Origin of the sequence: Leptolyngbya sp. Cla-17 (assembly GCF_016807185.1) — a bacterium.
GTDB lineage: Bacteria > Cyanobacteriota > Cyanobacteriia > Leptolyngbyales > Leptolyngbyaceae > ULC077BIN1.
The window spans coordinates 2,234,089-2,291,759 of sequence record NZ_JAEVYN010000002.1 but is presented as its reverse complement, the minus strand read 5'-3'; the positions used below and the strand labels follow the sequence as shown (position 1 = coordinate 2,291,759).

The window sequence follows — 57,671 nt, the reverse complement described above, 5'->3', positions numbered from 1 at the left end:
AAACGCAGACGTTACCCAAAATTCTCATTCCAGTGCAGGTGATTGCTGGGCAATCTGATATTGCTACTCGGCTTTGGGCACACCATCGCCTCAAGCACGACATTCCCAACTCAGAAATAGTGGTGTTGCATCCTGCGGGGCATATGGGTTTAATGGAGCGCAATGCTCAGTTTGCCGAAGCAGTGCGATCGTTCGGCGATTCTCTTAAGAAGGTTTGATCTACACATTATACGGAATTGCGGAAGGCAGTACTTTTTGACCAGATTAAATTGCTTGAATCCAATCAAAGCCCACTTTGCCTTGAACTATCACAGGATGCTGCATCAACCATTGGCACCGCTTGACTAAGACATCCTCTAAAGCATCAAGATTGTCAAACACTTGATTAGCGATTGCTTCGCGCAGCAAAGACCAGACACATTCAGTGGGTTGCAGTTGGAGGGTATAGGGCAATAGCGGGTAGAAGAAAATGCCGGGGGGCACCTGAAGTTTTTGGCTCATATGCCACGCGGCCTGATCAACCAATAGAATGATCAACTGCTGACGATGGGGATTGACCTGAGCCGCAAATAGCTCTAACGCCATCTGCATCATGGAGACATTGGCACGGGGCAATAAAAGGAAGTAGCTCGCTCCAGTGGCAGGATGGACAAAACCATAGGTGTAGACCCATTGATAGCGGCGAGAATGATGCGCTGATGGGCGTTCTCCTATGGGTGCCCAAACCCGCCTGACAATGGGTTGCAAGCCTAATCGAGCTTCGTCTTCCGCCCAAATTACAATCTCCCGATTGGGAAACAACGAGCGCAACCACGCCACATGACCTGCTAATCCTGCTTTGAACTCTGCTTGCTGCTCAAGGGTTGCGCTTTGATGATGCACCGGACGCGGCACCTGCAAGCTCAACCCCAAACGTCGTAGATACAGCGGATTGCAGTCAGATAGAGGACAATGAAGGATTACAACGTTGGGTCAAAAATGAAGCCGTATTCCATAGACTTTCGAGAGAAGATTGTAAGTGCTATGGAGAAGGGTGATAGCTCGATCCGAAAAGTTGCTGCCCGCTTTGCTGTCAGCAAGAGTTGCGTCGAGAGATGGATGATTCAGAAGCGCACAGAAGGTCACGTCGTTCCCCATAAGCAGGGTGGTTCGGTGAGTCCTGTGATGGAGCACAAAGACCAGTTAGTGGCGATCTTCGAGAACCAGCGCGATGCGACCTTAGCGGAATATTGTGAGCTACTCTTTGATGAGACTGGGCTATGGGTTAGCCAAAGTACTATGTGCCGAACCTTTCAGAGACTCAATTTACCGCGCAAAAAAAAACGCTCCGCTCCAGCCAAGCCACCAGCGAACGAGTCCAACTCCTGAGACAGGAGTACTGGGCACAGGTGACGAGTATAGAACTCAAAGATTTAGTGTTTCTCGATGAGATGGGTGTTCTACTGGGACTCATGCGAACCCATGCCCGTGCTGCACCTGGGGAACGAGCGTATGATACCAAATTAAATTGGAGTAGTTACAGATCAGATAAACTGAGGAATGTAGAGGTGAGAGTCTAATCATGGCTGGTGTCAGCGCAATCGTAATTAAAGAAAGTCTCGAGGAGTTAGGCACCCGCTTGCGAACGGTTGAACAGCCGATAGTTAAAGAACGATTGCAAGTGTTGTACTGGCTCAAACGAGCGCAAGCACCGAGCATCAGCCAGATCGCGGTTGCAATTGGCAGGCATCGAGGCACGGTGCAAAAGTGGTTAGCGCTGTATCGAGCACAAGGATTAGAGGCATTGCTGGTGGTCAAGCCAACGCCAGGAGGAGGCAACCGGATGATTCCAATGTGGGCAGAAGTTGCCTTAGCAAAGCGATTGCAGGAACCGGACAATGGGTTTGACAGCTATGGGGAGGTGCAGCAGTGGCTCTTGGAGAGTTTAGGAATAGAAGCCCAGTATCATGCGGTCTACCAGATGACCCGTTATCGGCTCAAAGCCAAGCTAAAAGTGGCTCGTCCCCAACACCTCAAGCAGAACCGAGCACAACGAGAGGCATTTAAGCAAACCTTGCAGACGACCTCGATTTGTTGAGCCAATACGCTCGGCAAGTGCGCCAGGATAAACGACCTATTCGCTATTTTGCTGGGGATGAGAGCCGCTTTGGGCTGCATACCATTATCGGGCGTTTGATTACAGCCTTTGGAGTGAAACCCATTGGCTCATGGCAACGGGTGTTCAAAGCATTCTGGCTCTATGGCGCTGTGGAACCTGCCACCGGAGAATCCTTTTTCTGGCAGTTCTCCCATGTCGATACCGAGTGCTACCAATGCTTCTTGGATGAGTTCTCCAAGGCTTACCCCGATAGTCTCAATATCCTGCAAGTGGATAACGGACGGTTCCACAAAGGCAAAGCGTTGATTGTGCCACAGAACATTATCCTGGTGTTCCAACCGCCTTACTGTCCGGAGTTAAATCCAATTGAGAGGCTATGGGAATATCTCAAGGCGGATCTCAAGTGGGTTTCGTTCAAAACGCTTGACCAACTGCAATCCAGAGTAGATCAACTCTTATCCCAGTTAACCCCTCAAGTGATTGCTTCTCTCACGGGCTACCCCTTTATCCTCAATGCACTATCTGTCATTGAAACCATTTAAATTGGTATGACTTCAAACCTTTTTATCGGGGCAAGAAGGTGAGTGTCATGGGCGCGATTACCGTCTCAAAGGTGCTGGCTGTGATGACGATAGATCAGTCGATGGACGCGGTTGTCTTTGAGGTGTACGTCTCAAAGTGTCTTGTGCCTCAACTGTGGAAAGGGGCTGTCGTGGTCATGGATAACCTGCCTGCTCACAAGGTAAAAGCCATTGCACCTTTAATTGAGGCGGTTGGAGCGAAGGTTCTGTATCTGTCTCCTTACTCTCCCGAATTTAATCCGATTGAGCATTGGTGGTCACAGTTAAAGGCTTTCCTAAGACAGTTCTCGCCGACAACCTCGAAAAGGGTAGATACCCTCATTGCCACAGCGATGGATTTGATAGATCCTCAACATTTGCACAACTGGTTTGCACACTGCTGTTACTGTCCCTCTTAACACTGCAATCCGCCGTACTTCCAGGCTGTTGAGGGGTGTAAGCAAATGCCAAAGTAGGTTTCGATATACTCCCCAACTTTCGGTCCACTCCAGAGTCCGCCATCATCCGGGGCACTCTGTAAGCGTTGCCGCAATAGCCGTTGCTGTTCATCACTTAAAGCCAACCGATTGCCCCCAGGGTTCAAGCGTTGCCGATTGACTAGTCCGACCGCACCCTCGGCGTTGTAGCGACGGGCAATTTTCCGCACTCCACTACAACTGAGTCCACAAATCTCAGCGGTTTGTTCGATGCTCATCGGAGTCTTTGGATGACTGAGCAATCGAATCACCAACCAACGGTTTTTCTCGCCAGCATCTTGGCACTGAACATACCGCTGAGTTAGATCTGCGTAGTCTAGATGAGGGCTAATTTGAGTGCGGGGTCGAGGCATGGACAGAGTACCTTTTTCATCTTGCTAAATGATACTCCCCTACTCAATTCCGTATAAGTCGTTCGTGACGACAAACTCCGTCCTGTTGGTAGAAACAGTAACCCGGAATAGTTTCACCTTCCTGTCTTGAGGAAAACCGCGAAGTTTGATCAGCTTGCCTTGCTCTACCTCCTGGTCACTCCAGACCAGTTCAGCCACTCGCTGATAGGGCGTAGTTCCGCCACTATCATCCACGCGCCGATTCGTTTTGAGAGGACAGTAGTACATCTTCCCCAGTTGGTCATCTGTGCCATTAATTTTTGAGTTGCATACCAGCTATCCATCAACACCTACGAAGACTCAAACGAAGCAACCGCTGAAAGACTTATATGTCAATGCTTTTAACTTAACGACCACTTTTTTCGCTGATAAATTAAGCCTGGATGCGATCGCCCATCCAGGCGAGAATACATAAGATCCAAGTAGTACGTCATAAGCCCGTTTCAGCTTACGAAAACCACATCGCCTATGAAACTCCTGCTGATTGAAGACGACCAGCCTACAAGTTCTATGCTGGCTGAGCTGCTGGTTGCCCAGCATTACATGGTTAACCTAGCAACGGATGGACAAATGGGGCTGGAGTTAGCCAGAGAATTTACTTATGACTTAATTCTACTAGATGTGACCCTCCCCAAAATGAATGGACTGAGTGTCTGCAAGCATTTACGGGCAGAGGGTTACCAGTGTCCAATTTTGCTGTTGACGGCTAACGCTAGCAGTAATGAGCGCGTTATGGGTTTGGATGCAGGAGCCAATGATTACGTGGTCAAGCCCTTCGATCCACCAGAGCTACTGGCGCGTGTGCGTGCTTTATTACGACGGGACGCCGCCACCACCTCGGTTTTGACCTGGGAAAATGTGAAGCTTGATACGGTCAGTAACGAAGTCACCTGCAATGACGAGTCAGTGAGGCTCACCCACAAAGAATATTGCTTGTTGGAACTATTTTTGCTTAATCCCAAACGCATTTTTAGCCGTAGTGCCCTACTTGATCGCCTGTGGGATTTTGCCGAACCGCCAGGAGAAGAAACTGTCAGCACTCACATTAAGTGCCTGCGTCAAAAACTGAAAGCAGCAGGTGCCGCAGACTTAATTGAGACGGTTTACGGCTTGGGCTATCGACTCAGAACGCCAGTTCAGGCAGTAGAACCCCCTGTTTTAGCCTTCATGGAGAAACAACAGGACGTTAAACTTCAAAGGGCGGTGACAATAACGTCCAAAGCCTGGAACAAGTATCGGGACAAGATCTTGGCACAGGTCACGGTCATAGAGACGACTGCACAAGCCTTGACGAGTGCTCAACTTAGCCCAATAGATCGACAGTCTGCCCAGCAGGAGGCGCATAAACTCGCTGGATCGTTGGGCATTTTTGGATTTATGGCTGGGTCGCAAATAGCACAAGAGTTGGAGGCGTTGTTGCAACCAGCGGTGACGTTGACGGACGTACAGGTGCAACACATTGTCGAGCTGACAGCATCGTTGCGTCTGATGCTAGAACAGCCTCAGACGGCACCTCTAACGGTAGAGACAAGTGCCTACGCTCCGTTAATTTTGATGATTGATGATGACTTAATGCTGGCAGAACGGGTCAGGATTGAAGCGATCGCTTGGGGGCTGCGAGTCGAAGTCGCAACTGATTTAACAGTTGCCCGCAAAGCGATCGCCCAGTCTCCCCCCAATGTGATTCTGCTGGACTTGAATTTTCCGGGTGCGGAGAATGGGTTTATGCTACTGCGGGAATTGATGCAGCGATCGCCCAAAATTCCGGTACTGGCATTCACGGGACAGGGCGATTTAGCCAGCCGCTTAGAAGTAGTCCGGTTGGGAGGCTGTGTCTTCTTGCAAAAACCGCTGCCGACCTATGAAATTCTCAAAGCTGTGACGGATGTGTTGCATCAAATGCAAGTATCGCATCACAATCGCGTGCTGGTAGTGGATGATGATGGCGCGATCGCCGCCAATCTGGAGCACCTGTTGCAGCCCTTTGGTGTAGAAGTAACTGGACTGAGTGACCCCCATCAGTTTTGGGAACTATTGACGGTAACAATGCCAAACCTGCTGTTGCTAGACTTAGAAATGCCCGGTTTTGATGGTGTGGATTTGTGTCAGGCAGTGCGGAGTGACCCCAAGTGGCAGCAGTTAGCGATTGTGTTTCTGTCTACTCATACGGAAGCGGCGGCAATCGAACGCGCCTTTATCGCTGGGGCTGACGACTACCTGAGTAAAGCCATGACGGCTACAGAGCTAGTCACGCGCATCATCCACCGCTTAAAGCGCAGCGGGTTTCAAACTGAGTAGCAGCGGGAAATATCTATGCGTTCTACGATCGACCGTCGATTGGCTTCTTATGGGATCGCGATCACTTCTACAGGGGTCGCGATCTTGCTTTCCTTGTGGTTACAGCCCTTTCTGGAGCGCACCATTGGCGCATTCTTTTATCTCGTTGTGATCGTCACGACCTTGTATGGCGGCTTTCGACCAGGCATGGTGACGATCGTCCTCTCGACTCTCGCAATCAACTATTTTTTCATGCCGCCCCTTTACCAATTCACAACGGCTGCACCCACCGATATCCTGCGACTGGGGGTCTTTGCGCTGGTCTCCTTGGTCCTCAACCTGCTCAACAGCGCTTTACAGCAAAGCAAAGCCACGATTGAGCAACTCAGTCCGCAGTTAATCCAGGAAAGTCGTGATCGCCTGCAAATGGCACTCGCCGCTGCCCAGATGGGGTTGTGGGATTGGAATCTTGTCACTGGGGAAATTGTTTGGTCGCCAGAGCACGAACAGTTGTTTGGCTTTGCTCTCGGCAGCTTTGACGGTCGGTATGAAACCTTTGAGGCTCGACTGCATCCAGACGATCGCGCCATCCTCAGCGAGGCGATCCAGCAAGCGCTGCAGCACCGTACCCTTTATCAGCATGAGTATCGCGTGATCTGGACGGATGGCAGCGTTCATTGGCTGGAAGGTAGAGGGCAGGCAACCTATAACGAAGCCGGTCAAGCGGTGCGAATGTCCGGCACGATTATGAATATTGACCAGCGCAAACAGGCAGAAATAGCGCTCAGACGCAGTGAACAGCAACTCCGCGCCATTTTTGATGCTGAACCCGAATGCATCAAGATTATCTCAGCCGACGGTGTGTTAGAGCAGATGAATCCTGCGGGACTTGCCATGCTCGAAGCCGATCGTCTCGAGCAAGTACGTGGGCAGAATGTCTGTCCACTCATCGCCCCTGCCCACCAACAGGCATTTCTAGCGTTCATCCATCAGGTCGCTGAGGGCAAACCAGGCACCCTAGAGTTTGAAATAATTGGCTTCCGAGGTACTCGCTGTTGGTTAGAGTCTCATGCTGTGCCGTTACACTTTCCAGGTGAAGCAACAACGCAGGTTCTAGCCATCACACGCGATATTACGGAGCAGAAGCGAGCAGCAGCGGAAATCAAGCAACTCAATGCTGATCTGGAACAACGGGTTGCCGAAAACACCTTTGCACTCCAACAATCGAATCTACTCCTGAATAGCTTTTTCGACGCTGCGTCTTCGGCGGCGATCGGTCTCTGCATTCATGACCACGATCTGCGCTTTCTGCGGATCAATACAACCCTTGCTGCCATTAATGGGCAGCCTGTAGAACAGCATCTTGGTCGTACCGTTGCCGAGATTCTGCCCCAAATGGCACCCATGGTTGAACCCTTGTTTCACCGCGTCCTTGCCACTGGACAGCCCATTCTCAATTTAGAAGTTTCAGGCGAAGTGCCGAGTCAACCTGGACTCATGCGGCATTGGTTAGCCTCTTACTTTCCCATTTTGGATGAAACCAATGCGGTCAGGGCGATCGGCGTGATTGTGGTTGAAATCACCGATCGCAAACGCGCTGAGGCAGCCTTAACCGCATCTCAGGCAAGATTCGCTGGCATTGTAGACATTGCGAATGATGCCATTATCTCGATTGATGCACAGCAACAAATCACCTTATTTAACAAGGGAGCTGAGAAGATTTTTGGCTATGCCGCGGCAGAAGTCATGGGTCAATCGCTGAGCCTGCTTTTACCAGAACGCTTTGCCCATAGCCATCCCCGTCATATCAGCGGTTTTACGCAAGCGCCTGAAATTGCTCGACAAATGGGAGAGCGCAGTGAGCTGTCTGGTCGCCGCAAAGACGGCAGTGAGTTTCCAGCCGAAGCCTCAATTTCTCGCTTAACGCTGGGCGACGAACGCATTTTTACAGCCATTCTGCGAGACATTAGCGATCGCAAACAAGCCGAAGCCGCTCAAGCTCGCCTCGCTGCCATTGTTGCCTCGTCACAGGATGCCATCATCAGTAAAACGCTGGATGGCATCATCGTAAGCTGGAACGCCAGCGCCGAGAAGCTGTTTGGCTACTCAGCCGCCGAAGCGATTGGGCAGCCCATTACCTTGATTATTCCGGTTGACCAACTCAATGTCGAAACTCAATTTTTGCACTGGATTGGGCAGGGAGAATCCATTCAACAATACGAAACGGTGCGGCAGCGCAAAGATGGCACTCTGGTGGAGATTTCGCTTACCCTTTCACCCGTTAAAGATGCCCATGGTACGATTGTCGGCGCGTCCAAGGTTGCCCGTGACATCACCGAGCAACGCACGCTCGATCGCATGAAGAATGAATTTATCTCCATCGTGAGTCACGAACTCCGCACCCCGCTAACAGCCATTCGCGGCTCGCTCGGCTTAATCTTGCGGGGAGTGTATGACAAAAAGCCCGACAAAAAACACCGGATGATTGAAATTGCCGCTGAACAGAGCGATCGCCTGGTGCGTCTGGTCAACGACATCCTCGACCTGCAACGGCTAGAATCCGGCAGTATGAAACTCGCCCTGCAAGCCTGCGATGCCACTACCCTGATGCAGCAAGCGGCTGACGCGATGCGAGCCGTTGCCGAAGAACACCAGGTTCACCTCCGCCTTACGCCCCTGCCCGTCTCCATTTGGGCAGCCCCCGATGCCATCATCCAGATCCTCACCAACCTCTTAAGCAACGCAATCAAATTCTCTGATGCCGGCAGCCAGATCGATCTGGCTGTAGCCGTGATGGAGTCAGGCAAGCAGGGCGGTAGTAGCGTTGAGGTCGTAGAGCAAAAACCACCTTCAGCCGTGTCCTCCTCATCCCCCCATCCTTATGCTGTCTTCTCAATCCAGGATCAGGGGCGTGGTATTCCCGCAGAGAAGCTCGAAAAAGTGTTTGAACGTTTTCAGCAAGTGGATGCCTCTGACTCCCGTGACAAAGGCGGTACGGGACTCGGCTTGGCGATCTGCCGCCAAATCGTGGCGCAGCACGGTGGGTGCATTTGGGTCGAGAGCGTGTTAGGGAAAGGGAGTACGTTTTACTTCACCTTGCCGGTGGCGGCAGAGGACGTAGAAGCGAAGGGAAAATAATGACAGCCAAACGGGTGCTCGTGATCGACGATGAAGCGGTGATTCTGGAAGTGATCCAGGGTTGCCTGGAGGAGTTGGGCGGGATGGGAGTCTTAACGGCAGCATCAGGGGTCGAGGGCTTGCAGGTGGCTCAAACCGCTTTACCCGACGGCATTTTGCTGGATGTGTCAATGCCAGGTATGGATGGGTTAGAAGTGCTGCGGCAGTTGCAGGCAAATGCCGTCACGCGATCGATTCCTGTAGTGCTGCTGACTGCCAGAGTGCAACCAGAAGATCGGGCAAAATTTGCTCAAGCTGGGGTTGCAGGAGTCATTTTGAAGCCCTTTGACCCGATCGCCCTGGCAGATCAGGTGGCGGCGGTCTTTGAGTGGACGCTGTGACGGTCAGCCATGATGTGTGATGGAATTCATGACGGACTTCAAAGTTTCCTCAAACTCTTTCTCTAGGATGAAGTCATTCATCCTGTAGAGGCAGCGTGTGTCCACCAAGCAAATTTTAGTCATTGATGATGAAGCGGCAGTGCAGGAAGTGGTGCAAAGCTGCTTTGAGGATTTGGCTGGGTGGACGGTCATCACGGCTAATTCTGGGGAAGCAGGCTTAGAGCAAGCCCTGGCAACGAGACCCGATGCGATCGTGCTGGATGTGCTGATGCCAGACATTGATGGCATTACGCTGCTGCGCCAGTTGAAAGCCAGTCCGACCACAGAAGCGATTCCTGTCGTGCTGCTGACGATCGCGAGTGCTTTTACTGACCCCGGTGGCTGTGCTGCCCTGGGAGCCGTCGGCGCGATCGCCAAACCCTTTGACCCCTTTGACCTGGTTGAGCAAGTGGCAGACTTGCTCGGTTGGGCGTTAGAGTACCGGGAGGACTGTCTGTGAATCTTTGCAAGACTCAGGTACGAGCATTTGAAGACGATCGTTTAAAGGTCACTATGAGTCCGCAACCATCTGAGTACAGCGCCCATGAACTTGCCAGATTAGAGGCACTCGCCCGTTACCAGATTCTCGATACAGCCGCTGAAGCGGCTTATGACGATTTAACCCAGTTGGCAGCTCAAATTTGCGGGACTCCGATCGCCCTGGTTTCTCTACTCGATCACGATCGACAATGGTTTAAATCAAAAGTCGGCTTAACGGTCTCAGAAACGCCTCGCGCGATCGCCTTTTGCAACCACACAATTTTGCAGGCAGAACCCCTGGTTGTGCCAGATGCCCTCCTGGATGAGCGCTTTGCGACCAACCCGCTGGTAACTGGCGACCCCAACATCCGGTTTTATGCTGGCATCCCGTTAACGACCCCAGACCACTACCACCTTGGTACGCTCTGTGTACTCGATCGAGCACCTCGTCAACTCAGCTCTGCACAAATGCAAGCACTACAAGTGCTCAGTCGCCAGGTGGTGAGCCAGTTGGAGTTACGCCGTCATTTGGCAGTATTGCAAGCAAGCGAACGTCGACTACAGCAAAAAGTTCAGCAAGAAACGTTAGTGCGCGTGGTGGCGGAACGCATTCGTCAATCCCTTGATCTTGACACGATCCTGACTACGACCGTCACGGAAATCCGTCAGGTATTGCAGACCGATCGGGTGTTGCTGTTTCAACTCAAGCCAGATGGTTCAGGATACGTAGTGCAAGAATCGATCGATGCCCGCTGGAAGCCGATTCTGGGGCAAAATTTGGTTGATCCCTGTTTCCAAGCCAGCTACGTCCAGAAATATTTTGAGGGACGAGTCAGTGCCGTTGCCGATATCGATGACGGTAGCATTCAGCCCTGCTATGCCGATTTTCTCAGGCAGTTTGATGTGCGGGCAAATCTGGTCGTGCCCATTCTTCAAACGGGGCATCTGTGGGGGTTGTTGATTGCCCATCAATGCACCCAACCGCGCCAGTGGTCTGAAGACGAAATGCAATTGCTGAAACTACTGGCGGATCAAGTGGCGATCGCCCTTCACCAGGCATCCCTCTATCAACAAGTCCAAACTGAACTCGTAGACCGCATCCAGACGCAAGCCCAACTGCGAGAGCAGGCAATGCTGCTGGATGTCGCTACTGATGCCATTGTCGTGCGGGATCTCAACCATCACATTACCTTCTGGAATCAGGGAGCAGAACGGCTATACGGCTGGTCAAGCGCGGAAGTGTCTGGGCGATCGGCGACTGAAGTGTTGTATCGAGAGCCATCCTCCCAGTTAGAAGACATCTACTCGATCGTCCTTGCCCACGGAGCCTGGCAGGGCGAGTTGACCCAACTCACAAAGGCGCAACAGGAAGTGATTGTTGACAGCCGTTGGAGCCTGGTACGCCACCCCAATGGGCAACCGAAAGCCTTTTTGATTGTGAATACAGACATTACGCAGAAAACGCTGCTGGAGCGGCAGTTTCTCCGCATTCAGCGCCTGGAGAGCATTGGCACGCTAGCAGGGGGTATTGCCCACGATTTGAATAATGTGCTGGCACCCATCCTGATGGCAGTGCCACTGTTAGAAATGCAGCCTGAAAGTGCCAAACGTCAGCAGTGGCTGGAGGTGATTGATGCCAGTGCCAGACGGGGCGCGAGTTTGGTGAAGCAAGTGCTGACCTTTGCACGCGGCACCGAAGGCGAACGATCGCTCCTCGAAATGAACCATCTCATTTACGAAATCAAACACATTGCTGAGGAGACCTTTCCGAAAGCCATCACTGTCATGACCAATGTGCCGAACGCGCTATGGCCGATGTGGGGCGATGTGACCCAGATGCATCAGGTGCTCATGAATCTGTGTGTGAATGCCCGTGATGCCATGCCCAACGGTGGTCTGCTCCGCATCAGCGCTGAGAATTGTGAGCTTGAAGCACAGGATATCCGCCTCAATTGGGGCGCGCAGGCAGGCGCTTATATCATGCTCACCATTACCGATACAGGCGCTGGCATCGCGTCAGACGTACTTGATCGCATCTTTGACCCTTTCTTCACCACCAAACCAGTCGGTCAAGGTACAGGCTTGGGGTTGTCTACAGTGATGACTATTGTCAAAAACCACCACGGGTTTATGACTGTCGCCAGCCAGGTGGGAAACGGCACCGAGTTCAAAGTGTATCTGCCAGCAATACTAACCAGCGAACATAAGTCAGCAGTCAGCTCGGCATCTCCCCATGGGTCAGGAGAGTGGATTTTGCTGGCAGATGATGAAGACGCAATTCGGGAGGCAACCAAAACGATGCTGGAGGCATACGGGTATCAAGTGCTGACCGCGAGTAATGGGATTGAAGCGATCGCCCTCTATACCCAACATCAGGATGATATCCAGATCGCGCTCATGAACATCATGATGCCTGTCATGGATGGAGCCACTGCGATTCGCACCCTGCAAGCCATCAATCCGCAGCTTAAAATTGTCGCCACCAGTGGCTTAACCACCCATGAAACCCTTGCCGAGATGGGAATTCAGGTTGACCATTGCTTGTTAAAACCCTTTACTGCCCCAGAGTTACTGTTCGCTCTACAGCAACTCAAGGCTTGAGATCCAGTGTGGATCGAACAACATTGCGCACAGAGATCGCCAGACTTCAAAGTTTCCTCAAACTCTTTCTATAACTTGAAGGCATAGGAAAGCGGTTGCTCCTTTATTCACTACCTCTCTTTTATAAAGCGATCAAATCATGTCTCTCTGCCTGTGCTGCTCTCACCTCCTGCTGCGTCACATTCGTCAACAACAGATGTATTGGTTCTGCCGCCATTGTTGGCAAGAAATGCCCGCCCCAATAGAGCCTCCCCCTATGGTCTCAACCGCTCCAGCACTACCTGCTTCCGTTAGGCTCTTTCCATTTGTGCAGAAATATCGATCTACTCTCACTCGCAGGTCTACTCCTAACCCAGAAGCAAGAACTCCGACCCGCTTCAGTTCTTCTTCTACCTTGAGAAAAGGGGTTAAAAAATATAGCTTACTTGCCACAGGGTAGGTAGCTTGAAGGAGAAAAGCAAGTTACTTTCCTTGCCTTTCTCCTTCAAAGTTCATATGAACATATGACCTATTTAAAGACTTAAACACCCTTACCTTTTCGGATTTTACGGCTATTAATATCAGCATTTAGTTCGTCAAGAATTTAATTGATCAGCCTTATTGATTTCATATACTTCAGTAGGCTTAATAGAGGATATATTTTAGACAAAACTTCAAAAGAAATGCACCATAATAGTCTTACTTTTCTGAGTAAAATAGATCAAAATAAAAGTGAATTAAAAGGATGAATATCAGTTTGATATTCATCCTTTTTTATATTTTTCATACAAGCTTTGATACTCCTGCATCACCAATTTTCTAGTTAAATTAAGATCGGAAAATTAGCTTTTCTCATACTTTTATTCTAACTTGCACGACGACATTAAATTAACAGATCAGTACAATTACACATGACCACTATATTAAGCTTAACTTTATTGTCTGCTTCACCAACTAAGACATACCAAATTTGCACCTATTTTTAACCTAAAAATTAGATTTTCATTCAATTTGTTAGACCATTAACACCACCACCTTACAAAGCTTAACGTGTTTGCAACATGTTGTTCGGACAAAGTATATAAACAATGATTCTGTTGTTAAACCTGAAAGCCAAGACCTTTATAGAACAGGAACTTTAAGGCTTGAAATTAGATCCGAACTTCGTAAGCAAAGTTAATGTTTGCCGCTCTTAAATCAACTCTTCTGTCGGACTTTATATCTTTTTCAACTAGCAAATATGTGTGGAATTTTTATTAGAATTTAAAGACATTTTTAAATTAAAAACTACGTATTAACTCTGTTACAACTGCACCATTTTGCTTGTTATAAATGGGTTATCAAATGAACACAAAAACCTGAAAGGACTTCGATTAATGGCTTTAGATCCGCACGATTTTATGAGTAAAATGTCCGCTCGCATTAGCTTTACTTCTGCTGATCGAGACTTGTTGCAATCAAGTGCTAGCTGGGGTGCTGAAATTGCCCCTGACATGGCTGATCATTTCTACACGTTCATGGGGCGCGACGAAGAAATGAACGCAATTCTGAATGCCTCTGAAGGGCGTATTCATCGCTTACGGGAAACCTTTGTTGATTGGTTTGGCGAAATGTTTACAGGGATGGATAATTGGGGCAATAGCTATGCCGATCGCCGCTGGCGCATTGGTTTGATTCATGTCCGCATTGGGATTGGTCCACAACACGTTGTTCCAGCAATGGCGGTTGTGGTTCAAGCCGTGGGTGAGCGATTGCGTGCCGAAGGCAAGTCTGCGGCATTGCAAGAATCCCTCAGCAAGATTTGCATGATTGATCTTGCGTTTATTGAGCAGGCTTACGTTGAAGTAGCTGCTGCTGCTGTGCTGAAAGAAACAGGTTGGACTGAAGGATTATTTAGACGGTTAATCACTTCTGGCGCAGGTGCAATGTAAGCACAATGCTCATAACTCAGAAGCGCTCTCAACCCAATCAATCCTGCTCACAATTCGGCAGTTTTTGCCACATAACTTGTTTGCAGTTTAGCTCGGTCAACAAAGTACCCATTCAAGAACGGCTCTCTGAACCTTGTATGCTTGCGGCAAGCCGAAGGAATGCAGAATCAGCAGGCGATTTGTGTGACCTGACCTTGGCGTTGCTGGTCAACCAGTTTCGCTAAAGTCTCTGGCTTAAGGCTCAAGCAAAATGACCGTTCAACAGCAAAGCAAGCGCTCTTGTTCGCATCCCTAACTTGGGGCGATCGCTAAGCACTCTCTCAGACTTTGACTACTTTCGCTGACTACTCTCCACACATTCTTTACATTGAACGAGGCACATCATGGCAATTAATATCGAAAAGCTCAGCAGCGTACTCCAAAACTTTGTGAGCTCAACCAGCGATGTCGAAGGGGCTGCTATTGTCACCCCAGACGGTTTGCCCCTAGCAACGAGTTTACCAAAAGCCATTGACGAAGAGCGAGCAGCAGCGATGTCGGCGGCTATGCCTCTCACTCGGCGAACGCATTAGTACTGAATTTGCACGGGGTGATGTTGATCGTATTTTTGTGGAAGGCAACACAAGGCTATGGCATCCTGACTAGTTGCGGTACCGATGCTGTCTTTCTTGTCCTTGCTGGCCAAGCCGCGAAACAGGGATTGCTCATGCTGGAAATTAAGCGGGCATTAGGCGAATTAAAACTGATTCTCGCCTGACGATCGAACAACACAAGTGACGGGCGAGTGTTGTGATCAACCGCAAGGCTGGAGCACCCGCCCACCTCTCTCAACCTTTCTCTGTAAATGCCTACACATCTCGTTTTCAGGCTAAGGAAACTTCATGGAGATTATGCGTCTGGTTGTGACGGGTCCAGTTGGCGCTGGCAAGTCCACCTTTATTCGTTCCGTAAGTGAAATCGCTGTGGTCGATACAGACCGTCGGGCGACCGATGAGACCGCTCTGCTGAAGCAAAAAACGACGGTTGCCTTTGATTTTGGACGGCTGTCTTTTGGACCCGAAATGGCACTGCATCTCTATGGCACCCCCGGACAATCCCGGTTTGATTTCATGTGGGACATTCTGATTCAAAAAGCGCATGCCTATATTCTCTTAGTCGCCGCCCATCGACCGAGTGAATTTATTGATGCCCGTCGTATTCGTGCCTTTATGCGCCAACGATCTCCCGTGCCTATGATGATTGGTTTGACCCATATGGATGCGCCAGATGCCTGGGATCTTGAAAATGCAGCGATCGCGCTGGGCTATTTGAGTGCGAACAGACGCCCCCCAATCATTCCAGTTGACCCAACACAGACAGCCTCTGTGGCGCAAGCCGTCATCACCTTGGTGCAACACTCCATGCAGCATTGCTTAGTGTAGCAACTCGCTGAGCCCCCGATCCTAAAAACCACAACGTTGAAAACTGTAAGGAAAAACAGTATGGCAGTGACTGGCTATTTATCAGAGTTCTCCCTGGCAGAACTCTTCAATTTTTTGGATCAGGGTAATAAAACAGGCTTACTCACCCTCTGTACGCTCTCAGACGCTCAGCCTGAGAACCGCGAGAACCACTACATCTGGTTTAATCAAGGGCGGGTTGTGGCGGCAGCCAATCGGCTCGATCAGCATGGGTTAGCGCATATGATTGGGCAACGCGGCTGGCTGGGTGAACACACGGCCTTGCGTGTGGCTCAGACCTGTGCCGCTACCACGCCCATCGGCCTCAGCCTGAAGACCCAAGGTTTGTTGACAGTGGAGCAACTCAAGCTGCTGTTTTACACGCAGGTGATGCGGCAGGTCTGCACCTTGTTTGCGCTCAAGGATGCCTGGTTTCAATTTGACAGCAAAGCGCCGTTACCCTTTGCTGAGATGACTGGCTTAAATTCGCCTGCTTCAGAAGTGACTCTGGCTGCCCTGCGGGTACTAAAGGATTGGAGCGCTCTCACTGATAAACTACCGGAGCCAACTTCAGCAGTGATGAGCATCATCGAGGGTAAACCTCAACAAAAGCTACACCAAACCGAGTGGCACCTCTGGGAGTTTGCTAACGGTACGATCTCTTTACAGGCGATCGCCCAGCAACTGCAATTACCGTTGGAGAAAGTGCAACAAATCGCGTTTCGTTTGGTGACGGCAGGTTTAGTGGAGGAAGTCCCGTTAGTCACTGCTATGCCGACTGCAAAACCAGAAATACTGGCAGTGGAGACGGCTGCGATCGAAACAACGACTGTCAGCCACTCCTTTCTACACCACTTGGTCGGGTTTCTGAAAGGCAAAGTTTAGCCATATCTCTGCGCGTCAAGAACCAACAAACTCCCTATAATGCCAATCAAGATGAGAGCAGCCCTACCACCAGTCCAATCCAGCGATGCAGGTTAAAAGGCAGTATGACGCAGTTTGAGAGTTTTCATGCAGGGGCTCCTAGACGATGCTAAAACTGAAACGAAATGCTTCCATAAACCGACAACGGTGCACCAGGATAAAGCAGAAAGCCTTGAGAGTCGTAATACCGTGTGTTAGAGATGTTTTGGAAATTCAGGCTGACTCGGTATTTGTCTCGCCGATAAAAAATGGTGGCATCAGCACGCACATAAGACGGAATTTCAACTGTATTTGGCAACGTCGCATCGCGATCGCCTACAAAATAAATCCCTGCCCCAATGCCTAAACCTTGCAAGGGACCGCTTTGCAGTTGATACGTCGTCCACAAACTGGCGCTCTGTCGGGGCGCATTGACTAAGCGGTTGCCCAGTGACTCACTATTATCCTTGCTGACATAGGCATCGTTGTGAGCAAAGGAGGCAATCACATTCCATCCAGGCAAGATCTCTCCAGTAATGTCTAACTCAATACCCCGGCTTGTCACTTCTCCAGTGGCAATGGAGAAATCAATATTGTTGGGATCGGTTGTGGCGACGTTGGTTTTCGTAATGTCGTAGTAAGCCAAGGTTGCCGACAGCTTACCGTTGAATGCTTCTCCTTTAATACCAACTTCGTACTGAGTGCCCCGCTCTGGTTCGATCAAGCTGCCATCAGCGGTAAAGGCAAACGCATTTGGTTTGAAGGAACGACTGTAGCTGGCATAAAGAGAAATCGGCGCGATCGGTTGATAAACAAGACCAAAACGGGGTGAAAACGCAGTATAGGAACGCTTAGAACGGGTTGGTTCATCGTCGTCAGTAAAGTCTTTGCTGTCAAAATCAACTAGATCCACACGTCCACCTACCAGCAACTTTAAATTGGGTAGCAGGGTCACTTGATCTTGCAAATAAATGCCTACACTATTGCTAGTTTGGTCATTGCCAAAGACGGTGTTGAAGGTTTTAGGAGTGGGAAAGCCATAGACCGGGTTGAAAATATCGATGGATCGAAACTCCGCTCGTTGGGCTAGGTAGCTACTATCCCGCTTGCTCCAATCCACACCAAACAACACTTGATGCGCGACCGATCCAGTGTTGAATTTACCAATTAAGTCCGTCTGCAAGGAGTAATAGTCAGTAGACTCGTCAAACAGGGTGAATCGTCGTCGTAGCGTACGACCATCTGGTTCCAAGAGAAAAGTACGCGCTTGTACATTCGATCGCAACGAATCAAATAACTGTGTTGAAAACGCACTGCGAATGCGCAAATTATCGTTGAAGCGATGATCCAACACCAGGTTGACTTTGTTGCTGGTGAAGTCGTAGCGATCGCTCGGTTCTCCTAAATTGCGGCTAATTGGCAACTGGAAGGATTCTCGTAAGGGTGGAAACCCGCGATCAAAGGTACGTTCCAGATCAACCCGTTCATACTCCAGCGTGAGATTGGTTGCCTCTCCAATTTTGAAACTTAAAACAGGTGCAACAACGAACAACTCCTTATTGACGAAATCTCGAAAACTGCCGGAATTTTCATAAGCAGCATTCAACCGATAGAGCAATTTTTTATCGGGTGTAAGGGGACCTGAGAGATCAAAGGAAGGACGATAGTAATCGAAACTACCAACCCGAAATTGACCGGCGTAATAAGGCTCACTTAACGGTTGCTTCGTGATGTAATTAACAACGCCCCCGGGTTCAAATTGCCCATATAGGACGGAGGCAGGACCTTTGAGCACTTCAATGCGTTCAATCACAGATGGATCAGTATAGCCATAGAAACCTTCTTCCCGAAAGCCATTTCTCAACTTGAAGTCGGAGGTTAAGCCGCGAATGGTGTAGTTGTCGGTAGAGCCTGCATAGCCATAGGTACGCGTCACTCCTGATACGTTTCGCACGGCTTCTGGCAACTCAATCACTTGCTGATCTTCAATGACCTGACGCGGAATCACCTGAATCGATTGAGGAATATCACGCAACGGCGTATCGGTTCTCGTTGCAGTCGCGGCATTGGGCACTGCGTAACGGGAACCTGGGCGATCTCCCGTCACCACTACTTCTTCATCAGCTTCAGCATCGGGATTAAGACTATAGGCAAACTCTCCTGTCCTCAGCGTCACGTCTGAAGTTGGCAACGCCGCTTTACCAACCACCCGAACTTGGATACGGGTAGCATCCACTTGAGCCACCGTAACAGTGGCAATATCAGCGGTAGGATTGTCTGCCTGAAACTCATTACCTGCGTGGAGCGCTAGCACCGTATTAGCGATAGTTGCTACTAAGGCATTCCCTTCTGTGGTGAACTGACTAGCATCAACCTGCAACGTACCATTTGCCGTTTCTAAGACGATGTCTAATCCACTTTCATTAGGTTCAAGTTTCACACCCGTCACTTTTACGGAGGTTTGGTTCTCTGCCTCTTGCATCTGGGCAACCCATTCTTTGACTGTTGTGGCAGGACGCACCCGATCGCTCAAACGAGGAATCCCTGTTTTCAAGCGCATTAACGAACTCGAAGGCACTGGGGTTGAAGCTGATTGGGCATGGACGGACGAAGCCGCGATCGCAGAAAGTAACCCGACAGTGATGTAAAAGAGCTGAAACGACACCGTTTTAACAAACGTACTGTGCATAGATCGATCCGATATAGGTAAACAAGACTGTGTATCGCTAGCTGTGCTAGACGACAAGAAGCGAAAACTTTGCGTGGGGTTAGGGTTTAGCAGTAACTCGTTGGCTATGCTGCATGGCTTCTCGTCGATGAGCCGCCAGCCAACGACGACGTTGCCAGAGTGCAAAGCCGGTAATCACAAGCACTAAGGGCGTGAGTCCGACCAGGCAGTAAAGAATACGAGTGAACCAACCCCCGTAATTACCAACGTGCAAGATGTACTGAGCCTTCATGATGCGGTCAGCAACCGAACCTTGTTTGGGATGATCAACGCGCAACACAGCTCCCGTGTACTGATCTAGATAGAGATAGGGATCTTTATTAAATTCATGCTCTTGTGGCAAATGCATCCAAACATTGAAGGTGGCTTCGGGTTTCTTGGCTGGGAAAAACTTGAATAGTTTGGCACCGGGCAAGGCGGCTTCTGCTTTTTGCAGCATTTCATCGATCGCCATTGGCGCTTTACCCACAGCAACCTGTGACGCTACTTCTACTGGTTTTGGGGCTTGCGTCAGATGATAGACCGCATTCTCAAAGGGTGTCCAGAAGACCATTGCCATACCAGTGGTAGCAATCAGTGAGAGTAAGACAACTGACACAACCCCGATCGCTTTGTGGATGTCATAGTGAATCAATTGCCAGGGCGCTTGCCAGCGAATCGTCAAGCCGTACTTCAGGTTGCGCCAGCCATTCCACAGCGCTAGACCCGTGATACCCATGAGTAGCAAGATGCCACCACAGATGCCCACAATTTGCATCCCCAAATCACCAGCCAACAGGTGAACATGTAGCTCGATTAAGAACCCTCTGATCGTCTGTTTCCAGGGGAGAGAGCCAAGCACCTTACCGTTAAAGGGATTTAGATACACATCAGTGTAGTCGTTTGTAGCATCTGCCATCATCACCGTATAGGCTACATCTGGTGATGATGGCACCGTGACGCGATGTACTTTTAGAGCAGGATAAAGTTTCTTTGCACTCTCCACGAGTTCTTGGTGCGATCGCATCTCGCCCTGTGGTTCCACATGCCATAACTGAGGATTGAAAGCATGATCCAACTCCTCGGAGAAAACCAGTAGGCTTCCCGTTAAGCCAATAATGACTAGCAGAAGACTTGCTAAAAGCCCAATCCAGCGATGCAAAATCAGAGCAGAAGTGCGTAGTCTCATGGCTAAAACTCCACCGATAGGGTGCCAAGAATTGTGAAGGGCGCACCCGATCGCCCATCCTGCGTTTCTGCCACAATTTCCAACCCAGTTTCTGTGGCATTAAGCCGCACAGCCGTCACTGGCACAGGCGATTCACTGTCCCTTTGTTTAATTTGTGCCAGCCAGTCTTTAACCGTTGTGGCAGGGCGCTTTGGGTTCTGCTGTCGAGGTCGATCTCTGGTTGATATTTCAGCGGATTTCTCGCGTTTAGAACTGCTGTTGGAGGCAGGCCCAGTGTTGGCGATCGCGGGTGCTGAAGCGATGATCGCCAAGATGCCCATGAGCCAAATGAGGTTGCGGCGAGGCTGTTTCACGATTAATTCCTCACACTTAATTGTTAGAAAATTATGAACGCTCACGCATCTTGAGGACATTAGATGTACCCCTTCGGTGAATAGAAGCGCAGGGTTGAACTACTATTCACCTGCTGGCATTGGCCGCGCTCTAAAAGCGGTAGCCGACCGTTGCATAAACACTGAAAGGATCGCTAGGAGTCGCAGACCCTCGTCCGCCACCGGGAAAATATTCAGTATTGGTCAGATTACGAAAGTTGATCTGAGCTTCCAGTCCGCCAACCCGATAGCCTATAAAGGCATCTAGAGCAAGGTAACTAGGCAGTATCCCAGTCCCATCTTGGTTAGCAAATCGATCATCCTGGTAGTTTGCGCCAAGCCCGATCGTCCAGTTTTGGCTAGCTTGATACGCCGTCCAGACGTTGAAGGAATGTTTTGGGACACCCGTAATACGCTGACCAGTCCGCGCTGGTGCAAGAATGCCGAGGATTGGATCAAGGGAGAGAGGAACGCCGCGGGTCGTAATGGCATCAATGTAGGCATAGTTGAAATTGAGCGTCCACCTGGAGTTGAGATTGGCTCTGAGGTCTAGTTCAACGCCCCGTGATCGTTGATCCACAGGATCAGTGGGATTGTTGTTTACATCCAAACGACTAACAACATCTTTGCGATCGATCTGAAACAATGCCAGGGTTGCAACAAGATTGTTGTCAAAGAAGGTGCCTTTGTACCCCACTTCATATTGATTGATGGTGGCGATCGGGATTGCCACTAGCTCTCGATTAGCATTTGGTCCACGAGCGATCGCACCATTAGAAGCGAAACTGCTTGCGTAGCTGGCATAGAAGGAAGAAACTTTATCCGGTTGATAAACAAATCCAAAGCGAGGATTGAAACGGGTGACATTTTGTTCGTAGCTGCGATCGGTGGCGGTGGTTGCCAGACTGTCATCACCAGGGCGGCGGGTTTGCTGCTCATTGAAAAAATCTAACCGTGCGCCCAACAACGCTTTGAACTGCTCCGAAAAGCTGATTTGATCTTGCAGAAAGAGGGCAATCGTGCGGTTTGTCGAATCTCGACTTTCATTAATGTTTTCGCCTGTCTGCCCAAACCCTCGTCTGACAATCCTGCCCTCTGAAAACACTGGATTGAGCGAGTCAATGCAAGGGAGGCGGTTCACAACCTGCCCAGGGGCAATGGTTTGTCCAGCCGCACCAGCGTTACAAACTGCGTTGCCGTTTGCTACATTTGTTGGATTATTGGACTGGGCAGTACTGCCAATATTACCCACTTGATAACGAATGGTATCGCTTGCAGTGCGGTTGAACTCAACCCCTGTCAAAATTTGGTGATCCATGCCGAGAAAGCGAGTCTTCAGCTTGCCATCCAGTCGATAGAAAAAGCCCTCGTTGCTGTCTGTCTGTTCCCGCAGCCGACGAGCGATCGCGACCCCGCTGGGAAGTTGGGCAGACGGTGTAACGTTGTAAGCAACCACATCGGTTGCATTTCGGATCAGGTCAAACTGTCGATTGGTGTAGTAAAAATTATTTGTCAGTACTAGATCAGGGCTTGCCTGAAGTTCGTACTTGAGACCCAGCCGATAGATCTCCTGGTCAGCTTTAGAGAAAGGAGTGCTGAAGAGGCGATCGTGCGCTCCAGAGATAATGCTGCCATTCACCCCAGGCAAAAAAGGAATCCCAGGAATATCCGGTCTGGCTTTGATATTGCGATAATCAAAATCTAGAGTGACGGTGTTGTTAGGATCTAGTTTGAGTTGAATGGACGGCAAAATTTCCAGGCGTTCGAGGTTTAGTTTGCGAAAGCCCTCTCGACTCTCATACCCACCGTCAAACCGATACAGCACCTTTTGATCGATCGGCCCGCTCAAGTTGAAAGTGCCCCCAAAGCGCTCGAAGCTGCCTCCAGACAAGCTAACTTTGGATACAAAATCCGTTGTGAACGGGAAGGTAATCAAGTTAATCAAACCCGCTCCCACGTTGTCGCCCGATGCTCCTACCCCATATAGAGCGCCTGCTGGACCTTTCAATACTTCGATCCGTTCAACATCCGCAAAGCCTCGAAATAAACCCGATCGCTCAGTGTTAACGGGTGTTATTTGGTCAGGAATACCATCTCGGAGAAACTCTGCTTGAAAGCCACGGACATAGAAGTTGTCAATAAAGCCATAATTGGCTCGCGTGCTGGTACTGACACCGCTCACATTCCGTAGAGCCTCTTGCATGAGAAGCGGCGCTTGTTGCTGCAAGAGCGTTGATGGAATTACCTGTACCGAAAAAGGTACATCTCGATTCGGCGTTGCAGTACTCGTACCCGTAACTGTCAGCTCTTCTTCATCCGGGTCTTCTCCTTCTGGGTTGAGGCTGTAGGCCAATGCTCCTGCCCTCAGCGTCACTTCTGAAGTAGGTAGGGCATTGTTACCGGTTACGCTCACCCGAATACTGGTTGCAGCAAGTTGTGTCACACGGACATTCGCAATGTCTGCAATCGGATTGTCTGCCTGAAACTCCTTGCCGTCGGGTAGCGCCAGCACCGCATTGGGAATATCTGCAATCAGGCTATTGCCTTCAGACCGAAAATTTGTGGCATCGACTGAAAGTGGTTTGCCTTCTTCAGTCTCCAAGACGACATCTAAACCACTATCAACACGGTTCACTTGCACACGTGTGATCGATACAGGCGCGTTTTGAGTGATCAGCTTCGAGTTTTTGAGTTTTTTCTCCCATTCTTTAAGTGTCGTGGCAGGACGATGGAAGTTCTTGATACGAAGCTCTACCGCCATTGATCGCGAACTTTCCACCGCTGCCATTTTTTCAACTTGAGGTTCCCTCGCCTCAGCCTTTGAGTTGGCAATACTCAGTAACAGTAGAGACGCGATCGCGCTTCGCGTAACAAATTCGATCTTTACTCCCAACCTTAAATGCAAGCACTTCACAATATTTCCTCACAGATAGATGACCTTATTTGCAACAAAAACGACTCGTCTACCTGAAACGAGTGACAACGCTTTCCCAGTCCTGTTAAGAGAACTGATTCGGCTTATTGCAAATAACTTTTAGTAATGATCAAAAAATTATGATGATTGGCGACCAAAGTCAAGCCTTTTGTTGCTAGAGATAATTTGGTCTGAATGATCCTAAGAACGATATTTACTGCTCAGAGAAGGAGCTTTCAGCCTTTTTACAACGGAGAAACGCTTTCAGGTTATCGTAATTTTTCTTGATTCTCGTCCTCAGCAGTTGAGAACAGTGTCGATCACTTTATGAATAGACCAGAGTTGCTTTTACTTTTGGAGAGCAAATCCTTTACTCGGAACCACAAAAATTAATTTAGTCATTTACTTGATAGATCTTCTCATTAAGCTCTATAGTACTTTTGAAATGTTTGTCAGTCTGCTGGACAAGCCCATCTGAATTTGTAGCCTTTTATCCACCAAAAATCCATGCAAAGTCTGGGTCAAATTCTCGTAGCGGCAGGGATTGTGGCGATCCCCCTGCTCGCCTTTTCGATCGTGGCGATCGCTCTCATTGTCGAGCGCACAATCTTCTGGTATCGCGTCAACCGCCGTCAGGAAAAGGTGATTAAAGAAGTACTGAAGATGTATCGCACTGATCCTTCACTGGCAGTAGAAAAGCTTGAACGCAACGTCGATCTGCCAATGGCACGCATCTTTCTAGAAGCACTGTCGCTTGAAGACGCAGAGCCAGAAGAACTGGCACTGGCGCTCGACGGTGCGACACAGGCAGAAATCCCCATCCTCAAACGCTTCAGCAACGGCTTTGATACGATAGTCACGATCTCGCCGCTGCTGGGCTTACTGGGTACGGTGTTAGGACTGATTCAATCCTTTAGTGCACTCAACTTGGGCGATGTGGGCGGTACCAAAACTGCTAATGTCACTTCTGGCATTAGTGAAGCCCTCATCTCAACGGCATTCGGTTTGGTGGTGGCACTGGTAACACTGTTTTTTGCTAACACGTTTCGAGGGTTCTATATGCGCCAACTGGCAATGATTCAAGAACACTCGGCAGAGCTGGAACTGCTACACCGTAGACGTTATAAGAAAGTTTTGGAGGCTTCCTATGCGACGACGACGCGCGATCGATGAACCCGAAGTGGCATCCCAGATCAACATCGTGCCGATGATTGACGTGATCTTTGCCATCCTCACGTTTTTTATTATGTCTACGCTGTTCTTGGGACGGTTTGAAGGGTTGGCTGTCAATTTACCCAAAGCCCAATCTGCTAAACCGCAAAAGACCATTCGTGCCACAGTTACCCTCGACAAACAAGGTGATCTCTACCTGAACAAGTCACCCCTCGCGATCGATATGTTGTCTAATGCTGTGCGCCAGCTCGACAAACCCGGTCAAGATCTGGTGGTGGTGCTCAACGCCGACGGCTCCGTGACCCACGATCGCGTGGTCGCTGTGATGGATCAAATCCGCCAGGTGGAAGGCGCGAAAATGGCGATCGCTACAAAGCGGCAGTAGATAAAGGGGAAAAGATAAGGACAAAAACATTACCGTCTTCTCTTTCCCATCTTCCTTATCCCACTATCGCTTTAGTTTTTCACTTCTTTACCCATCCTTATTTAACTCAAAATATTCCCTACCCCGCTGGAAGCAAAAGCTATGGGAACACTGCGCGTTTCTAGAATGCCAAAGCTAGACAAAATTCAAAACGTCCCCTCCCTATGAACCATTCACAAACCGTCGTTCAACAGCGGCAAAAAGAAGGAAAGGCGCTGAAAAATTTTCTGATTGCCAGCTTAGTTGGTTCACTGTCGTTTCATGCTGCTGTTATGGCACTACAGGTGAGCGATCGCGGGGGCAATCTGCCTATCGATCCTACAGAAGAGGAGATGGAAGTGGTCGTCGAGGAAGCGTCACCAGAGCAACCCCTTCAGGAACAGATTGCTGAAATTGAACCGCCTTCCGAGACAGATGTGCCAGATGTGCCAGAGGAAGTTGCCTTCGCGCCAGAGGTAGCACCGCCGCAACCCCTAGTACCCGAAAGCCCAACGCCGCTAGAAAAAGGTGAAGATGCACCCAGCGATCAACCTGGGACTGATCCGGCAGCCGCCCAGCCAATGACCAATAATGCTGGTGATACCAGTTTGAAAGTTGGTGGTGGTCCCATTTTTAAACCGTTTGGCTTAGGAAGCGGCTTTGGCAACGCGACCCGACCCACAGGTTTTAACCCTCTAGGCGTTCCCACTGGCGACCTGCAAGGCAAACCAAGTGGCGACCCGCAGGGCAAACCTGGTGGGGTTTCAAACGGTACAGGTACAGCTACTCGTAGTGAGCCGTCAGCAGTACCGCCAGCAGTATCGCCAGCAAAATCCAAAGAACCTGTCTGCGTAAGCTGCCCTAAACCAAAGTATCAGGGACGAGAGGCAAGTCCTCGGGTTGAGATGAAGATTCAACCGGATGGCAGTGTCCAAGTGCGGTTACGAAAATCCAGCGGCAATCCTGATCTCGATCGCCAAACACTGGAGACCATGAGCAAGTGGCGGTTTGACCCCCAAAGCATTCCTGAAGGGGGTGTCAAAAAGCGGGTACGAGTCACCTATGAGGAAGAGGGTTCTATTACGCAGCGGCAAAATGAACAGCGTCGCCGTAGAGAAGCGGAACGCCAGCAAGTAGCAGAACAGGAGCAACAGAGACGAGAAGCCCAACGGCAACGCCAACAACCAACTACGGCTGTGGAAACACCCGCAAAACCTGCCCCTGCCCCCGCAGCGGCTCCGACTTTAGTAGAAACTCCACCTGTTGAGCCCGTCGCGCCTTTACCCGAAGTCGTACCGGCTCCAGTAGAACCCCCTCCTGAACCTGTGGAAGCGGCTCCACCAGAACCTGCGCCTATAGAAGCGGCTCCACCAGAACCTGCGCCTGCTCCAGTAGCAGAACCCTTACCTGCGGAGAATGCTCCTCTTCCAGCCTCTGATCAGTAGAACAGCGGTTGACCTAATCTGTCACAGCATTAAACGGCATAGCCGTGTTTTCAAGCTTCTCATATCCAGCAAGTTGGGGTTTGAGGTGCAGTGGGACGAAAAACAGGGTTAAGCGGTGGTTAAGCGATTAATTTACACAGTCAACTGAAATTTGGTCAATGGGATTCGTTGCCCAACCCCTCAAAAAGGGACAGGTTTCAATGCTCTACTCTATCAGCCCTACCACTTTTTTCCATCAACGTCCAAATCGTTTGTATCAGTGTCTCTGGCTCAATGGGTTTAGTTATGTGCTGTTGAAATCCGGCTGCCAGTGCTTGTTGTTGATCAATTTCTCCTGCGTAGGCAGTGAGAGCGATCGCGGGCAAGTCTCTGCCCTGTTCAAGAGATCGCTCTCTAATCTGGCGGATTAGTGCGTAGCCATCCATGCTAGGCATTCCAATATCACTAATCAGGAGGTCAAAGTTTGCTTGTCCCAACTTGTTCAGGGCTTCACTCGCTGACTCAACCTCCGTCACTTTTGCCCCATACTGTTGCAGCAAAAAAGTAATTAACTCTCGTGAATCTCGATCATCGTCTACAAAAAGCACCTGCCATCCATTCAGATTAAAGTCTGAAGGATTATGAGGCGGCGTATCCGCTTGACTCATCTGTGAAGCAGCCATGATTGGAAGCTGGATGGTAAAGGTTGCTCCTTGTTCTTCTCCTAGACTATTTGCTTGAACAGTGCCACCATGCAGTTCAACTAAATGGCGCACGATCGCCAATCCTAAGCCCAACCCACCAAATTTTCGAGTCGTTGTACTATCCGCTTGGCGAAAATAGTCAAAAACGTGGGGCAGAAAGTCGGGAGAGATGCCTTTACCCGTGTCGCTGACGGTAATTTGAGCTTGATTGCCCAATCGTGCTAACCCCACCCGCACCTTGCCACCCTGGGAGGTAAACTTGACGGCATTGGTCAGCAGATTCCAAACGATCTGTTGTAAACGACCGGAGTCACCCAGCACTTGCCCAATATTGGGTTCAAATACTGTTTGAATCTGAATGGATTTAGCCTCAGCCGCAAGGCGCACCGTTTCAAGGGCAGCCTGAATAGTGAATGTCAAACCGACTGGAACTGGATTCAAACTCAGCTTTCCTTGGAGGATGCGAGAGACATCGAGCAAGTCTTCAATCAGTTGTGCTTGCAATTTGGCATTCCGCTCAATGGTCTCAAGCGCATACTGAGTTTTGGCTTCGTCTTGCCGATTCATCTGTAGCACTCTTGCCCACCCTAAAATCGGATTCAGGGGCGATCGCAATTCATGCGACAACACCGCCAAGAACTCATCTTTAATCCGATTGGCTTGCTGGGCTTGTTCGGTTTGTTCTTGCAAAGAAACCGTTAGTCGATTCAGATGATCGTTCTGCTCTTGCAGTAGCGCTTCTGCCTGTTTACGATCAGTAATGTCTACCAGAATGAAAACGGCACCCGTGAAGGTTTCATTCTCATCTATTACGGGGTCCATGGTTTTGGAAAACCATCGTTCTTTAGCCTGAAACTCTAAAATTTGGCGCTGATGAGTTTCTTTCGCACGGCGAAAGCAGGAACCATCACCCACACCCAAAGCTGAGTGCATCAATTCATGATGAGCGCAACCCAAACTTTTGTTAAAAGGCTTGCTAAAAAGCTGGCTCATTGCCCAATTACAGCGAAGAACTTTGCCATCTTGGTCTACTAAACACACGCCATCGTTGATCGCGTCAAAGGTGATTTGCCACTCCTTTGCTGATAACAACGCGAATTCCTCAGCCTGTCGAATCCGCAGCAGCGATCGCATTGTGGCAAGCAGTTCAATCGGTTCAACAGGTTGGGCAAGATAACCATCAGCGCCACTGTCTAAGCCCTCAGCTTTATCCTGGCTTTGGACAAAGCTAGCCGAAAGATGCAGCACTGGAATAAAAGCAGTTGCAGGATTTGCCTTGATTTGGCGACAGATTTCAAAGCCGTTCAAATCAGGCAGTTGCACATCCAAAATCACAAGGGCTGGCTGATGGTCGGCGATCGCTTTTAAGCCCAAGGCTCCAGTTGCTGCCTCCACAACATCAAAGCCTGCCTTTTGCAAAATCCGCGTCACCACATACCGATTGGTTTCATTGTCATCGACATGCAGGATGGTCAACCGCGACTCAGGCATAGCAATTCTCCTCATCCAAAATGAGTCCGGCTTGAATCAGCGCATCTCGAAGCTGAGCCATTGTCGCGGCTTGAGCGGTGGTTTCTTTCGAGACGATGGCAATACTCTGCGCCGCTAAACTACTCTGCGCTTCTGCATCCAATTGGGTAGAAGAGTGAATGATCACGGGAATTGATTGAGTAATGGCAGTGTGCTTAAGTTGATCGAGCACCTCAAACCCATTGATTTCAGGCATCTCTAGATCCAACAGAATGGCAGCCGGCTGTTCGCTTTCTGCCATCGCAAGCCCTTCTCGTCCGTTCGCAGCCTCTAAAATTTGTAATGGAGTGCTGATTAACAACTGTTTCACCACATACCGATAGGCTGGATCATCGTCAATTAGTAAGAGTTTTTGGGGTTTACCCTGACTGATCAGCGTATTAAGTTTGTTGAGCAAGGACCATCTCTCTACAGGCTTAATTATGAACCCATCCGCTCCCAGTGCTAACGCCTGCTTCTCGTTGTCAATGACCGTAATAACTATTACCGGGATTGCACAAGTGGTTTCGTCGCTTTTAAGTTCTTGCAAAAACGTCCAGCCACTTTGCCCGTCGAGCAGAATATCCAGAATGATCGCGGCTGGTCGTAGTTGCTGTAATGCCTGCCTTGCATCATCCAGAGTGCGAGCTGCAATCAGTTGATACTTGGATGCTTGCAGGTGCTTCTCATAGATCAGCAGTGTCTCAGTATGATCTTCAACCGCAAGAATTGGCAGGTGCATTGCTTTAAGTGAGGCAATCGGTTGCGACAATTCCGGCAGTTCAGTGACGTGGGGATAGGCGATCGGCAGCGTTACCGCAAACGTGGAGCCTTGTCCTAGCTGGCTACGAGCCGAAACACTGCCACCTAATAGCTCTGCTAGCTTACGTGAAAGGGGCAAGCCTAACCCAGTCCCTTTCACCTGCTTTTGTAAATGAGACTCAATTTGAACAAAATCCTCAAAAATGCGCTCTTGATCTTCTGGAGTAATACCAATACCTGTGTCCGACACGGAGAGGGTGACCGTGCGATCGGTTTGCAAGGCGGATACTCGCACCTCTCCCTGCTCCGTGAATTTAAGCGCATTCGAGATAAAATTTCTGAGAATCTGGGAGACTTTGCCCTCGTCGGTGTAGAGCGTTGATAGTCCATCCGGTTCCTCAAAGACCAGTGCCACGGAAGCTCCTTCCGCCAATAAGGGACGCAGCATACCCCGCAAGGTGCCAAACAGGTCACTGACTTCAAAAGCACTGGGACGCACTTCAGTTTTGCCAGCTTCTACTTTGGCAAGATCTAGCAAGTCGTTGACCAGTTCTGATAGTCCGTTTGCGGCTTTTTGGATGAATGTTACCTGCTTTTCTTGCTCCACCGTCAAGTCACCATCCATACGAGCTAGCAGCATCCGCGAGAGCGACAAAACAGAGTTTAATGGCGTGCGAAACTCGTGACTCATATTGGAGAGAAAGCGGGTTTTGAGTTCGTTCACCTGCTGGAGTGAGCTTGCCTTTTCATCCAATTCGGCATAGAGGGCAACTACGCCACGATTGGTATCTTCCAGTTCTCGGTTGAGTTGGGACAATTCTTCCTCGCGCTTGCGTAGCTCTGCCATTGCCCGCAGCAATTCTTGGTTTTGCCGCTGAATTTCGTCGTAGGGATTTTGAGGCGATCGCGCCATCACCGCTTTCCGAATCTGCTGTAGCTGCGAGTCAGTTAAGGTGGGTGCCCGCTTCGACAACGTTTTACCCACTACGACCGTGGTTCCTTGGTCTGGCAGCGAGTCAATCTCAAAGATATCCATGAGTCTGCGAGTGCCAGTAATCCCGACTCCCATGCCTGTGGAAGACGTGTAACGTCCATCTAAAACGTCTTCGAGATGAGGAATACCCTTCCCTTTATCTTGAATCCGAACCAAAAATGCTTGAGGCGTTCCCTCCACGTAATATTCAACGGTTCCGCCTCCGGCATACTGAAACGCGTTGCGGACCATCTCTGAAACGGCGGTTGCCAGTCGCACCTGATCTTGAGTCTCAAACCCCAACTGCTCGGCAAGTTCACGCGTCCGCTGCCGGGACTGCACGACGTCCTGTTCATAGCGAATTTCAAGCGTGAACAGGGTTATCATACACCTCGTCCTTTGGCTACTAATACTGTTACATCATCGCGCTCTCGATGAAAATCTTGGTACAGCACACCGGCGATCAAACTAGGATGTTTTTGACTTAAGCCAGGATAGCGATCGAGCTTCCACTGAGTGCCCAAGCCATCAGAATGCATAATCAAAAGTCCGTTGGGATACCAGGGGTAGCTAAACTCTTGAATTTTGCGGAGTTCATGCCCCACAGTGCCGTTATAAGACACCAGATTGTGATGTTCAGTGAGCGAGGAAATGCTGGCAGCAATGTTGCCCACGCCAGCAAAGCGAACTACCTGCTGTTCAAAATCAATTTCGGCGATCGCTAGTGCTGCACCTCTGGTAGTCCGTAAGGCTCCATGAGCCATTTCAATGATCGCATGGGGCGATCGAGGGTGATGCTCCTGAAACACTCTCACTGCTGCTGACGAGGCACTGGCGGCAGCAGGTCCATGACCTAAGCCATCTGCCACCAGCAACAGGCTGCGTTGAGGATGGTCTTGAATCGCCCAGGCATCGCCTGAAACTTCCTCGCTTAGCACGGGTAAACACACCACACCAATTTCTAGAGTCTCTTTCGGTGAAGGGTCTGCCGGAGCCGACCACAGGTGTGCCAGCAGCGCTGTTCCCTTACCGACTCTGGAGTAGATTTCAAAAAAGCCAGAGAGTCGGCGCATAGCGCCCAGCCCATTGCCTGAAGTTCCGCCAGTGGAAAAGCCATCTTGCAAGCACTCATCTACATCGAGCATCCCTGGTCCTGTATCCAGCGATAAAATCTCAATGCCAAGAGCGGTTGCTTGCTCGATCGCCCTTAACAATATCACTCCACCCTGAGCGTGCCGCAGGAGATTATTGGCAACTTCTGTTACTACAATACCAACCTTACCCCGCTCCGCTTCGTTGAAACCCAGACGATCAACCAAAGCCAAAGCTGTCCGTCGGGCTTCTCCTGCTTGACTAGATTCAGTAATGGGGATGGCGATCGAGTTCCTCATTTTATTTCCAGCGTACAATCGTTATCCGAGTTCCCTCTCCTACCACAGACTCAATTTCAAATTCGTTAGAAAGTCGCTTTGACCCACTCAAACCCATTCCCAATCCGCCACCTGTTGTGAATCCATCCTTAAGCGCCAGCTCAATATCAGGAATTCCCGGACCCTTATCCTCAAAAATAAGCTTGAGTCCGCGTCGTCCCAACTTCTGGAGCGTTTCTAGCGTCATCGTGCCACCCCCCCCATAATCGAGGGTATTGCGGGCTAATTCGCTAGCGGCTGTCACAATTTTAGTTTGGTCTACTAAGCCAAAGCCGATCGCTATAGCGAAATGGCGCACGGCTTGCCGCACTAAAACCACGTCCGCAGACGACTGGATGCTCATTATTTCAGGCTTCTCCATCGTCCTTTGCATCACCTTTAATAACAGCGCTTTGAGACTTTGCATCGTCACCGAGCGACGATTGCAATAATGTCATGCCCTTTTCCACGTTTAGTGCCGTGCGAATGCCCGTCAGCGACAGCCCCAGTTCCACCAGCGTAATTGCCACAGCAGGCTGCATCCCAACGACAACGGTTTCAGCACCCAGCACCCGCGCCATTTTAGCAATATTGCCTAAAATCCTACCGATGAAAGAATCAACAATTTCTAATGCAGAAATATCAATTAAGACACCGCGAACGTAAGTTTGAGTGATGCGATTAGTCAAGTCATCCTGTAACGTCATCGCAAGCTGATCATGCATATCAACCTGAATGGTAACGAGCAATAAATTGCCCATTTGCAATATGGGGATGCGTTCCACCCGTTTCTCCTATTCCTTACTTGGGTTGCGATCGAGTGATGGTTGCTCCCACTCGCTTGAGTGCCATCAACAAAGCATCGGCTAACGTTGCTTTTGTAATCACGCCCGTTAAATCGATACCGAGATACACAATCGTTTGGGCAATTTGGGGACGAATGCCGCTGATAATACAGTCTGCTCCCATCAGACGGGCGGCTGTCACCGTCTTAAGAAGATGTTGAGCAGTCAACGTATCGACGGTTGGAACTCCGGTAATGTCAATAATGGCGACTTCTGACCCAGTTTCAACAATCTTCTGCAATAACGACTCCATGACAACCTGAGTGCGGGCGCTATCCAGGGTGCCAATAATCGGCAACGCCAGAATGCCCTCCCACAGCTTGACCACAGGCGTAGATAACTCCATCAACTCTTCCTGCTGCCGCAGAATCACTTCCTCCCGCACCTTCTGGTACGCTTCTACAGTCAGTAAGCCCAGCCGATCCAGCAAGGTTGTAGCTTGCCAAATCGCTTCGCCGAATTCAGCGGTGTCTTTTAACTGCTGCCGCAGACGCTCAAACAAGGGTTGCTTAAACGAAAAGACGAATGCGGCTGTTTCAGACGGCGTGAAGCCCTTGTAGGATCTTGATTTCGAAACACTCGTCAACATCTCTCGAACCTCTTGCCACTCTGTCGCCTGAATATTGGTCAAGTTGCCCTGCCCAACGGCGACGCGAAGTAACTTGAGGAATTCCCTACACTCCTCCTGTATCTCGGCTTCTTTGATCAAGCCCTTGCGAGTGTTGGCAGCCGCTAATTCCTGACTCCACTTTTCCAGCAGGTCCGCCTCGTAGGTTTCAAGTATTTCCGATATTTTAATTTCGATTATCGTTTCCATGAGGCAATCCCCTCCATCGGTCAAAATCAGTGTACGGCTATTTAAGCCCATCGCGAAGGTTTAAGTTTTCTAGTCCGTCTGCATGAGCTTTCAGGGATTATGAAAATAACTCCCTTTTATAGACTCGCTACTCCTTATCCCTCATTAATCACTCTAAGCAGATGAAAAGATAAGTTGGAGGTTTAGCTGATGCACCCGTGGACAGATAAACTGATTCATCTTCTGCGTCAGTTGCTCAAACCCTAACTGAAGGGAAGCAATGGGAAAAACCGTCAACCAGTGTTTAAGCCAATTGAAGCAAACTAAAGGTTGAATAACTAAACGCAAGTTGTTGAGTAAGTTCTTCCAACCGCTCTGGTTATTCCACCACGGGTGCTGCGAAAACCGCTGATGGGCCAGTGGACAGGAGTCGTTGAATGGGTCGGCAAACAAACTGACCATCAAAAACGTACTCATGACCAACTCCCACCACTTCTCAATCTGCTCATAGCGGGTCATACGAAAGTCTGCCCACCCGAGTGCATCTTTGGCTTGTTTGAGACCATACTCAATCCAGGTTCTAAAGCCATAACTGTCACCAATATCTTTGAGTTTGATTGCCGGGGCACAGACCATGACATAGGACGTTGAGTTGTCCGGTAACGTGTCAGGGTCAGTGGTCAACAGCCAGTACTGCTTGCGGTGGCTTTTGCCGTAAATCACCTCAGCCATGTGACGGGTTTCTGTCGTGCCATTACTAAAGGTGCGCTTGAAGGTCTGCCAAGGCTCCTGGTACACCTCCTGGTCTTGCGGTAGCCACAAAGCATGGTTGCTGCGAATCGCCAGGATGTAAGGTAGGTTTAATTCATCTAGCACATCGACAAAGTTGACTTTACTTTCGCCATACAAGCTATCGGCGAGCACCAGTTCAAACTCAAATCCTAGTGCTTGTAATTGTCGAATCATGGTTGCCGCAATTTGCGGTTTACTTTGATACTCTTCTCCCTCTTTGAGTCGTTCTCTGGGTTTATACACCTCAAAACTCAATGGCACAATCATGCCATCGACTAAGCCGTAGGCAGTGACAGCGACAATGCCATTTTCCTTCTTACCGACGTTGCCGATGTATTGCCGTTTGACGTAATCAGTGCTTTTTCCCTTCTTACAATCTCCAGTTTCATCAATCAGTAATATCAATGACCGACCGTTGAGTACCTTGAGGGTCAACTCCAATCGCTTCTGGCGTAACTGTTGCACCTGCCAAGGAGACTCGGTAAGGAAGTGATGTAAGTTTTGCTGATTGTTTAAGCCTACTGCTTTGGCAATGGCAGGTAAGGATTTGCGTTTAATCTCGCTAATCATCCCCAGATGCAGAAGCTTAAAGGCTTCATAGCTGCGCACTTCTGGGAATAAGTCCTCATACAATTGGCAGTATTCATCCACAAAATGTATCGTCGGGCGGGCGGCTCTAGATGCTGGCATGGCAATTGAATCTGGACAAACGTACCTCTATAATAGATAGTCTCTAGTCAGAGTGATTTAAGAGGGTTATAGCCTTTTTCTATTGGATAAGGTACAGTTTCGGAGATGTTTGCAGCTCCAAAAGAGTTGATAGCAATGAAAGCATATTCTACAGACTTGCGCCAAAAAATCATCGACGTGTACGAAGACAAACCCATCTCCCAACGCCAACTCGCTAAACGGTTTAGCGTGGCAACCAGTTTCATTATCAAACTGCTTAAACAATACCGAGAAACGGGCAGCATTGAGCCAAAACCCCATGGAGGAGGTAAGCCTGCTCAACTGACGCTTGAGCATCATCAAATGATTGCCGAGTTAGTTGAGGCTACCAATGACGCCACGCTTGCCCAGTTATCTGAGCAATTCGAGGCGAAAGTAGGAATGCGAGTGAGTCGTTCAACGATGGGACGAGCGGTGCAACGCTTAAAGCTCACCGTCAAAAAAACCCTTTCGAGCGACTGAACGAGACCGAGAGCAGGTGTAGAGCGACAAATTCTATGTCCAGTTCGACACATTAATTGTCAAAAACATAAATTGCCTAGAATCCTTATTTATCAGTTCTTTCAGCTTTAGGCAGCCTCAAAAGCATGAGTGGCAGGGAACGACAAATTCTATGTCCTTTCTTGAGCTTTGCGACATAATCTTTGTCAATTCTTTAATGCTCTGATATAGTATATGTGCACTATATGAAGCCGCCCATGTCTGTGCATCCAACAGAGTTAGAAATCCCATTGGATGATGACGATTTGCTCATGACGCACGAAAGTTATGAGGAGCTTATAGAGGAACCATTGGATGAGCTTTCAGGTGAGAAGGACTCAAGATTACCTGTAGAAGATAAACCGGTTGAATTCCTCGATCAGAGATTTGTAGAGGATGAAGAACTCAGGCTCTCTGGTGAACAACGACTCAAGCTAGAAATCATTCGCAGCTTACGGGAACCTTGCGATCGCTTGGCTTACGGCAAGAAGCTACGAGAAGCCGCTAAAAAGCTGGGCAAGTCTGAACGAACAGTTAGACGCTTGATCAAAGACTGGGAAAATGCCGGTCTAGCCGTATTAGAACCTCAGTCCAGAGCTGACAAGGGTCAGCCGCGTAAGAGTGCCTACTGGTATAACTTCAGCGTCAAAATTTATAAAGCTGGTAATCGGGGTGGCGATCGCATGACCCGTACCCAGGCGGCTGAAGCGGTCAAAGTGCAGGCGTATGAGTTAGCCAAGAAAGAACTGAAGCCCGAAATTACCGCACTAGAGGCGCAAGGTTTAGAAGGTGAAGTGCTCGATCAATCCGTTGGCAAGCTGATCGCCACCAGGGAGAAAGGAGAGGGCTTTCGGTACTGGGAGAAGTATGGTAAACCGCCCAGTACAAGGACTGTAGAACGCTGGTTGAAGCCGATTGAAGAAAGAAGGCATCAAGCGAAAAGCAGCCGTAGTCCAGGTTGGCATGGCTCAGAACTGGTGCTGAATACGCGAGACGGTCAGCAAATTGTAGTGAAGTCAAGTAATCAGGTTTGGCAGACGGATCATACGAAAGCTGATATTCTGCTCGTTGATGAAGATGGCGAGGAAATTGGTCGTCCCTACCTCACTACCGTGATCGATTGTTACTCTCGCTGCATTGTGGGCATTCGCTTAGGTCTGGCGGCACCTAGTTCTCAGGTTGTTGCTTTAGCGCTACGTAATGGGATTTTGCCCAAGCGGTATGGTCCTGAATATGAACTGCGCTGCAAGTGGCATTGTTACGGCGTGCCCAAGTATCTGTTCACGGATGGTGGCAAGGACTTTCGCTCTAAGCACTTAGTGGAATGGATTGCTGATCAGTTGGACTTTGAGCCCATTTTACGGCAGAAGCCTTCGGACGGTGGCATTGTCGAGCGCCCTTTCAGAACCCTGAGTGGTCTTCTATCACAGATACCGGGGTATACCGGATCGAATGTGCAAGACCGCCCGGAGGGCGCAGAAGCCAAAGCTTGTATCTCACTTCTAGAGTTAGAAAGACTCATTGTTGGCTACATTGTCGATCACTACAACCAGAAGCCAGATGCTCGCAGTCAGGCAAATCCCTTGACGCCGACGCAGAGCCGAATGCAGCGCTGGGAAAAAGGACTACGAACAACGCCAACCCTGCTACAAGAAAGAGAGCTAGATATCTGTCTCATGAAAGCAACCGAGCGGGTTGTCTATGACAACGGCTATCTGAACTTTGCGAACTTGCGCTACAAGGGCGAAAATCTGGGCGCGTTTGCCGGACAATCCATACTGCTACGCTATGACCCTAGAGATATCACGATGGTGTTGGTTTACAGTCGGCAGAATAACTTGGAGAAATTCTTGGCTCGTGCCTATGCCGTGGGTTTAGAAGCCGAGCGACTGTCTTTAGAAGAGGTCAAACACGCTCGGAAAAAGGCCGAAAAAAGTGGCAAGGGCATTAATAATATTTCGATCTTGGAAGAGGTCATTCGCCGCCGCAATTTCTTGAAGCAGAAGACTAAAAAGAGTAAGGCAGAGCGACGGAAAGCAGAGCAGGAAAGGGTTGAACCTAAACCGCAACGGCTTGAGGAAGAGAAGGTCGAACGGGTAGAACGGCTTTCGACCCAGCTTGAGGTTGAGACAGAAGTCATTGAAAGAGTGGATTTGCGATCGCTGCGAGAGGAGTTGGGGCTGTAGACATGACCACTGAAACCGTGCAACAAGAAATCGAACGCCTCAGAAACCCGGATATCCTTCAGCTAGAGCAGGTTAAACGGTTCAGCACCTGGTTAGACGATCGCCGGAAACTTGGTCAGCCCGGTCGAGCGGTCGGTAATACTGGGCTTGGGAAAACATCCGCTGCTATGTTTTACACCTTTCGCAATCTAGCCAGCAATCAACCGCATCAAAGCCCGACGGTGCCTGTGCTCTATCTTGAGATCCGAGGCGGTGCCTGTAGCCCCACCCTTCTCTTTGAACTTATTCTTAAGGCTCTAAAGCACAAGGCAACTGGCGGGAATGAAAATCAACTCCGAAAACGAGCTTGGGACAAGTTGAAGCAGTGCAAGGTGGAAGTGCTGATTATTGATGAGTCCCATCGTCTTCAGTTCAAGTCTCTTCCCGATGTCACGGACTTGCACAAGGAATTGGGTATTCTGCTCATTTTGATTGGCACGAGTAGTCGTTTGGACACATTGCTGAGTAAGGATGAGCAGGTAGCCAGCCGCTTTGCTTGCTACTTCAATTTTGAAGAACTCGCAGGCAGTAACTTCAGAAAGACCGTCAATATTTGGGAGCAGGAGATTCTGAGACTACCAGAACCTTCAAATATGGCGATGAATGACGACATCATTACCTTGTTGCAGGAAAAGACGAGCGGGCAGTTAAGGTTGCTGGATCAAATTCTGAGGAATGCTGCCATCAAAGCATTGGAGTCAGATGTGAAGAAGATTGATAAAGCGCTCCTGGACAGTATTGAAGGAGATTATTCATTGGTTGCGTCTTAATATGGAACTCTATGCTTTTGAACCCTGGATTAATGTTGTCGTACCATACTCAGGCGAAAGCATGAGTCATTTTTTAGGGCGCTTTGAACGATCGAACCAGTGGACGAGCTACCAGATTGGCCGGGTAACTGGCATGGGAGGCGTGATTTCCCGTTGGAAGCAGCTTTACCTGAACCCCTTTCCTAGTCAGGAAGAGCTAGAGGCTTTGGCAAAGGTTGTAGAGCTAAGTGTCGAAGATTTGCGATCGCTCCTACCTTGCAGGGAAGCGACAATGAAGCCGCGACCCATTCGTCTTTGTGCCGCCTGTTATGTCGAAGAGCCATCGCACAGAATTGAGTGGCAGTTTAAGTCAGTTACTGCCTGCGATCGCCATCGACTCCGCCTCCTTGAGAAGTGCCCAAAGTGCAGAAAGCCCTTGGCGATTCCTTCTCTTTGGGAAGATGGAGCCTGCTCTCACTGTTTTACACCGTTTGCTGAGATGGTGAAGCACCAAGGGGCAGCAAAAAGTAAATTCTCAGCGCACTGATTCATCTCTTTAGAAGAGCGAAGCCTTAATTCATCTCAATCACACATTAGATGTCGTTATCCCCAAATTTAACAAAATAGGTGTCGTGATTTGACACTCTTGTTAAAATCTGCGGATAAACGCTTTAATAAATTACCTGTCGCTTTTTTGAAGCCTTCTAATCGGGGTAGGTGACGATGTCCTGCCAAGACCAGGGTCGCTCGGTCAGTCCTGCTTGTTGAGCTGCCGTTGTCTTAAATCGGCTATGCTGCCAGATCCAATTGAAATAGCTCACAACTAATCGCGTAGTCACTTTCGTTTGCTCCCACAGTTTGCCGAACTTGTTTTGCCTGCGGTGCCATCGAGCAGTTTGTTGTCGGACGATGCCGTTGGTTCGCTCTAAGCGCTGCGTTTTGTCTTTGCCAACATAGTGCAGAATTTCAGGTGGAAGGACTCGTTCATAGCCTCCCCAGTCATCACTGTTCCACTGTTTGCAATCCGTTTTTCCCTGTGTACTAATTACCAATTCCTCAATCAGTTCGTCGGTATGCTTGCCCACTCGTGCCCCTAAAATCAGCCCACTGGAGTCCGCTAAACTCGGACCTATCCAGCAGTCTCCCACTTCTAATTCATTGGAAAGACATTGCTTCTGTTTTTTTGCACGAAAGACCACATCTCATCCGCACTCACCTCTGCGGTTGCCACTTGCTTAACCTGGTCGTTATTAGTTAGCTGAGCCTTGGCACTTGATGAGCGAACCATACTGACCACGGTGTTGTATGCCAAGCCTGTAATTTGGCTAATCCCTCGTAAGCTGCTTCCCTCACTATGAGCTTGTAGCACCTGCTGAACTTGTTCGGGACTCACTCGTCGCCAGTAGTACTAGCGTGTCAAAGCTCTCACAGAAGGTTTGCTGGCAGTACGGGCAGAAATAGCGTTGATGTCCATTGGGCAGCTTGCCATGCTTATGACACTTAGGATGACCACAAAGTCGGCATTCCATAGCTTCTGAATTGATCACTATTTTACCAAGCCCACAATCCTTTAACGCACAATCAGAAATACCTCACTGGCTGGGTTGGGGGTTGCGGATTTCTTCAATATCCACCTTAATTGAAAGCAAGATATTTTCTAGGCAAACAGTTTCCTCTAAAGGCAATCTTCCTTGTAGGAAGTATGCTAAAGCAACTATTTGCTTTTTTCGATATAAGTCGAGCTTCCCAACTTGTCCATTAAACTGGTCATAATTAATAGTTGTATTCATTAGAAGATAGGCTATTTCACCAATTCCCGCACCTTTTTCAATTAAAAAGTCTGTAATGCTGCTTCCTTTTCTAAGAACTTCTAAGCGTTCATTCACATAAACAGTAACGGTGTTCAGGAGCTTAGATGTACTGATGTTCCTGGATTCATTACCGTCAATTTGGTTAAGTGCTTGAACCAACTCTAATAGGTTGTGTATCTCCTTTGGAGGAAGTCTTTTCCACAGATTACGTAAATACCCATCAATACTTTCAGTTAGATTTTGAGTGATTGAAATCGGAAGAATTGGAGATTGCCGTTGGGTTAACTTAAACTCGGGGTTGGGGTTGGTACTATTAGTGGAGGAACTACTGAATCCGGTGTCAGTGGAACTGTTAAATCTGGGGGTGATGTCGGTGCCGGGGGACCTATTGGATTCAGTGTTGGCGTTGGAGATGGAGTCAGAATCGGGGCGGGGGTTAGGGGACTCTTCAATTGAGTAGCTAGCCAAAGAATCACCAAAACTATCACTATCAAGAGAATTACTACAAGAATTATGATGCGACTCGTTGAGCGTGATGCTGGTGCTGTCGATAGAATCGGAGTTTTTTTTTGGAAATCAGCTTCTAGTTCTTCTTGTTGTGGTGAGGGTTCTTCAACAGGTTTAGGGGCTGGAGGTGCCGCCCAAACATTGCCCCTGTAAAAAATGCGTCGTTCAGTATTGCCCCTTCTAAGTTCAGCAACCACCACAACAGGCTCTTCACTGCTTGATAATAAGGCTTGACTAATCTGATGAGCCAAAAAATGTAACTGCTCATCAGCGTCAACTGTTACTGGGGTTGACCAAATCGAATCAAAAGAATCAGTTTGACTAAAATGAGAAGCTGACAGAACTTTATCTAAATTTTTACTAGCGTCAATATATAGCTGTTCTATTTGCTGTGCATCAGCTTTGAAGCTATCTAATCCGTCAAAAGCTATAGCATTGCGAATAGTAGTAACGAAAGCGATCTCCTTGTCCCACAAACTGAGTAATGCAGAAGCCGCAAGTTGCCTTAGAGTAAATTCTACTTCTGTCGATGAGGCATCTCCAACCCACAAGACAACTTCTGAGATACGTCGTCCCATACGTTGCGAACGAGCTTCTGATGCGTCTAAACCTATAACTTCTAAAAGGATTTTACCTTCATATCTAGCTAGAATTAGAGACGGTTTCGTCTCATTAATAAGTGAGTTAACGGTTACCTGTTGACCATCACTCCTATGGATGATACGTTGCTTCAAGACAAATGGTTCTTCCATCGGTTGGTCAGGTTTGGTGATGTTACGCCAATGAATGCCGACATCACCAAGCGGAGAACTTCGCACGTAAATTTCTACCTGGCTTTGATTCATATAGAACTCGCATTATCATCTAGGAACTGATAGCCATCTTGCTCTGCCCTGTAGAATTGCAAAACCTCGCTCCTGCTTACAATCAACAGCAAATTTTGAGATAGCTGTATTAAAAGCTTGGATTTGGGCTTCTGTTGCATCAGCTTTCCCTTGAACGGCAAACTTTTGAGTTTCCGTATCTTTAAAGCTTGACTCTGTTTTCGCAAAATCACTTTTAGCCCCATAGTGCGGAGTATAAACATCTTCAAAAATATCAGCGATCCATCTAAAGGGAGTCCAAAGCTGATTACGCTCGTTCACTTTTTGTTCTGCTAAAATAAGTCTTTGTTTGGCACTGTTAAGTTGATCTGATTTAACGCCTGATTCTTTTTCAAGCTTCTGGAGATCTTCTTTAGCCCTTTCCAGCTCAAGCTGGCGACTCTCATTAAAAATATTTAGCAGAAACCGCAGTATGTAGCGTAGCAGCTGATCACCATCCTTAGGGGCGTAGGGAGCATCTAATGGCACCTTATTGTAATAGAAGCGAGTGTAACCATCGATAGTCTCAGCATGAGAGAAAGCGATGTGACCAATTGTTTGTATAGGTGTTACTACTACTGCTAACTTGTGATATTGCTCGTCTTCCTTGAAAAAATCCAATAACTCTCGGTAGCCAATTTTGACATGATCTAGTAAATCATTGGCATCCTTATCTGTTTTCATGTATGTTTCACATTTCAAAGGTGCCAAAATAACCAGTCTTGGTCTTGTTAAATTTGCATAAGTGTCCTTTAACAACTTTGTGATGCGGGCTGGATCATTTTTAGATTCATGCCACAAACCTATTTCTGTACTTTTAACTCTACCTATCTTCTTCTCCATCAAGGCAGTTACATCAATGGGAATGACAACTGCATCACACTGATTTAATTGTTGTCTGATATACTCCTTCTGCTCGGCAGTGGCAGTTGGTTTAAAGTACTCACCAGAGGGATCAGTAAAACGAACCCTCATAAACTTTTTGCCACCACTGCCTACTTCAAATACAAACCCCTGATCTTCCCAAGGATTAAGTTTAGGCGAGGTTGGATCAACTAGATTTTGCAGCCGATAATCCATGTGACGAAGTAGACGCTTACACTCTTCAATCGCATCTAGAGTTTGAGTGTCAGTAGTCCAAGTTGTTAATCCTGCACTCTCAAAGGTTTTATTAAACTCTTCATGCATGGCAGCTAACAAACTGGTTTTGCCAATACCTCTTGGCGCAACCATAATGATATTTAGCTCTTGTAAATCATCCATAATTGCAGAATTTCGGCTAAAAGATAGGTTTTGGCACTTTACTAAATTTTTGAATGCAAAGTCAGAACTTAAAATCATCTCAGGAACTGAATAGTCTCTACTCGGTTGGCTCCTTCTAACCGATTGACACTATTTAGCCAGTCCTGTTGGCGTTGCTGTTCTTTCTCAAGATTGCCAATCTCTTCAGTCCAGACCTTAGATCTTACTCGTCTGAGAAACTTCTTCCAGTCTTTCTGAGCTTCTTTGTGATAAATGATGTTGTCAATGAATTTCTCGATACGTGCATAAGCAGCGATACTGGGTTGATACAGTAGCTCTTCTAAAGCTGCCTTAATCCTAGAAACAGTGCGATCGTAATCAATTTGTAGAGCATTGAAAATCAGCTCTGCTGTAGTATGTTGTCCAACTTTCAGAGTTACATCTTTAGCCCCTTCATCTTCCAGTTGGATATTACTTAGATCAACTAAGTGCTGATAGATTTGTGGTTCAATTAAACCATCGTATGAAAGCTCAAAACTATCAATAATTCGTAGACCTTGCTGAAGCCGTTTAAGATCCGGATGTTCTCTTTCAATCATTTCTCTAAACGTTTTGAGAAACTCAGCACCTTCTGAAGAATTGGCTAGTAAACCTAATCGACCGATGTTGATTAAAATGTCTGCTACTTGCCTCTTTGCCTGCTCAGTTGATTCCTTTAAACCTTCATCTAGACAGCTAAAGTGATCTGACAGTAAGGTTCTCAACTGATCCCGGTAATCAGCATAAGCTTTCATAGGGTTACTAGCTTTAATCTGCTCTTGAATTTCGGACTCTGAATTATTTGCAGTTAAAATTCCAGCATCCTCTTTACAAATTCTATATATAGTCTCAACACTAGTCTCAAGACTTGGAGATGATTGCTGAGACTGTTTGGCGAATTCAAACCTCAATTCTTGAAAAGCAATCGTAATCTCTCGCCACCATCCGTCTTGATCTGTCCCAAACAAATCATCATATTGATCATCAATAACTCTAGCTAAATCGCCATCGGCTCCCCACAATATTTCTTTAGCTGCCTGGGTAATGAGATCAATATCCTTCTGAATTTTTATGAGTCGCTCCTGGCTCTGGCGAGCATATTCCTCGTCAATTTTTAGGATATGCTCTGCCAAATAGTTAAGTACACTATCAAAAATCTTGTTGGCATCTTCAGGGTTTGAGCAGTCAGCAACTTCACAGCCGACTACTTGCATCTGTAAGGTGTCTTTGAGAGCTTCACAAGCTCTGAAGTTTCCAGTTCTTTGGCTATGGTTAATAACCATAAACGCTCTACCTTCAAGATTGTTCAACTCTTGGGCAGCAATGTCATATAGATCCGTATCGACCTTTCGCCATTGGTAGCGTTGCGGATCTGGACGTGTAATAAAAATCACGACATCTACCGCTTTGCCTAAAGTCTCTAGCATGATTGTTTCATCGCCCAATTTAGAATCACCTAAACCGGGGATATCTACTAGAGCAATCTTGCCGACATCAGAATTCTTAAAAGGGCAGAAAATATTAACTTCGCGTACAGCCAAATGATTAAACGATAGCAAATCTCCTTGAGTGTTACGTTCCTGCCTTACATATTCAACAACATTCTCTACAGGGATTGACCGTTCTTGGGGTTCTGTTCCAGCAGCGAATAAATGTCGATAATTTTCTAGGTTCTGGTGGTAATCATTCCGTAAATGTTTATAGGCTGCTTCATCAGTAGCTCCTACAGGCATTTGATCAGGTAGAACCAAGCGTGCAAATTCATCTAAAGTGGAGGGTTCGGGCTGAAGGCAGAGTGACTTATAGTATGGTCGTATGACCTCTTCTAAGAACGTTTTCTCTGAATGAAAAACTACTTTGACTTCAATCGAACCTTCTCGGTTGGTAACCACACTGCGTACAGCCGTACAGGCTGCTCCTTCGTAAGCAGGAATTTCCTGGTCAGTGAGACCGCTTAAGCTCTTAAGTAAGGTACTCTTACCTTGTCCCATTAAACCCATGACACCGATATTCAAAGTGTCTCTGGAAAAGCGGTTCCTGAGTTTAGACAAAATGAACAGTTCTGCACGAATCCGATCTTGGATATCACCAAAATCGATCGCCTCTAGGTGCGCCAAAAGCTTTGGATTTGTATTCTCCTTCAGTAATGTCTCTCGCCGCGACTCTAAATTGTATAACGCTGACGCTCGAGCCTGAAGCTCTCGCTCAACTGTTGCCATTTTGTCGGGGAGATAGCGCGATCGACGCTCAATAATGCTTGCAACCCGTTCTGCTCTGGAAGACATATTAGTTTGCTTCGTAATGTTTGCGATCAAAAGAGTGGCGCAGCTAGAGCCTTTGAGGTTGAGACTTGTTCTGTAGAAATCTAGTACGAGAGCGACCTCTTTAAAGTACCCACCCTTATCGCTAGAGTAACTAGCAAGCGTTAGTTCTACTATGAGTTCACGACAAGCCGATTATGGCGCTGACAAATCTGCTGCTGTTATCTTAATGAAATCTTTAATGTCCTTAATATTTAGGTCAACAGCCAAATAGCCAATACCTCGATGCAAGTGCAGGCGAAATTGTTCTGCCACAGTGTCTTTGCCCATTTCTACATGGTCGTTATGGCACCGCTGCTTAAGAGCCACAATGAGCAAATCTCCACTCGCCCCTCCAAATACTTGCCACGTCATTTCCACATTGCTATCGGTAGGTATTGCCACAGGCGACGGCGGGGTGGTTTCTGCTAAAGAGCGGCAGAACGCCCAGCGGCAGAGGATGTTCCACTGGTCAATTTTGGTGATGCGCTTGAGCTTAATTAACGTCAGTTCGGCTTAAGCAAAAGCAGGCAAAGCGGCATCAATGAGCAGAGAGGGCTTCTTGGGTTGGTGGCAGTAAGCAATCAATCCACAGACCAAATTGACTAAGCAGTTGATGGGCGAACGATGACGCGAATGCTCAATCTGAGAAATGTTCTTCAACTGGTCAATCACTGATTCAACAATGGCTCGTCGCCGTAGGAGCAGCTTATCTGCAAAGGTCATCAAGCGGTTTTTCATGTTCCGTTTGAGCTTGGTAATCAGTTAAATCCCCCAGTCCTGCCATAGCTGAAGGGCCAGTTTCTGGGAGACATAACCCCGGTCAGCAAACACCCGGCCAAAAAGCTGTTGCAGCAATTGAGGAACAGGTTGTCGGTCATCTACATTGCCCGGAGTGAGGATGGCGTTGAGCAACTCCCCTTGCTCATTCACTACCAGATGCAACTTAAACCCGAAGAACCAGTCCACCGACGTTTTGCCTCTAGCCGCTAGGGGCTTGAACACTTTGTGGGAGGAGATGCGACGGTTATGGCAGACCTTGATACTGGTCGAATCCATAAAGCTGATGCCAGTACAGTTGCCAAAGCAGTGGCGTAAGTAGGCACATAGCGGTATCAGAGTGGATGGCATCCATAAGGGCAAAGCGTTGGTAGCTGACTAATCGAGGGAAGGCTTGGCTCCAATAGCGACAGACCAACTGGGTATAGAACCACTTGAAGTTGCGATACGCCGATTGATGGAAGGCGATCAGGATCGTCATCATCTCGCTTAAACTGAGACGGCGGGCGCGAACACGACGCTGTAATCTTTCACCCAACAGGCGTTGCTGCCAGTGCGGTTCAAACCAGCGGCAAAAATCATCGATATGGCAAAATAGGGCTTCTAACCTAAGCATAGGGTGGTCAGATGTGTTGAGAATTAGGTACTTTCAACTGTATCTGCTCCACCCCTCCTTATCCCGAACTCACGTTAATTAGCTGATCCTTAGCAGCTTGGGAAATACGGACTCGCTCGACGGGAGGTTCCATAGACTTTACCAAAAGTATCCAGATTCTACTTGGGTTTGATGTTGGGCGCGATCGTACTTAAGCAAGTACTCACGAGTGATCGCACCTGTCTCCCGCAATCGTTTGACCTCTGCCTTGCCAATCTCGGTGTCGGTGGAGAGCATTGCCGAGTAAAACTGCCTTTGGCAGCTTCCAGGGATCTACTTTGGGAATTCTAGAGCAGCTACTTTGAGCAATGATTAAAGCAGAGGGTTGCACAGTCTCAGTTGCGAGGGTAGTAAGGAGAAATTAGAGAAAAGATTGTCGCCGCGATCGCAAGTGTTTTCATTTCAAAGCTCTGAATGGCTAATCAAAAAATTCCCCATTACAGAGCTTCGCTAACAAGGCACTTAACGATTTCCACCGAAGAAACGGGCTGTCATTATAGCCTTTTCCTATTGAATGAGGTACGATTCTAGTAATGTTTAGTAGCCTAAATGAATCGGTAGTGATGAAAGCGTATTCTACAGACTTGCGCCAAAAAATCATTGACGTTTACAAAGACGAACCCATCTCTCAACGCCAACTAGCCAAGCGATTTAGCGTGGCAACCAGTTTCATTATCAAACTGCTTAAACAATACCGAGAAACGGGCAGCATTGAGCCAAAACCTCATGGAGGAGGTAAGCCCGCTCAACTGACGCTTGAGCATCATCAAGTGCTTGCCGAATTAGTCGAGGCTACCAATGATGCCACGCTTGCCCAGTTATCTGAGCAATTCGAGGCGAAAGTAGGAATGCGAGTAAGTCGTTCAACGATGGGACGAGCGGTGCAACGCTTAAAGCTCACCGTCAAAAAAAACCTTTCGAGCAACTGAACGAGACCAGGAGCAGGTGCAGCAGGCACGGGTTGAGTTTTGGCAAATGATTACTCAAGTCGAAGCCAAAGACCTAGTATTCATCGACGAAGCCGGAGTAAATCTAGCAATGGCAAGGCTCTATGCCAGAGCCCTTCAAGGACACCGCGCTTACAGTCATCGTCCACAGAACCGAGGAAAAAACCAAACCATCATTGGAGCGCTCACCCTTGATGGCATCATTGCGGCACTGACCTTTGAAGGGGGAACGGACGGACGGGCGTTTCAAACTTTTGTCCAACAGGTGTTAGTGCCAAACTTGTGGAAGGGAGCCTGTGTCGTTATGGATAACTTTAGTTCTCACAAAGTCGATGGCATTGCCCAAGCGATTGAAGCAGTGGGTGCAAAATTAGTCTATTTACCCTCCTACTCACCCGACTTTAATCCCATTGAGCAGTTTTGGTCAAAAGTCAAAGCAATCCTCCGCGCGATTGCTCCACGAACCAAACAAGCGTTAGACGAGGCGATGACTCAAGCGTTTGCTCAAGTGTCGCTTAAAGATATTCGTCATTGGTTTACTCATTGTTGCTACTGTACCTCACTCGACTGAGAACCGCTATAGTACGGGGGTAATCACTTCCGCACCGCTCAGTTGCACTCGCGCATCTTCTGGATACCTAATTGCCTTGAGTCGGTCATCGGTGATGGCATAGAAGGCACTACCCATTCACCCTCCTTCTATCGGTTCATACAAATCCTGAGCGAGCTGATTCAAAGCTGACCTTGCCTGCTCAATCACTGAGTCGGGAAAGCCCTCCAGAAAAGTAATGATGCTGCCATCGGCCTCAACTACGAACGTAATCTCCTCTACCTCAACTTCCCAGGGATACCCTAGACCTCGGACTCGGTATTCCTGTCGAATCTCATCCAGATTCAAATGACAGGCAGTGAGCGGATAAGCAATCAATCCCTTTGGCGTTCCTCGTGTTCCCAATTCAGTGACCCGAAAAGAGACCGGAGCGTCTAAAACTACTGTGGGAGAACGGAGTACTTCACCTTGCTGGGCTTGTCTGAGCCGCAACCCCAACTCCGTCATCTCTTTGGCGACCCACCGCTGGGAGCGATAGATGCGTTCAAAGTAGGGAGACAGGTCAAATGGCAGGTCAGCCGTTTCTACTCGTTCCTGAATCAATTGAGTAGTCGTTTGCAGGGCTTGCGACAATAGGTTGCCTTGAAGATAGTCGGCTTCAGTATCCTGCGCCAGTTCCCGCATGACCTGCTTGACCAGTTCAGTCAGCGCCAGTTGCAGCACCAAGTTGCTGTCATTGCTGGCATCGGCACTTTCAGCCAGAATACGCACGACCCGTTGCAGGATGAATTCGCGATCAGAGACGGCTTGCATCATAGGATTTAGACTCGGACTTCTGAGATAGCACAATGAAACTGGTCGCTGTTTAAGACGGTGGTGCCGACCAACAGCCCCAGCACTTTGGTTTGAGTGTTGTCGAGGGAGTTCGCGGCTAGGACAAAGGGGATAAAGCGCGGCAGTTCACTGTCAATGACTCGCTTGATGTCCGCTACCGTCTGAGCGGCGGTCGCTTTTGCCTCTCCCAGGTAAACCGTGTTGTCTGTTGGGTTGTCACAGACGGCATCTGGGTAATCTGAGACAGGTCTTGCCAATAACCGTCCGTGATAGAGGTACTGAATGGTCAAACCCAGACAGGCTTCTCCGATGGCGGCGATGGCGCTTTTGTTGGGGCTGATAGATTTGTGTTCGGTTCGTAAATAGAACAGGGGTTGATAGCCGGGTAGGAGGAAGAGACCATAGCGCTGGTAAGCAATCCACTGAGCAATTTCTTCTAGAGGATAGAAAGCCGCCTGCTCCGAGTAGCGACGCACCAGGGCATTAATAGTATTGGGGTGAACCGACCAGGATGGCAGGGGAGTGTAGGGGGCAGATAACTGCTCCAATCGTGCCATGAGTTCTGGTTTCATGGCAGATCGGCTGTAGGCCGCTTGAGCGATCGCGCCTGTGATGCGGTCAATGTGGAGACAACGTTTTTCTAAAGAAATTTCAATCACAAAGCCACTGGGTTGAGTTGGGTTCCATCACCATAAAACAACCCTGCTATCTCAGTACGGGACAAAAAGCTTGAAAGGATGAGCAGGGTAGGGTTTCATCAGAATTACCACACTCTGGAGAAACCCTATGAGCCAATATAGCGAATTAAAGCGAGTCCTCCAAGAACAATTGAACTGGCACGGAGCGAGGATTTCATTTCTGGCATTGTTCTTGTTAGCCTTGCTGAAAGTCAAGACAGTGAACTTGAGCGAACTGTGTGTAGGCTTTGGTGGTAGGGCATTGCCCGAATCGAGCTACAAGCGATTGCAGCGATTTTTCCGAGGGTTTGCGCTCGACGAAGCTCAACTGGCTAGCGTCGTGGTGAGTTGGATGCAGATTCCGGAGGACTGGGTGTTGAGCCTGGATCGCACCACCTGGAAATTTGGCACTCAGTGGTACAACATTTTGACTTTGGGCATAGTTCATGAAGGAGTTGCCTTCCCGGTACTGTGGTGGCTGTTGGACAAGCGGGGGAATTCCAACAGTGACGAGCGGATGCGGTTAATGGAGACCTTTGCCAAACGGTTCCCCACCGCTAGAGTGAACTACTTGTGTGCCGACCGCGAGTTCATTGGGCAAGCCTGGGTGCGCTATCTTCTACTCGAACCTACCCTCGCCTTTCGCTTACGGATTCGCAGCAGTGACCAGATTGAGCATGATGGCAGGGTGCTGGCGGCGCGAGTCGTCTTTGCCCATCTGCAACCCGGTCAATCCCAACAACTCACAGGCACCTGCCGAGTCTGGGGCTACCCAGTTGCCGTTGAAGCGCTACGACTTGATGATGGGGAGTTACTCGTGGTGATTGCTCCCCTCAAGGCGCAAGATTTGGTCAAAGACTATGCCTTGCGCTGGGGAATTGAAACGCTGTTTGGTATTTTCAAAACTCGCGGGTTCTGTCTGGAATCGACGCACTTTACCGATGATGAACGGTTGAGTAAATTGTTTGCCTTGTTGACTTTAGCTTTATGTTGGGCGATGCGAACCGGGTTATGGTTGCATCAATGGCAGCCCATTAAGATTAAAAAACACGGTCGTCGCGCCAAAAGTCTGTTTCGCTTAGGGTTCGATTATTTGCGCCATTTGGTACTCAATCCATCCTTGTCCAATGAGTCCGACTTTGTGCAATCCCTACAACTTTTGTCCTGTACTTAGCCCTGCTATATAAGGAAAATGGTTCCTATCACGGTGAGGGGACTTGAGCGTTGGGTCGGCGGGGGCAGACCTGTAGCCAGAGTCGCACGGGAATGCGATCGTACTGCTCCCAGAGGAAGTTCATCTCGGCCAACTTGCGGCGATAGCGAGGTTCAGCAGCGCGTCGATGCTTGCCTTGAGAGAACCATCTATCAACGGATGCCTCGCTCACGCCACAGATTTGGGCAATCTGGGCATGAGTGACATCCCAACGAGCATAAAAGGCTTGCGGAGTCATGCCGAACTGGCAATCACTGTAGAGTTGCAGCAGCTTGAGTTCTCGTTGTCCCAGTGCCTGAGGGGTCATGCAGATTGCTCCTTGCACAGAAGGTTAACAGGGGCAGTAGTAAGAAGTTGCAAATCCGCTTCCCAGGCAAGGTCTGAGTCAGTCCAGGCACGATTGGGTGATTGGAAATCCAGCCGAATCGTGTAGCGCCATGCCCAGCCCGGAAGGTGTACAGCAGGCGCAAACTGAAGTCCGACGACGATGCCGTAATCTTCGGCAGGCTGGGAAATAAATCGGACGCGATCGCCAATTACAAATTTTGGTTGACCAATCTCATGCGGGAATTTTTGGAAGAGAATCGGGAACATCCTTCAGCGGTAAGTTTGATCAGTACAAAGCAATTATACTCTTATAGTCTACATAAGGACTCTTATTTCATGTAGACTTGTCCCTTGTATTTCCCCACGATTGTCCCGTGGGAGATAAAAGCCAGTCAGATGTTAAACAGCGGTTTGGAAAGGCTATCAGGCGACGCCGCCGGGAGTTAGACCTTTCTCAAGAGGAGCTTGCCGAGCGTGCAGAGCTTCACAGAACTTATGTGTCAGACATTGAACGAGGCGATCGTAATCCCTCTTTGGAAAATATTGAGAAATTAGCGAAAGCCCTCAACATAAAAGTCTCTGCCCTTTTCATCCGTTATGGGGTGGAGGAAGTACTCGATGACCAGGCAGATTTGGGATGATGTGGAATCAGCAGCAAGCTATTTAGCATTTACCAATGCAATGCAGCTATCGCAGCGAGGGATTAAACGCTTGCGGTTAAAAGGATTTGACTGAAGCAGAAACTACACCTCAAATTAAAGCTATAACGGCAGAAAATATAGGCAATGCGCGTGAGTGTTTAGCTGAAATCGTTTGTCGCAGTTTGATCTCTTACAGCCCCAACGTCAGGCACTTCGAGAACAGCACAGCCTATTAAGTCAGAAGGTGTCAGAATTGTTGCAGAATGCAGCATACGCTGCTGAGGCTGCTGTTCGCCTCCAGATTGAGAAGCAGATGAACATTAGTTTAGGAACACAGGGCACACTGTCCACTATTGTTGAATGGATCAGACAACTTCTGAATGCTGAAGGTATTAGCTCAGAAAGAATGTAGCAGTTCGTAAATTTGATATTAAGGCTTCCCTAGGAAAATGCTGAATTGGACAGAGATAGGGTGTAATTGTAGAAGTCAATTCTGTTAAGCTTCCTCAATGCAAGGACTTGATCCATTACAGGCAAAACGAGAGGCTTTACAAGAACAGTACAGCCTGCTCAGCGAGAAGCGGTTAGAACTGGGGCGAAGCTCCGCCATTGCGGCTGACCCCAGCATGCAGTTCCAACTCAAGAAGCAAATTGAGCAAGTTGACTCAGAACTGGAAGCATTAGAACAACGTCTGGTGCAATTGGACAGATTGTCACAGGATGGACGGCTCTATCAAGCGCTTCTAAAACTGGGCTACCGCAAGCAAGTGCAGGTCTTTCGCAAGTTTGTGCAAAGCCATCCGATCGCGACCTTTCTCATCTATGGAGCCTCTGACTATGGGCAGCGATGGTTACTCAATCGCCTGGTGCAGCAGCATACGCGAGACAGTATTACGGGTAAGGTGGTCAAGATTAACCTCAGCCGTATAGCGCGACGCAGCGATGTAGCGGCTCTGTGGCGAGAACTGGCGGGACGGGCGGGGTTAAGTCGGCAAGGGACGATCGCCGAGATTGTCGATCGCGTCTACCAGTGGTGGCAAACGCAAAACGTCTTGCTGATCCTCTATGACATTGATTGTCTGCCGCAGGACTTTTTAGCTGAATTACTGCGGGATTTTTGGATGCCGCTGGCAGTCCGCGCCTGGGCAGAAGGCACGCCCGAAAGCGCCTATAAACTGCTGATGTTTCTGGTGGACTATGACGGCTGTGTGGGCAACTGGACGATTCCGTTTGCCGAACAGCTTGATGACACATGGCAACCCGTCATGCCTGTGAAGCTGCCGCTGATTGGCGAGTTTACCGAAAGTGAGCTGCTGAACTGGCTGGAGGTTTTCGCCGACGATTTGTCAATGGCGCTGCTAGACGAACCGGACGAAACGGTGCAGGTTATTCTGGAAAACAGCGATCGCGGCATTCCAGAACCAACGCTGGACGAAATTTGTCGGCAGGCAGGCTCTAACTGGTATGACAACGAGGAAAAATGGTTGAAACTGTAAGCGCATCTCTGGAATACGTTGGAAGGGTTCAGCCCAAAGCCACTGACGGGTTACCCTATCTGCCGAGTCGGGAACTGGTCGAGGCAGTGAATCTAGCGATTTATTTGGAGCGTCCGCTGCTGCTCAAAGGCGAACCTGGTTGCGGCAAAACTCAACTGGCTTCTGCGGTTGCCGATGAATTGGGGTTGCCACTGGAAAGTTGGTACGTTAAATCGACCAGTCGGGCACGGGACGGATTGTACACCTATGATGCGGTGGGGCGTTTACGGGATGCTCAATTGGCGGGTTCGGGTCGCCTCAACGAGGAACAGCTTCGGAGGGCAGATGATTCCACAACCTATGTGCGCTGGGGACCATTAGGTCGTGCGTTTTTGAATGAGCGGCGAACCGTGGTGCTGATTGATGAAATTGACAAAGCAGATATTGATTTCCCAAATGACTTGCTGCTGGAACTGGATAAACAACAGTTTCTGGTGGAAGAAACGGGAGAAGCGATCGCTGCAAAAGTGCCGCCGATCGTCTTTATCACCAGCAACGACGAGAAAGACTTACCGGATGCCTTTCTGCGCCGTTGTTTGTTCCATTTTGTTGAATTTCCAGATCACGATCGCCTGATTCAAATCATCCATTCGCGCTTTCCCTCAACGCCCGAAGCATTGGTCAATCAAGCCGTGGCTCGCTTTCTAGAACTGCGGGAGGACATGAAACGGGACAAGGGTGAGTCTGGTAAAAAAGTCAGCACCAGTGAATTAATTGACTGGTTTCGGGTATTGCGCCGCTATCCGCAAGAAGAGGCGTTGGGGCACCTGGGCGGGCAACTCCCCTTTGCGGGTGTGTTACTGAAAAGTTGGGAAGACCACATCCGCTATTTGAGGTTGGGCAAACGTGGATGAGTTGCCACTGCTGGAACTATTTACCCGTCTGCGTGAAGCTGGACTCCCGCTTGGCATTCCACACTACGAAGCTGCGGTACAAGCATTGCAAAAGGGTTACGGCTTGCCCGATCGCGCGGCGCTGGCGCGTCTTTGCCAAACGCTATGGGTGAGATCGTCCGATGAACAGCGGTTGTTTAACTATTATTTTGAACAGCTTATTGGCAAGGCAGACATCTCTCAGCCAGATAAGGTTGACGACGAAACAACTCCAATCGCTTCACCACAACGTAAAAAACGTCTCATCGCTCTTTACAGTGGGTTGATCAGCCTTGTCCTCATCGGTGCTGGAGTGGTGCTATGGCACAACACGCGATCAAAGGATGTCAAGATTGCCCCTTCACCTTCATCGATACCCACTCACGTTCCAGTAGCGCCGACAGCATCGGCATCGCCAACGCCACAACCAACAGTCGCACAACAACCGTCATCAAACGGGTTGATTTGGGTTCTGTTACTTATTCTGGCGCTAAGTGCAGGAGTATTCTGGCTGGTCAAAATCTTATTACAACGTCGCCACAAGGAACCGGAGCAAGCTTCTGAACCAATATCTGAAAACAGCGCTAAATTAGCTCCAGAACTGCTGCGTGAAGCGAAGGATGCTGTTCAGGTGGCTCAAGCCGTGCAGCAAATCACACATCAACGGACGAACTCACGCGATCGCTTTCTGCTATCAACCGATTACCTTCCAGTCACCCAACGGCAAATGAAGCAGAGTTGGCGGCATCTCCGTCGGATGGTGAGAGAAGGAATGGCGACCGAGTTAGATGTAGCGGCAACCGTGCAGCGCATTGCCCACGATGGAATGCTGCTGAATCCGGTTCTGGTCGCTCGACGCATTAATCGCACTGAATTAGTGTTGCTGATGGATCAAGATGGCTCGATGGTGCCATTCCATTCGCTGTCGGCTCGTTTGGTAGAAACGGCGTTGCGTGGTGGACGGCTGGGGAAGGCTGGGGCGTACTATTTCCATAACTGCCCTGTTGACTATCTCTACAACGACCCGATGCATCAAGAGGCTGAACCTATTGAGGAGGTGCTGAGAGGGTTTCAACGAGATCGCACCGCTGTCCTGATTTTTAGTGATGCAGGTGCAGCGCGGGGTGGCTTAAACCTGGAACGAGCAGATTTGACCGCTATGTTTTTACAACAGCTTAAACAGCAGGTACGGTATGTCGCATGGTTGAATCCAATGCCCAAACCACGATGGAACACCAGCACCGCTAGAGAGATTGCCCTGCAAGTGCCCATGTTTGAAGCCACTCGTCAGGGGCTAGATGAAGCGATCGATGCCTTGCGGGGTCGCCACCATGCATTAGCCGCATTGCTGGGAGGGCAAAAATGACCAGCACACGATCGTCCTCCACAAACACTAAAACACGATCGGCAACCCGACGCATTGAATCTTTTCGTCAACGCTTTGGCGACGGGCATTTCTATCTGGCGTGTCATGCTGCCCTGCCCCTCGCGCTCACCCCCGATCTGCTGTATTCACTCTGGGCAAATTTTCAACGAGATGACCACGGCGAAGCGATCGAGATTCCCTGGATTGCGGTCGCTGACTTAATGCTGTCTAACCTGTGTAAAGAAGTTGGCAATGAACTCTACGAAATGGATCAACCAATTCGAGATGACCTGCTGAATCAATTACAGAACGATTCCCGCTTTGGGCTGGAACGCCTTCAAGCACTGGCTGATTTTGTGATGGCGTATGTTGAACAGCAGCTAGACAGCCCCGATCTGGATATACGCGATCTGGCAACAGGGCAAAAATGGAGAGCTTTAGCCTACAAGCATCCATCCGAAGCCGCGCACAGTATCGCAACCGTGTTAGCCCAATTATCGTTCGACGATAAAGCCGAATGGATTCGGATGGCTGCACTCTTGAACAGCTTGGAAGAACCACTGTCTGCCTTTCAACCCTTACTCAACTACATCCGGGCAATGGCAGACCTGTCGCGGGGTAATTTAGCCGCCGCTACTGCCCAAATGACTCAAGTAGTAGATGCCAACCGTGAAGTACGGGTTGAGGGCGTTACTTTACCCATTCCAGATGTGCTCAATGGGGCATCGCCAAGGAGTCAAGAGTCAGACGTACTACCTACATCACCTCCGAACAGGCTTAAAATGCCTATCGCGATCGCGGGAGCCACGGTCATTTCGCTCTTAATACTAGTCGGAGTGCAGTACGGACTGAGATCGCCGACTCCACAGCCTACATCCGTAAGCTCAGCAACGCCGACTCCACAACCGGGTAGTGCCGCTACACCCATCACGCAACCATCTGTAGCGGCACCTTCTCCTGTCCCCTCGCCAACTTTTATAAAACCATCCCCTTCCTCCTCGCCATCAGTTCCGGCAACGCCCCCATCTCAGAGCCTCAGCCCAGTCGCAACGCCTACTCCTAAACCTTCAGTAAATCCTTCTTCCAAAGCTTCCTCAGCGATTTCGATAACGCCGTCTTCTTCCCCGTCATCCTCAATCCAAGCTCCCCCTGCCCAACAAAATTCCACTGCTCAGCAAAAGCCACAGTTATCTTCTCAGGTATCATCTATGCCCGGTAAGAACTCTTCTATTTCCCAAGAATCTTCGATAACGCCGTCTCCTTCTCCGTCATCCTCAATCCAAGCTCCCCCTGCCCAACAAAATTCCACTGCTCAGCAGAAGCCACAGTTACCATCTGTGCCCGGTAAGAACTCTTCTACTTCCAAAGAATCACTTTTGCAAGCTTATCTTAATGGGGCAAATGAGGCTAAGCAAGCAGAGGGTAGAACAAAGGCTAAGCAAGCAGAGGCTAGAACATATGTCGGCGCTATGACTAGATCCCAGCAAGCCTATTTTCTTGAAAAGGATAAATTTTCATCCAATATTCCGGACTTGGGACTTGGCATGTCTACTGAAACTCCAAACTATAGCTATAAAACTCAAACCTTTGGTTCAGGAGATAAGGTTTATGCAATCAATACAGCAACTCCTAAACAAGATGGTT

The 57,671-nt window shown here is 48.9% G+C and carries 53 protein-coding genes and 4 pseudogenes (2 of these 57 only partly in view); 31 read left to right on the top strand and 26 right to left on the bottom strand.

Features of this window, described 5'->3' with window-relative positions:
* Nucleotides 1–218, top strand: partial view of an alpha/beta fold hydrolase gene (locus tag JOY44_RS21420; RefSeq protein WP_171575527.1) — the 3' portion only. It extends 136 nt beyond the left edge of the window; 218 of the gene's 354 nt are visible here — the last part of the coding sequence; the start codon falls outside the window, past its left edge; its stop codon occupies nt 216–218.
* 46 nt (nt 219–264) lie between these two features.
* Here the strand turns inward: JOY44_RS21420 and JOY44_RS21415 are convergent.
* Nucleotides 265–924: pseudogene (locus tag JOY44_RS21415) on the bottom strand (IS630 family transposase); the annotation flags it as partial.
* A 27-nt stretch (nt 925–951) separates the two neighbouring features.
* Between JOY44_RS21415 and JOY44_RS21410 the strand changes: the two are divergent.
* The 5 genes from JOY44_RS21410 to JOY44_RS21390 are packed head-to-tail and all read left to right on the top strand — an operon-like array spanning nt 952 to nt 3,077.
* Complete coding sequence (locus JOY44_RS21410; RefSeq protein ID WP_171571820.1) at nt 952–1,368, top strand: helix-turn-helix domain-containing protein; 417 nt, start codon at nt 952–954, stop codon at nt 1,366–1,368.
* Nucleotides 1,281–1,559, top strand: a complete 279-nt coding sequence (locus JOY44_RS21405) for a hypothetical protein (RefSeq protein WP_171573859.1) — start codon at nt 1,281–1,283, stop codon at nt 1,557–1,559. Before JOY44_RS21410 ends, JOY44_RS21405 begins: the two co-directional genes overlap by 88 nt.
* A 2-nt stretch (nt 1,560–1,561) precedes the next feature.
* On the top strand, nt 1,562–2,077 hold the full coding sequence (locus JOY44_RS21400; protein ID WP_171573477.1) for a helix-turn-helix domain-containing protein: 516 nt from the start codon (nt 1,562–1,564) through the stop codon (nt 2,075–2,077).
* On the top strand, nt 2,074–2,640 hold the full coding sequence (locus JOY44_RS21395) for an IS630 family transposase (RefSeq protein WP_171571904.1): 567 nt from the start codon (nt 2,074–2,076) through the stop codon (nt 2,638–2,640). The genes JOY44_RS21400 and JOY44_RS21395 overlap by 4 nt, the downstream gene beginning before the upstream one ends.
* A 38-nt stretch (nt 2,641–2,678) precedes the next feature.
* Nucleotides 2,679–3,077, top strand: a complete 399-nt coding sequence (locus JOY44_RS21390) for a transposase (RefSeq protein WP_415881119.1) — start codon at nt 2,679–2,681, stop codon at nt 3,075–3,077.
* Here JOY44_RS21390 and JOY44_RS21385 read toward each other — a convergent pair.
* Both JOY44_RS21385 and JOY44_RS21380 read right to left on the bottom strand, forming a co-directional pair.
* Nucleotides 3,074–3,508 (bottom strand): helix-turn-helix domain-containing protein, encoded by a 435-nt coding sequence (locus JOY44_RS21385; protein WP_171575524.1) that lies wholly within the window; start codon nt 3,506–3,508, stop codon nt 3,074–3,076. The two genes, JOY44_RS21390 and JOY44_RS21385, sit on opposite strands and share 4 nt — an antisense overlap.
* A 54-nt stretch (nt 3,509–3,562) precedes the next feature.
* Nucleotides 3,563–3,837 (bottom strand): annotated as a pseudogene (locus tag JOY44_RS21380) (IS701 family transposase); the annotation flags it as partial.
* Here JOY44_RS21380 and JOY44_RS21375 point away from each other — a divergent pair.
* From JOY44_RS21375 to JOY44_RS21310, 11 genes are all read left to right on the top strand, one after another.
* Nucleotides 3,795–3,962 (top strand): hypothetical protein, encoded by a 168-nt coding sequence (locus JOY44_RS21375; RefSeq protein ID WP_171575522.1) that lies wholly within the window; start codon nt 3,795–3,797, stop codon nt 3,960–3,962. The pseudogene JOY44_RS21380 and the gene JOY44_RS21375 sit on opposite strands and share 43 nt — an antisense overlap.
* A 53-nt stretch (nt 3,963–4,015) precedes the next feature.
* Nucleotides 4,016–5,845, top strand: a complete 1,830-nt coding sequence (locus JOY44_RS21370) for a response regulator (RefSeq protein ID WP_171575521.1) — start codon at nt 4,016–4,018, stop codon at nt 5,843–5,845.
* 15 nt (nt 5,846–5,860) lie between these two features.
* On the top strand, nt 5,861–8,962 hold the full coding sequence (locus tag JOY44_RS21365) for a PAS domain S-box protein (protein ID WP_171575520.1): 3,102 nt from the start codon (nt 5,861–5,863) through the stop codon (nt 8,960–8,962).
* Complete coding sequence (locus tag JOY44_RS21360) at nt 8,962–9,342, top strand: response regulator (protein ID WP_171575519.1); 381 nt, start codon at nt 8,962–8,964, stop codon at nt 9,340–9,342. The genes JOY44_RS21365 and JOY44_RS21360 overlap by 1 nt, the downstream gene beginning before the upstream one ends.
* Nucleotides 9,343–9,439: 97 nt before the next feature.
* Entirely contained in the window at nt 9,440–9,841 is a 402-nt protein-coding gene (locus JOY44_RS21355; protein WP_171575518.1) for a response regulator, read from the top strand.
* Nucleotides 9,838–12,462 (top strand): GAF domain-containing protein, encoded by a 2,625-nt coding sequence (locus tag JOY44_RS31585; RefSeq protein ID WP_197985639.1) that lies wholly within the window; start codon nt 9,838–9,840, stop codon nt 12,460–12,462. The genes JOY44_RS21355 and JOY44_RS31585 overlap by 4 nt, the downstream gene beginning before the upstream one ends.
* 1,379 nt (nt 12,463–13,841) lie before the next feature.
* The gene (locus JOY44_RS21325) at nt 13,842–14,372 is read left to right on the top strand and encodes a protoglobin domain-containing protein (RefSeq protein WP_245404939.1); all 531 of its coding nucleotides are present in this window, start codon (nt 13,842–13,844) and stop codon (nt 14,370–14,372) included.
* A gap of 383 nt (nt 14,373–14,755) precedes the next feature.
* Nucleotides 14,756–14,944, top strand: a complete 189-nt coding sequence (locus JOY44_RS32450) for a roadblock/LC7 domain-containing protein (RefSeq protein WP_281063315.1) — start codon at nt 14,756–14,758, stop codon at nt 14,942–14,944.
* 20 nt (nt 14,945–14,964) lie between these two features.
* Entirely contained in the window at nt 14,965–15,129 is a 165-nt protein-coding gene (locus JOY44_RS32445) for a hypothetical protein (protein WP_281063314.1), read from the top strand.
* 124 nt (nt 15,130–15,253) lie between these two features.
* Nucleotides 15,254–15,793 (top strand): GTP-binding protein, encoded by a 540-nt coding sequence (locus JOY44_RS21315; protein WP_171575515.1) that lies wholly within the window; start codon nt 15,254–15,256, stop codon nt 15,791–15,793.
* A gap of 60 nt (nt 15,794–15,853) precedes the next feature.
* A complete protein-coding gene (locus JOY44_RS21310; protein WP_171576179.1) occupies nt 15,854–16,696 on the top strand; it encodes a DUF4388 domain-containing protein in 843 nt (280 codons plus the stop codon).
* A 148-nt stretch (nt 16,697–16,844) separates the two neighbouring features.
* Here the strand turns inward: JOY44_RS21310 and JOY44_RS21305 are convergent, their stop codons facing one another.
* From JOY44_RS21305 to JOY44_RS21290, 4 genes are all read right to left on the bottom strand, one after another.
* A complete protein-coding gene (locus JOY44_RS21305; RefSeq protein ID WP_197985636.1) occupies nt 16,845–19,403 on the bottom strand; it encodes a TonB-dependent siderophore receptor in 2,559 nt (852 codons plus the stop codon).
* A 79-nt stretch (nt 19,404–19,482) separates the two neighbouring features.
* The gene (locus JOY44_RS21300) at nt 19,483–20,610 is read right to left on the bottom strand and encodes a PepSY-associated TM helix domain-containing protein (RefSeq protein ID WP_171575514.1); all 1,128 of its coding nucleotides are present in this window, start codon (nt 20,608–20,610) and stop codon (nt 19,483–19,485) included.
* A 2-nt stretch (nt 20,611–20,612) separates the two neighbouring features.
* A complete protein-coding gene (locus JOY44_RS21295) occupies nt 20,613–20,963 on the bottom strand; it encodes a hypothetical protein (RefSeq protein WP_171573858.1) in 351 nt (116 codons plus the stop codon).
* A gap of 130 nt (nt 20,964–21,093) precedes the next feature.
* A complete protein-coding gene (locus JOY44_RS21290) occupies nt 21,094–23,874 on the bottom strand; it encodes a TonB-dependent receptor domain-containing protein (protein WP_171575513.1) in 2,781 nt (926 codons plus the stop codon).
* Between the two features lie 528 nt (nt 23,875–24,402).
* Between JOY44_RS21290 and JOY44_RS21285 the strand changes: the two genes are divergently transcribed.
* The 3 genes from JOY44_RS21285 (at nt 24,403) to JOY44_RS21275 (ending at nt 26,916) form a co-directional block, all read left to right on the top strand.
* Entirely contained in the window at nt 24,403–25,068 is a 666-nt protein-coding gene (locus JOY44_RS21285) for a MotA/TolQ/ExbB proton channel family protein (RefSeq protein WP_171575512.1), read from the top strand.
* Nucleotides 25,043–25,453 carry an ExbD/TolR family protein gene (locus tag JOY44_RS21280; protein WP_171575511.1) on the top strand — a complete coding sequence of 137 codons (411 nt, stop codon included), beginning with the start codon at nt 25,043–25,045 and terminating at the stop codon, nt 25,451–25,453. Before JOY44_RS21285 ends, JOY44_RS21280 begins: the two co-directional genes overlap by 26 nt.
* Nucleotides 25,454–25,656: 203 nt before the next feature.
* A complete protein-coding gene (locus JOY44_RS21275) occupies nt 25,657–26,916 on the top strand; it encodes an energy transducer TonB (RefSeq protein ID WP_171575510.1) in 1,260 nt (419 codons plus the stop codon).
* Between the two features lie 197 nt (nt 26,917–27,113).
* On the opposite strand, the gene JOY44_RS32210 is transcribed toward JOY44_RS21275, so the two are convergent.
* From JOY44_RS32210 to JOY44_RS21240, 7 genes are all read right to left on the bottom strand, one after another.
* Nucleotides 27,114–29,090 (bottom strand): response regulator, encoded by a 1,977-nt coding sequence (locus JOY44_RS32210; RefSeq protein ID WP_171575509.1) that lies wholly within the window; start codon nt 29,088–29,090, stop codon nt 27,114–27,116.
* Nucleotides 29,083–31,230: an ATP-binding protein gene (locus JOY44_RS21265; protein ID WP_171575508.1), complete on the bottom strand. Its 2,148-nt coding sequence runs from the start codon at nt 31,228–31,230 to the stop codon at nt 29,083–29,085. Before JOY44_RS21265 ends, JOY44_RS32210 begins: the two co-directional genes overlap by 8 nt.
* Complete coding sequence (locus tag JOY44_RS21260; protein ID WP_171575507.1) at nt 31,227–32,234, bottom strand: ATP-binding SpoIIE family protein phosphatase; 1,008 nt, start codon at nt 32,232–32,234, stop codon at nt 31,227–31,229. Before JOY44_RS21260 ends, JOY44_RS21265 begins: the two co-directional genes overlap by 4 nt.
* Before the next feature lies 1 nt (nt 32,235).
* Nucleotides 32,236–32,616, bottom strand: coding sequence for an anti-sigma regulatory factor (locus JOY44_RS21255; protein WP_245404938.1), 381 nt, complete (start codon nt 32,614–32,616; stop codon nt 32,236–32,238).
* A 4-nt stretch (nt 32,617–32,620) separates the two neighbouring features.
* Nucleotides 32,621–33,037: an STAS domain-containing protein gene (locus tag JOY44_RS21250; protein WP_171575505.1), complete on the bottom strand. Its 417-nt coding sequence runs from the start codon at nt 33,035–33,037 to the stop codon at nt 32,621–32,623.
* Nucleotides 33,038–33,053: 16 nt separating this feature from the next.
* Nucleotides 33,054–33,914, bottom strand: a complete 861-nt coding sequence (locus tag JOY44_RS21245) for an STAS domain-containing protein (protein WP_171575504.1) — start codon at nt 33,912–33,914, stop codon at nt 33,054–33,056.
* 153 nt (nt 33,915–34,067) lie between these two features.
* Nucleotides 34,068–35,375 (bottom strand): IS701 family transposase, encoded by a 1,308-nt coding sequence (locus JOY44_RS21240; RefSeq protein ID WP_171573592.1) that lies wholly within the window; start codon nt 35,373–35,375, stop codon nt 34,068–34,070.
* A 135-nt stretch (nt 35,376–35,510) separates the two neighbouring features.
* Here JOY44_RS21240 and JOY44_RS21235 point away from each other — a divergent pair, with 135 nt between their 5' ends.
* The 4 genes from JOY44_RS21235 (at nt 35,511) to JOY44_RS21220 (ending at nt 39,415) form a co-directional block, all read left to right on the top strand.
* Complete coding sequence (locus JOY44_RS21235; protein WP_171575503.1) at nt 35,511–35,876, top strand: helix-turn-helix domain-containing protein; 366 nt, start codon at nt 35,511–35,513, stop codon at nt 35,874–35,876.
* A gap of 236 nt (nt 35,877–36,112) precedes the next feature.
* Nucleotides 36,113–38,080 carry a Mu transposase C-terminal domain-containing protein gene (locus JOY44_RS21230; RefSeq protein WP_203032081.1) on the top strand — a complete coding sequence of 656 codons (1,968 nt, stop codon included), beginning with the start codon at nt 36,113–36,115 and terminating at the stop codon, nt 38,078–38,080.
* A 2-nt stretch (nt 38,081–38,082) separates the two neighbouring features.
* Nucleotides 38,083–38,889, top strand: coding sequence for a TniB family NTP-binding protein (locus tag JOY44_RS21225; protein ID WP_171575501.1), 807 nt, complete (start codon nt 38,083–38,085; stop codon nt 38,887–38,889).
* Between the two features lies 1 nt (nt 38,890).
* Nucleotides 38,891–39,415: a TniQ family protein gene (locus tag JOY44_RS21220; RefSeq protein ID WP_171575500.1), complete on the top strand. Its 525-nt coding sequence runs from the start codon at nt 38,891–38,893 to the stop codon at nt 39,413–39,415.
* Nucleotides 39,416–39,572: 157 nt separating this feature from the next.
* On the opposite strand, the pseudogene JOY44_RS21215 reads toward JOY44_RS21220, so the two are convergent.
* The 8 genes and pseudogenes from JOY44_RS21215 to JOY44_RS21180 all read right to left on the bottom strand — a co-directional run bounded on the left by JOY44_RS21215 (nt 39,573) and on the right by JOY44_RS21180 (nt 47,302).
* A pseudogene (locus JOY44_RS21215) lies at nt 39,573–40,397 on the bottom strand (IS1 family transposase).
* 63 nt (nt 40,398–40,460) lie between these two features.
* Nucleotides 40,461–40,838: a hypothetical protein gene (locus JOY44_RS21210; RefSeq protein WP_171575499.1), complete on the bottom strand. Its 378-nt coding sequence runs from the start codon at nt 40,836–40,838 to the stop codon at nt 40,461–40,463.
* 122 nt (nt 40,839–40,960) lie between these two features.
* On the bottom strand, nt 40,961–41,938 hold the full coding sequence (locus JOY44_RS21205) for a hypothetical protein (RefSeq protein ID WP_207211201.1): 978 nt from the start codon (nt 41,936–41,938) through the stop codon (nt 40,961–40,963).
* A 108-nt stretch (nt 41,939–42,046) separates the two neighbouring features.
* Nucleotides 42,047–43,390 (bottom strand): TRAFAC clade GTPase domain-containing protein, encoded by a 1,344-nt coding sequence (locus JOY44_RS21200; RefSeq protein ID WP_203032080.1) that lies wholly within the window; start codon nt 43,388–43,390, stop codon nt 42,047–42,049.
* A complete protein-coding gene (locus JOY44_RS21195) occupies nt 43,387–45,615 on the bottom strand; it encodes a hypothetical protein (protein ID WP_171575496.1) in 2,229 nt (742 codons plus the stop codon). The genes JOY44_RS21200 and JOY44_RS21195 overlap by 4 nt, the downstream gene beginning before the upstream one ends.
* 171 nt (nt 45,616–45,786) lie before the next feature.
* Entirely contained in the window at nt 45,787–46,092 is a 306-nt protein-coding gene (dndE, locus tag JOY44_RS21190; RefSeq protein WP_245404957.1) for a DNA sulfur modification protein DndE, read from the bottom strand.
* Between the two features lie 54 nt (nt 46,093–46,146).
* Nucleotides 46,147–47,026 (bottom strand): annotated as a pseudogene (locus tag JOY44_RS21185) (IS982 family transposase).
* 138 nt (nt 47,027–47,164) lie between these two features.
* Complete coding sequence (locus JOY44_RS21180; protein WP_197985634.1) at nt 47,165–47,302, bottom strand: hypothetical protein; 138 nt, start codon at nt 47,300–47,302, stop codon at nt 47,165–47,167.
* A gap of 326 nt (nt 47,303–47,628) precedes the next feature.
* Here JOY44_RS21180 and JOY44_RS21175 point away from each other — a divergent pair.
* A protein-coding gene (locus JOY44_RS21175; RefSeq protein ID WP_197985745.1) for an IS630 family transposase occupies nt 47,629–48,583 on the top strand; the annotation gives its coding sequence in 2 pieces (ribosomal slippage) (nt 47,629–47,963 and nt 47,962–48,583; 957 coding nt in all).
* Between the two features lie 117 nt (nt 48,584–48,700).
* On the opposite strand, the gene JOY44_RS21170 is transcribed toward JOY44_RS21175, so the two are convergent.
* On the bottom strand, nt 48,701–49,378 hold the full coding sequence (locus JOY44_RS21170; RefSeq protein ID WP_171575495.1) for a hypothetical protein: 678 nt from the start codon (nt 49,376–49,378) through the stop codon (nt 48,701–48,703).
* 5 nt (nt 49,379–49,383) lie between these two features.
* Nucleotides 49,384–50,055 carry a hypothetical protein gene (locus JOY44_RS21165; RefSeq protein WP_171575494.1) on the bottom strand — a complete coding sequence of 224 codons (672 nt, stop codon included), beginning with the start codon at nt 50,053–50,055 and terminating at the stop codon, nt 49,384–49,386.
* Between the two features lie 127 nt (nt 50,056–50,182).
* Here JOY44_RS21165 and JOY44_RS21160 point away from each other — a divergent pair, with 127 nt between their 5' ends.
* The gene (locus tag JOY44_RS21160) at nt 50,183–51,247 is read left to right on the top strand and encodes an IS4 family transposase (RefSeq protein WP_171573521.1); all 1,065 of its coding nucleotides are present in this window, start codon (nt 50,183–50,185) and stop codon (nt 51,245–51,247) included.
* Nucleotides 51,248–51,275: 28 nt separating this feature from the next.
* Here the strand turns inward: JOY44_RS21160 and JOY44_RS21155 are convergent, their stop codons facing one another.
* Both JOY44_RS21155 and JOY44_RS21150 read right to left on the bottom strand, forming a co-directional pair.
* On the bottom strand, nt 51,276–51,593 hold the full coding sequence (locus JOY44_RS21155) for a helix-turn-helix domain-containing protein (protein WP_171575493.1): 318 nt from the start codon (nt 51,591–51,593) through the stop codon (nt 51,276–51,278).
* Nucleotides 51,590–51,880 carry a hypothetical protein gene (locus JOY44_RS21150; protein ID WP_171575492.1) on the bottom strand — a complete coding sequence of 97 codons (291 nt, stop codon included), beginning with the start codon at nt 51,878–51,880 and terminating at the stop codon, nt 51,590–51,592. The genes JOY44_RS21155 and JOY44_RS21150 overlap by 4 nt, the downstream gene beginning before the upstream one ends.
* Nucleotides 51,881–51,987: 107 nt before the next feature.
* Between JOY44_RS21150 and JOY44_RS21145 the strand changes: the two genes are divergently transcribed.
* The 5 genes from JOY44_RS21145 to JOY44_RS21125 all read left to right on the top strand — a co-directional run.
* A complete protein-coding gene (locus JOY44_RS21145) occupies nt 51,988–52,254 on the top strand; it encodes a helix-turn-helix domain-containing protein (protein WP_171576173.1) in 267 nt (88 codons plus the stop codon).
* A gap of 509 nt (nt 52,255–52,763) precedes the next feature.
* Nucleotides 52,764–53,750: a hypothetical protein gene (locus tag JOY44_RS21140; protein WP_171575490.1), complete on the top strand. Its 987-nt coding sequence runs from the start codon at nt 52,764–52,766 to the stop codon at nt 53,748–53,750.
* A complete protein-coding gene (locus JOY44_RS21135; protein WP_171575489.1) occupies nt 53,735–54,643 on the top strand; it encodes an AAA family ATPase in 909 nt (302 codons plus the stop codon). Before JOY44_RS21140 ends, JOY44_RS21135 begins: the two co-directional genes overlap by 16 nt.
* Nucleotides 54,636–56,027, top strand: coding sequence for a VWA domain-containing protein (locus tag JOY44_RS21130; RefSeq protein WP_171575488.1), 1,392 nt, complete (start codon nt 54,636–54,638; stop codon nt 56,025–56,027). The genes JOY44_RS21135 and JOY44_RS21130 overlap by 8 nt, the downstream gene beginning before the upstream one ends.
* A protein-coding gene (locus JOY44_RS21125) for a type IV pilin-like G/H family protein (protein WP_171575487.1) crosses the window boundary here: on the top strand, nt 56,024–57,671 show its 5' portion. It continues 176 nt past the right edge of the window; only the first 1,648 of its 1,824 coding nucleotides appear in the window; its start codon is at nt 56,024–56,026; the stop codon falls past the right edge of the window. The genes JOY44_RS21130 and JOY44_RS21125 overlap by 4 nt, the downstream gene beginning before the upstream one ends.

What these genes read in the sequence shown, in the direction of transcription:
- JOY44_RS21410 (WP_171571820.1), top strand. Translation starts at nt 952, where the DNA reads ATGAAGGATTACAACGTTGGGTCAAAAATGAAGCCGTATTCCATAGAC.
- JOY44_RS21400 (WP_171573477.1), top strand. Translation starts at nt 1,562, where the DNA reads ATGGCTGGTGTCAGCGCAATCGTAATTAAAGAAAGTCTCGAGGAGTTA.
- JOY44_RS21385 (WP_171575524.1), bottom strand. Translation starts at nt 3,508, where the DNA reads ATGCCTCGACCCCGCACTCAAATTAGCCCTCATCTAGACTACGCAGAT.
- JOY44_RS21370 (WP_171575521.1), top strand. Translation starts at nt 4,016, where the DNA reads ATGAAACTCCTGCTGATTGAAGACGACCAGCCTACAAGTTCTATGCTG.
- JOY44_RS21365 (WP_171575520.1), top strand. Translation starts at nt 5,861, where the DNA reads ATGCGTTCTACGATCGACCGTCGATTGGCTTCTTATGGGATCGCGATC.
- JOY44_RS21360 (WP_171575519.1), top strand. Translation starts at nt 8,962, where the DNA reads ATGACAGCCAAACGGGTGCTCGTGATCGACGATGAAGCGGTGATTCTG.
- JOY44_RS21325 (WP_245404939.1), top strand. Translation starts at nt 13,842, where the DNA reads ATGAGTAAAATGTCCGCTCGCATTAGCTTTACTTCTGCTGATCGAGAC.
- JOY44_RS32450 (WP_281063315.1), top strand. Translation starts at nt 14,756, where the DNA reads ATGGCAATTAATATCGAAAAGCTCAGCAGCGTACTCCAAAACTTTGTG.
- JOY44_RS32445 (WP_281063314.1), top strand. Translation starts at nt 14,965, where the DNA reads ATGTTGATCGTATTTTTGTGGAAGGCAACACAAGGCTATGGCATCCTG.
- JOY44_RS21315 (WP_171575515.1), top strand. Translation starts at nt 15,254, where the DNA reads ATGGAGATTATGCGTCTGGTTGTGACGGGTCCAGTTGGCGCTGGCAAG.
- JOY44_RS21310 (WP_171576179.1), top strand. Translation starts at nt 15,854, where the DNA reads ATGGCAGTGACTGGCTATTTATCAGAGTTCTCCCTGGCAGAACTCTTC.
- JOY44_RS21305 (WP_197985636.1), bottom strand. Translation starts at nt 19,403, where the DNA reads ATGCACAGTACGTTTGTTAAAACGGTGTCGTTTCAGCTCTTTTACATC.
- JOY44_RS21300 (WP_171575514.1), bottom strand. Translation starts at nt 20,610, where the DNA reads ATGAGACTACGCACTTCTGCTCTGATTTTGCATCGCTGGATTGGGCTT.
- JOY44_RS21285 (WP_171575512.1), top strand. Translation starts at nt 24,403, where the DNA reads ATGCAAAGTCTGGGTCAAATTCTCGTAGCGGCAGGGATTGTGGCGATC.
- JOY44_RS21280 (WP_171575511.1), top strand. Translation starts at nt 25,043, where the DNA reads ATGCGACGACGACGCGCGATCGATGAACCCGAAGTGGCATCCCAGATC.
- JOY44_RS21275 (WP_171575510.1), top strand. Translation starts at nt 25,657, where the DNA reads ATGAACCATTCACAAACCGTCGTTCAACAGCGGCAAAAAGAAGGAAAG.
- JOY44_RS32210 (WP_171575509.1), bottom strand. Translation starts at nt 29,090, where the DNA reads ATGCCTGAGTCGCGGTTGACCATCCTGCATGTCGATGACAATGAAACC.
- JOY44_RS21265 (WP_171575508.1), bottom strand. Translation starts at nt 31,230, where the DNA reads ATGATAACCCTGTTCACGCTTGAAATTCGCTATGAACAGGACGTCGTG.
- JOY44_RS21260 (WP_171575507.1), bottom strand. Translation starts at nt 32,234, where the DNA reads ATGAGGAACTCGATCGCCATCCCCATTACTGAATCTAGTCAAGCAGGA.
- JOY44_RS21255 (WP_245404938.1), bottom strand. Translation starts at nt 32,616, where the DNA reads ATGAGCATCCAGTCGTCTGCGGACGTGGTTTTAGTGCGGCAAGCCGTG.
- JOY44_RS21245 (WP_171575504.1), bottom strand. Translation starts at nt 33,914, where the DNA reads ATGGAAACGATAATCGAAATTAAAATATCGGAAATACTTGAAACCTAC.
- JOY44_RS21240 (WP_171573592.1), bottom strand. Translation starts at nt 35,375, where the DNA reads ATGCCAGCATCTAGAGCCGCCCGCCCGACGATACATTTTGTGGATGAA.
- JOY44_RS21235 (WP_171575503.1), top strand. Translation starts at nt 35,511, where the DNA reads ATGAAAGCATATTCTACAGACTTGCGCCAAAAAATCATCGACGTGTAC.
- JOY44_RS21230 (WP_203032081.1), top strand. Translation starts at nt 36,113, where the DNA reads ATGTCTGTGCATCCAACAGAGTTAGAAATCCCATTGGATGATGACGAT.
- JOY44_RS21225 (WP_171575501.1), top strand. Translation starts at nt 38,083, where the DNA reads ATGACCACTGAAACCGTGCAACAAGAAATCGAACGCCTCAGAAACCCG.
- JOY44_RS21220 (WP_171575500.1), top strand. Translation starts at nt 38,891, where the DNA reads ATGGAACTCTATGCTTTTGAACCCTGGATTAATGTTGTCGTACCATAC.
- JOY44_RS21205 (WP_207211201.1), bottom strand. Translation starts at nt 41,938, where the DNA reads ATGGAAGAACCATTTGTCTTGAAGCAACGTATCATCCATAGGAGTGAT.
- JOY44_RS21200 (WP_203032080.1), bottom strand. Translation starts at nt 43,390, where the DNA reads ATGATTTTAAGTTCTGACTTTGCATTCAAAAATTTAGTAAAGTGCCAA.
- JOY44_RS21195 (WP_171575496.1), bottom strand. Translation starts at nt 45,615, where the DNA reads ATGTCTTCCAGAGCAGAACGGGTTGCAAGCATTATTGAGCGTCGATCG.
- JOY44_RS21180 (WP_197985634.1), bottom strand. Translation starts at nt 47,302, where the DNA reads ATGCTCTCCACCGACACCGAGATTGGCAAGGCAGAGGTCAAACGATTG.
- JOY44_RS21170 (WP_171575495.1), bottom strand. Translation starts at nt 49,378, where the DNA reads ATGATGCAAGCCGTCTCTGATCGCGAATTCATCCTGCAACGGGTCGTG.
- JOY44_RS21160 (WP_171573521.1), top strand. Translation starts at nt 50,183, where the DNA reads ATGAGCCAATATAGCGAATTAAAGCGAGTCCTCCAAGAACAATTGAAC.
- JOY44_RS21155 (WP_171575493.1), bottom strand. Translation starts at nt 51,593, where the DNA reads ATGACCCCTCAGGCACTGGGACAACGAGAACTCAAGCTGCTGCAACTC.
- JOY44_RS21150 (WP_171575492.1), bottom strand. Translation starts at nt 51,880, where the DNA reads ATGTTCCCGATTCTCTTCCAAAAATTCCCGCATGAGATTGGTCAACCA.
- JOY44_RS21140 (WP_171575490.1), top strand. Translation starts at nt 52,764, where the DNA reads ATGCAAGGACTTGATCCATTACAGGCAAAACGAGAGGCTTTACAAGAA.
- JOY44_RS21135 (WP_171575489.1), top strand. Translation starts at nt 53,735, where the DNA reads ATGGTTGAAACTGTAAGCGCATCTCTGGAATACGTTGGAAGGGTTCAG.